The 42,209-nt window shown below is 52.7% G+C and carries 39 protein-coding genes; 19 read left to right on the forward strand and 20 right to left on the reverse strand.

Annotation, left to right across the window (positions count from 1 at the left end; genetic code table 11):
* The first annotated feature begins 47 nt into the window (after window positions 1-47).
* Window positions 48-1,733: an ArnT family glycosyltransferase gene (locus H7F08_RS08435; protein ID WP_193640339.1), complete on the forward strand. Its 1,686-nt coding sequence runs from the start codon at window positions 48-50 to the stop codon at window positions 1,731-1,733.
* A gap of 135 nt (window positions 1,734-1,868) precedes the next feature.
* On the opposite strand, the gene H7F08_RS08440 is transcribed toward H7F08_RS08435, so the two are convergent.
* The 3 genes from H7F08_RS08440 to H7F08_RS15900 all read right to left on the reverse strand — a co-directional run bounded on the left by H7F08_RS08440 (window position 1,869) and on the right by H7F08_RS15900 (window position 4,676).
* Window positions 1,869-2,429: a hypothetical protein gene (locus H7F08_RS08440; RefSeq protein ID WP_193640317.1), complete on the reverse strand. Its 561-nt coding sequence runs from the start codon at window positions 2,427-2,429 to the stop codon at window positions 1,869-1,871.
* Between the two features lie 89 nt (window positions 2,430-2,518).
* Window positions 2,519-3,760, reverse strand: a complete 1,242-nt coding sequence (locus H7F08_RS08445; protein WP_193640340.1) for an IS110 family transposase — start codon at window positions 3,758-3,760, stop codon at window positions 2,519-2,521.
* 640 nt (window positions 3,761-4,400) lie between these two features.
* The gene (locus H7F08_RS15900; RefSeq protein WP_193640318.1) at window positions 4,401-4,676 is read right to left on the reverse strand and encodes a hypothetical protein; all 276 of its coding nucleotides are present in this window, start codon (window positions 4,674-4,676) and stop codon (window positions 4,401-4,403) included.
* A 16-nt stretch (window positions 4,677-4,692) separates the two neighbouring features.
* Between H7F08_RS15900 and H7F08_RS08455 the strand changes: the two genes are divergently transcribed.
* Window positions 4,693-5,004, forward strand: a complete 312-nt coding sequence (locus tag H7F08_RS08455; RefSeq protein WP_193640319.1) for a hypothetical protein — start codon at window positions 4,693-4,695, stop codon at window positions 5,002-5,004.
* Window positions 5,005-6,534: 1,530 nt separating this feature from the next.
* Here H7F08_RS08455 and H7F08_RS08460 read toward each other — a convergent pair.
* From H7F08_RS08460 to tadA, 11 genes are all read right to left on the reverse strand, one after another.
* On the reverse strand, window positions 6,535-6,714 hold the full coding sequence (locus H7F08_RS08460; protein WP_031574547.1) for a hypothetical protein: 180 nt from the start codon (window positions 6,712-6,714) through the stop codon (window positions 6,535-6,537).
* A gap of 436 nt (window positions 6,715-7,150) precedes the next feature.
* Complete coding sequence (locus H7F08_RS08465; RefSeq protein ID WP_193640320.1) at window positions 7,151-8,062, reverse strand: O-antigen ligase family protein; 912 nt, start codon at window positions 8,060-8,062, stop codon at window positions 7,151-7,153.
* A 331-nt stretch (window positions 8,063-8,393) separates the two neighbouring features.
* Window positions 8,394-9,146 carry a CDP-diacylglycerol--serine O-phosphatidyltransferase gene (gene pssA / locus H7F08_RS08470; RefSeq protein WP_193640321.1) on the reverse strand — a complete coding sequence of 251 codons (753 nt, stop codon included), beginning with the start codon at window positions 9,144-9,146 and terminating at the stop codon, window positions 8,394-8,396.
* Window positions 9,143-9,814: a phosphatidylserine decarboxylase gene (locus H7F08_RS08475; protein ID WP_193640322.1), complete on the reverse strand. Its 672-nt coding sequence runs from the start codon at window positions 9,812-9,814 to the stop codon at window positions 9,143-9,145. Before H7F08_RS08475 ends, pssA begins: the two co-directional genes overlap by 4 nt.
* Window positions 9,815-9,911: 97 nt before the next feature.
* Entirely contained in the window at window positions 9,912-10,928 is a 1,017-nt protein-coding gene (ilvC, locus tag H7F08_RS08480; RefSeq protein WP_031574534.1) for a ketol-acid reductoisomerase, read from the reverse strand.
* Between the two features lie 47 nt (window positions 10,929-10,975).
* Complete coding sequence (gene ilvN / locus H7F08_RS08485) at window positions 10,976-11,461, reverse strand: acetolactate synthase small subunit (RefSeq protein ID WP_010642225.1); 486 nt, start codon at window positions 11,459-11,461, stop codon at window positions 10,976-10,978.
* Between the two features lie 2 nt (window positions 11,462-11,463).
* The gene (gene ilvB / locus H7F08_RS08490) at window positions 11,464-13,209 is read right to left on the reverse strand and encodes a biosynthetic-type acetolactate synthase large subunit (RefSeq protein WP_193640323.1); all 1,746 of its coding nucleotides are present in this window, start codon (window positions 13,207-13,209) and stop codon (window positions 11,464-11,466) included.
* Window positions 13,210-13,319: 110 nt separating this feature from the next.
* The gene (locus H7F08_RS08495; protein ID WP_010642230.1) at window positions 13,320-14,861 is read right to left on the reverse strand and encodes an endonuclease MutS2; all 1,542 of its coding nucleotides are present in this window, start codon (window positions 14,859-14,861) and stop codon (window positions 13,320-13,322) included.
* 63 nt (window positions 14,862-14,924) lie between these two features.
* Window positions 14,925-15,350 (reverse strand): hypothetical protein, encoded by a 426-nt coding sequence (locus H7F08_RS08500; RefSeq protein WP_024893868.1) that lies wholly within the window; start codon window positions 15,348-15,350, stop codon window positions 14,925-14,927.
* Window positions 15,351-15,782 carry a secondary thiamine-phosphate synthase enzyme YjbQ gene (locus H7F08_RS08505; RefSeq protein WP_024893867.1) on the reverse strand — a complete coding sequence of 144 codons (432 nt, stop codon included), beginning with the start codon at window positions 15,780-15,782 and terminating at the stop codon, window positions 15,351-15,353.
* Window positions 15,779-16,267 (reverse strand): tRNA adenosine(34) deaminase TadA, encoded by a 489-nt coding sequence (tadA, locus tag H7F08_RS08510; RefSeq protein WP_193640324.1) that lies wholly within the window; start codon window positions 16,265-16,267, stop codon window positions 15,779-15,781. The genes H7F08_RS08505 and tadA overlap by 4 nt, the downstream gene beginning before the upstream one ends.
* 205 nt (window positions 16,268-16,472) lie before the next feature.
* Between tadA and pilM the strand changes: the two genes are divergently transcribed.
* The 12 genes from pilM to hemE all read left to right on the forward strand — a co-directional run bounded on the left by pilM (window position 16,473) and on the right by hemE (window position 32,449).
* Complete coding sequence (pilM, locus tag H7F08_RS08515) at window positions 16,473-17,537, forward strand: type IV pilus assembly protein PilM (RefSeq protein WP_031574525.1); 1,065 nt, start codon at window positions 16,473-16,475, stop codon at window positions 17,535-17,537.
* On the forward strand, window positions 17,534-18,127 hold the full coding sequence (locus H7F08_RS08520; RefSeq protein WP_075323116.1) for a PilN domain-containing protein: 594 nt from the start codon (window positions 17,534-17,536) through the stop codon (window positions 18,125-18,127). The genes pilM and H7F08_RS08520 overlap by 4 nt, the downstream gene beginning before the upstream one ends.
* A complete protein-coding gene (locus H7F08_RS08525) occupies window positions 18,124-18,774 on the forward strand; it encodes a type 4a pilus biogenesis protein PilO (protein WP_010642239.1) in 651 nt (216 codons plus the stop codon). The genes H7F08_RS08520 and H7F08_RS08525 overlap by 4 nt, the downstream gene beginning before the upstream one ends.
* Window positions 18,771-19,343 (forward strand): pilus assembly protein PilP, encoded by a 573-nt coding sequence (locus H7F08_RS08530; protein ID WP_010642242.1) that lies wholly within the window; start codon window positions 18,771-18,773, stop codon window positions 19,341-19,343. Before H7F08_RS08525 ends, H7F08_RS08530 begins: the two co-directional genes overlap by 4 nt.
* 44 nt (window positions 19,344-19,387) lie before the next feature.
* A complete protein-coding gene (locus tag H7F08_RS08535) occupies window positions 19,388-21,724 on the forward strand; it encodes a type IV pilus secretin PilQ (protein ID WP_193640325.1) in 2,337 nt (778 codons plus the stop codon).
* The gene (locus H7F08_RS08540; protein ID WP_193640326.1) at window positions 21,721-22,242 is read left to right on the forward strand and encodes a shikimate kinase; all 522 of its coding nucleotides are present in this window, start codon (window positions 21,721-21,723) and stop codon (window positions 22,240-22,242) included. Before H7F08_RS08535 ends, H7F08_RS08540 begins: the two co-directional genes overlap by 4 nt.
* A gap of 79 nt (window positions 22,243-22,321) precedes the next feature.
* Entirely contained in the window at window positions 22,322-23,413 is a 1,092-nt protein-coding gene (aroB, locus tag H7F08_RS08545) for a 3-dehydroquinate synthase (protein ID WP_010642247.1), read from the forward strand.
* On the forward strand, window positions 23,410-24,252 hold the full coding sequence (thyX, locus tag H7F08_RS08550) for an FAD-dependent thymidylate synthase (protein ID WP_193640327.1): 843 nt from the start codon (window positions 23,410-23,412) through the stop codon (window positions 24,250-24,252). The genes aroB and thyX overlap by 4 nt, the downstream gene beginning before the upstream one ends.
* The gene (locus H7F08_RS08555) at window positions 24,233-25,414 is read left to right on the forward strand and encodes a deoxyguanosinetriphosphate triphosphohydrolase (RefSeq protein WP_193640328.1); all 1,182 of its coding nucleotides are present in this window, start codon (window positions 24,233-24,235) and stop codon (window positions 25,412-25,414) included. Before thyX ends, H7F08_RS08555 begins: the two co-directional genes overlap by 20 nt.
* A gap of 106 nt (window positions 25,415-25,520) precedes the next feature.
* The gene (gene gltB / locus H7F08_RS08560; RefSeq protein WP_193640329.1) at window positions 25,521-29,948 is read left to right on the forward strand and encodes a glutamate synthase large subunit; all 4,428 of its coding nucleotides are present in this window, start codon (window positions 25,521-25,523) and stop codon (window positions 29,946-29,948) included.
* Between the two features lie 27 nt (window positions 29,949-29,975).
* Complete coding sequence (locus H7F08_RS08565; protein ID WP_193640330.1) at window positions 29,976-31,373, forward strand: FAD-dependent oxidoreductase; 1,398 nt, start codon at window positions 29,976-29,978, stop codon at window positions 31,371-31,373.
* 5 nt (window positions 31,374-31,378) lie between these two features.
* Complete coding sequence (hemE, locus tag H7F08_RS08570; protein ID WP_193640331.1) at window positions 31,379-32,449, forward strand: uroporphyrinogen decarboxylase; 1,071 nt, start codon at window positions 31,379-31,381, stop codon at window positions 32,447-32,449.
* Between the two features lie 19 nt (window positions 32,450-32,468).
* Here the strand turns inward: hemE and H7F08_RS08575 are convergent, their stop codons facing one another.
* Window positions 32,469-33,377, reverse strand: a complete 909-nt coding sequence (locus H7F08_RS08575) for a lysophospholipid acyltransferase family protein (RefSeq protein WP_193640332.1) — start codon at window positions 33,375-33,377, stop codon at window positions 32,469-32,471.
* Entirely contained in the window at window positions 33,374-34,150 is a 777-nt protein-coding gene (locus H7F08_RS08580) for a GNAT family N-acetyltransferase (protein ID WP_024893852.1), read from the reverse strand. The genes H7F08_RS08575 and H7F08_RS08580 overlap by 4 nt, the downstream gene beginning before the upstream one ends.
* A 274-nt stretch (window positions 34,151-34,424) precedes the next feature.
* On the opposite strand from H7F08_RS08580, the gene H7F08_RS08585 reads away from it, so the two are divergent.
* From H7F08_RS08585 to ilvA, 4 genes are read left to right on the forward strand one after another with little or no spacing between them, the layout of a single operon-like run.
* The gene (locus H7F08_RS08585; RefSeq protein WP_024893851.1) at window positions 34,425-34,634 is read left to right on the forward strand and encodes a (2Fe-2S)-binding protein; all 210 of its coding nucleotides are present in this window, start codon (window positions 34,425-34,427) and stop codon (window positions 34,632-34,634) included.
* A gap of 2 nt (window positions 34,635-34,636) precedes the next feature.
* Complete coding sequence (locus H7F08_RS08590; RefSeq protein ID WP_193640333.1) at window positions 34,637-35,599, forward strand: YheT family hydrolase; 963 nt, start codon at window positions 34,637-34,639, stop codon at window positions 35,597-35,599.
* Entirely contained in the window at window positions 35,596-35,967 is a 372-nt protein-coding gene (locus H7F08_RS08595) for a winged helix-turn-helix domain-containing protein (protein WP_193640334.1), read from the forward strand. The genes H7F08_RS08590 and H7F08_RS08595 overlap by 4 nt, the downstream gene beginning before the upstream one ends.
* Window positions 35,961-37,490 carry a threonine ammonia-lyase, biosynthetic gene (gene ilvA, locus H7F08_RS08600; protein WP_404813422.1) on the forward strand — a complete coding sequence of 510 codons (1,530 nt, stop codon included), beginning with the start codon at window positions 35,961-35,963 and terminating at the stop codon, window positions 37,488-37,490. The genes H7F08_RS08595 and ilvA overlap by 7 nt, the downstream gene beginning before the upstream one ends.
* Here the strand turns inward: ilvA and H7F08_RS08605 are convergent.
* The gene (locus H7F08_RS08605) at window positions 37,487-37,891 is read right to left on the reverse strand and encodes a truncated hemoglobin (protein ID WP_010642265.1); all 405 of its coding nucleotides are present in this window, start codon (window positions 37,889-37,891) and stop codon (window positions 37,487-37,489) included. The genes ilvA and H7F08_RS08605 overlap by 4 nt on opposite strands.
* Before the next feature lie 150 nt (window positions 37,892-38,041).
* Here H7F08_RS08605 and H7F08_RS08610 point away from each other — a divergent pair, with 150 nt between their 5' ends.
* A complete protein-coding gene (locus tag H7F08_RS08610; RefSeq protein ID WP_193640336.1) occupies window positions 38,042-39,217 on the forward strand; it encodes a glycosyltransferase family 4 protein in 1,176 nt (391 codons plus the stop codon).
* Window positions 39,218-39,340: 123 nt separating this feature from the next.
* Here the strand turns inward: H7F08_RS08610 and H7F08_RS08615 are convergent, their stop codons facing one another.
* The 3 genes from H7F08_RS08615 to H7F08_RS08625 all read right to left on the reverse strand — a co-directional run.
* A complete protein-coding gene (locus tag H7F08_RS08615; protein ID WP_193640337.1) occupies window positions 39,341-40,489 on the reverse strand; it encodes a glycosyltransferase family 4 protein in 1,149 nt (382 codons plus the stop codon).
* A complete protein-coding gene (locus tag H7F08_RS08620; RefSeq protein WP_010642273.1) occupies window positions 40,486-41,442 on the reverse strand; it encodes a glycosyltransferase family 2 protein in 957 nt (318 codons plus the stop codon). Before H7F08_RS08620 ends, H7F08_RS08615 begins: the two co-directional genes overlap by 4 nt.
* Before the next feature lie 600 nt (window positions 41,443-42,042).
* A partial coding sequence (locus H7F08_RS08625; RefSeq protein WP_193640338.1) for a transposase occupies window positions 42,043-42,209 on the reverse strand: 167 nt, incomplete at its 5' end.

Raw genomic sequence — 42,209 nt, forward strand, 5'->3', positions numbered from 1 at the left:
CCACACTGGCCGCAGAAAAACAGGGCAATGGGTACGCCCCAGGCTCTTTGCCGGGAAATNCMANGTTCCGGGCGCTGACTATCTTCTTGTTAGCTTTTCTTTTTTTTGCATGGGGCACAGGTAACACCAGCCTCTGGGATATAGACGAGCCCATTTATGCACAAAGCCTAAAGGATCAAATAGCCGAGCATAATCTGATCGTACCTATTTATAATGCCCGTCTTTTGCCCGACAAGCCTGCACTGAATTATTGGTTGATGTGGACGGGCGTAAAGATGCTAGGGATGAATTCCTGGGGATTACGCATTGGCTCCGCACTGGTAGGCGCACTGCTGATTTTTTACCTGATCTTAGCTCTGAAGCGTCTCTACGGTGAATCCGTGGCAGTGATTACCGGCTTGATTACAGCAACTGCCTTGCATAGTACGGTAATATTTCGTAGCGCCACGCCGGACCCGCTACTGATTCTCTTGACTACCATTGCGTTGCTGAGTTACCTGCGCGGATATATGTATCTGGAAATTCGCAGCCGTGAATTGCACATCAGCTACGCCGCCATGGCGCTTGCTACCTTGGATAAAGGGCCTATTGGATTTCTTTTGCCTGGCCTTATAGTCGTACTTTTTTTGTTGTTGCGTCAGCAGCTTTCTTTTCTTTGGCGGGAGGGACGACTGGTAACAGGTATTCCTCTCTTTCTACTGATAGTGTTGCCATGGTATCTGGCGGTAGGGATTGAAACTCACTGGGTGTGGGATCGGTTATTTATTTTTCAACAGAATATCGGACGTTTCAACAAAAGCATGCAGGGGCATCGCGGTCCTTGGGTGTATTACGTCATAAGCACTTTCCTGGGGATGTTGCCATGGTCCATATTTCTGCCACAGATTTTTCATGATCTATGGCAAAACCGAAGGTGTTTTTTGCAGGAACAGGCAATAACACTGTTCCTGCTGAGCTGGGCAGGCACCTGGATCGCCTTTTTTACTCTATCAGCAACAAAGCTCCCTAATTATGTGTGGGAAGCGTATCCACCCTTATTTATTCTCATTGCTGTTTGGTTTGATAAATTCCGTAGAGAAAGTAGGCTGCCGCGACGCCGTGGACTGATCTTTTCCTCTTCTGTACTATTTATAATTGGTCTAGCGCTCAGTATTTTTGCTACGTGGTTTTTACCCATAAGCGAACCCAAACTTCCCTCTATGGTTATGATCGGGTTCCCCTATATGCTTGCCGCAGCGGTAGCCGTTGTGTTGTTTTGGAAGCAGTATTGGACAAGTGCATGGATAGTATTAGGGATCGGAAGTGTCGCTCTAAGTGCCCTACTGGTATTTGTGTATCTACCGCCTGTTGATTATCTCAAACCGTCGCAGACCATGGGGAAAAAAATTGCGGCATTACAGGGAAATGCACCTTATAGGCTGGCTTCTTGGGACTGGTTTCAACCAAATTTTTTGTTTTATGCTGGACGTGGTGATATGCCAATTCAGCATCTGCAATCCTTGACCGAATTGCCGGATGTCCTGGGTATCCATCCTTTATATTTGGTTTGCCCGCAAGCACAAACCCCTGCAGTGCTTGCTTCTATTCCGAACGCTTATAACCATAAAAATATCATGACGGCTTACGAGATATATAGTCACGAATACATCACTCTGATACAGATTAAGAGAAGGACTTACGGTATAAATCAGAAAAATGAAAAGTCAACAAGTAAGTTGTTACCATCCAGATGAAGCAGTTTCACCTTGGTTTATATGTCATTAGCTTTGTTGTTTAATTTCCTCAAGCTAAGCCCTCAGCTGGGGGAGCTCCCAAAGTTTGACGATTCCGGGAGTGTGCCCGCCAGGACCCCTCTGCCCCCCATTTCTTTAAACCGGGTGCATGGCACGATGCACCGGCAGGTGGCGGAAGCTTGGGTGGAACCGTTGTGGTTGACCGGGGTGATAGATTGGGTGCGGACGCGCTATAGGTCCGTGCACCGGCGGGTGAAAAACGGGACGTGCGCCCTGTCGAAATCCTGGTCTGAATATCGGATGAACCACCGGGTGAATTACTCTGCCCCGCATCACCGGCCCGGCAATCCGACGAACGGGATATGGGTGGTGAAATACCGGGTGCATGGGTCCGCGATAAAAAGGCCTACCCCGGTATAAAGGGATCACGCGGGACCGCCATATCCGGTAATGCGCCATGTCCGCATGGTGCCGAAACCACCAATGGGGATGGTGCACCTGATACCAGGGCGCCACTCTGGATCGCCACCAGAAGAAATAGGGTTGGTAGGGATAAGTCGGTGGTGGCGGCCCATATTCGAGCGGGAGTGGCAAGAAGCTGGTTGCCGGTAATAGATACCAAGGACCATAGTAGTCCGTGCTGTACAGCCAGCCATTGCCCGTCCAGTCGTAGTAGTAATTATCGTATGCGTACACAAAGTTTGACACGTTAATGTGAAAGAAATGGGATTACGGGCACAGAAGTCCCTGGCCGGTGAGGACCATTTTACGGGATCTTAAAGCGGTTATGCCGGATCGGGCAGGAATCCGAACTTGATCAGCTTTTTAATCCAGCGTGCGGCATTACGTTGTACGCTCAAGGCTTCATAATCGGTGGCGGCGTCCCGGTAATATGTGCCGCGAGAGAGCATGAAGTAGATGATGCGCAGCATTTTGTGGGCCAAGGCGATAATGGATCGTTTATGACCTCGGCGCACGACCAGGTTCTGGAATTTGGTGCGCAGGGCGCATTGGGTGCGACTGGCGGCATGGGCGCATTCGCACAAGACGCGGCGCACGTAAGGATTCCCTTTCCGGGTGCGACCACTTTTGCGCTTACCGGCCGATTCGTTGTTGCCCGGGCACAGACCGGCCCACGACGCCAGGCGATCGGCACTCCCGAAGGCCTTCATATCGTCCCCGATTTCCACCAGCAATAAGGCAGCACCTATAGTATCCACTCCCGGCAAGGTCTGCAGCAACGCCAGTGCATGCTGTTGCGGGGCCAAACCGTCCAGCAAGCGGGTATCGAAGCGCGCGATCTGCGCTTCCAGGGCTTCGATATGGTGCATCACTTCGTCCAGAACAAAACGATGGCAGGCACTCAAATCGCCCTGCAACGCATCCAGAATCTCCTCCCGGCTGGCCTTGAGGCGATGGCTCGCCAGGGACAGTACCTCCTGAGGCGTGGCGCCCTGAATCAGCGCCTTGATCATGGCGCGTGCCGATTGACCATGAATGTCGCTGACCACCACGCCCAGGCGGATCCCCCCGTCGGTCAGCACCTTGTGTAGCCGGTTTTTTTCGGAGGCCAGCATGCCGACCAACTTCTGGCGTTGGCGGGCAATCAAGCGTAATTCCCGCAGTGGCGCCGGCGGGACAAAGGAACCGCGTAACAAGCCCGCGCGCGCCAGCATGGCCAGCCATTCCGCATCGCCGACATCGGTTTTGCGACCGGGCACCTGTTTGACGTGACAGGCATTGACGACCTGGGCACGAATGCCGACCTGCTCCAAGGCTGCATAGGGACTTTTCCAGTAAATCCCAGTACTCTCCATGACCACTGCATCCGGCTGCCAGGTCGCACACCAATCCGCCAAGGCCCGACGGTCTTTCTTGAAGCTGCCAAACTGACGGCGCTCTACCTCCACAGTGCCATCCGGGTTGCCTATGATGGCACAGGCCGTGACTTGTGCCTGATGAATATCCAGGCCGATCACACGTTGAAAAATGGGTTTCAGTTCCCATTGGCTTTCCTCTCCATCTATACTGAAAACGTGGGAGGCGACGGATGCCGATGCCGAATCAACCTGCCTGCAGCAAGCCACAGGCGGTCCGCTTAATGTGCGCTCTCATGGAGGCAATCCGGGGTACGAGTCGGCCCGGCGGGTCACGTTAGAAACGGGATCAAGTCACCAAAATTTCGCGCGATCTCAATCCGCCGCCACCCGCTCCCATTCTCTTTCATTCTCCGGGGTGGCGCGAGTCGCAATGGACGTTAGACAGGTAATACGCATTGACCCCGTCTCCGACGGTGAACGCGAAATTTATCTGTGCGGCGGCCATTGGGCTCGAAGCCGCCCATGTTGCGAACAGCAGTAACCCCCAAAACGTGACTGACAGGAAACTGGATATGAAGTAGTCACGATACTTTTTCCTATGAGCATCCATGGCATCACCGCCACTGCCCGTGGTGCCATCCTCCGTGGTGCCACCATCCTCGGTGAATGGGAGGATGACCACGGTAGCCGTACCCATAACCGCCAGGAGCGATGATGCATCCTGAAAGAATAGCTACCGCAACCAGAGCGGTGATCAGCCGCAGAACCCGAAAACTTCTGCGTTGAATTTCTGTGTATTGATCCATGCGCATAGCAATGATCCTTTCCTGAATTGTTTACCCTCAGCCTAGTGTAGCGTTGCATTCTGTTTACTGCTTAAGTGGTTGTTGGCGCGAATGACCTTTTGCAGGATGTCGCGGGCGGTTTTGGTCCAGATGAAGGGTTTGGGATGGGTGTTGTGGTGGTCGATGTACCCCTCAATGGCCTGGATGAGTTCAGGCACACTGGTGAACACCAGGCCATTGAGGGGTACATCGACCACCACAACACCCATCCCAAACCCTTCATCTGGACCAAAACCGCCCGCGACATCCTGCAAAAGGTCATTCGCGCCAACAGCCACTTAAGCAGCAAACAGAATGCAACACTACACTAGCGGCATGGTGCGGATGGATCGGAACTGGCTGGGGGATACTCTGCTGGAGCTTGGGAAAAAAGGACGGTTGCGCTGCTACGTCAGGGAAAACGGTGTGGAGAGCGTAATCGTGGCATTGTCTGCAACGACACGCTGTGGATTGCCGCCAGCCTGGGTTTCATCCCCATCATCAGATCGTTACCTGATATGGCGTGATCAACATCTGGAAATCGCTGTGCAGCTCGAGTCCAATGGCCATTGTATTGGGCCAGTGGTGGCGGCCTGGCATCGCGCTACAACCTGTATGGTTCAATAGTATCCATCCAGCCTTCAGAATTGGCGGCAGTGAACCGCTGGTCTTGTTTCGGGCATACTCTGGAAGTTGAACATGTTCCGAAAGGACTCTGGCTTTGGAGTCTAAATAGACTGGAAAACCAGAGTACAAAGGCCAATGGTGGTTGAGAATGGCGCGGGAACCAGACCTGCTCTCAGTGTATAGCATATCCGGCAATGGTTGGGTTTACCTGTGGGTGTCGGAATAGCTGCGACCGAACCATCATGCTGAATTAACCCAGTCAGGGGCCCGTATTTTTCTCCACGTAAAAAATAATAGCTTTAGCACCCATAAATGGCGAAAAACGGCTCATAGAGTAGACCGATCACGTCGAGGAGCCGTTTTTTGCGTTCCGAAAATAATGGCGTAAAATATCATACATAAACATCTTATTTTGCTTTTCTTGAAATACTCCCCCCGCTAGGTTTATCGAATGCAATTTTATTAGCACAGAAACCAGCCCAAAAAAAGTCTGTTAATAGATATTCAATTAACGACGTTTTCGTGTCGCTGATAACTTTTCAGCTAGAAATATTGAAGAGCGCTCGGCCATGCCAAAGTTCGGGGATAGATCGCACTATTTTCGGCTTAAAAAGCATAACAACGGTCTGCACACCGATCTATTGCAAAATATCAAAAATGTACTTCAAATACGACTTCCTGCGGAACGCATGGCCTAATATAAATCTTCGTAAATTTCAAGAATCCCCTCATTGTGCTTCAATCTTGAGCTGTACGCAAAGGTACCTATCGGTATGGATCGTTGCGGCTCTCGTTTTTGACAACTTCATATGTTTTTTTGATAAGCAGCGCGACATAGAGGCCAGTTTTATGCTTACTTCTATTTTTCACCATAATGTCACCATTTAGTCTCTATTTTATTGCCATTTCTCGTCATAACAACGAATGTCACCATTATGTCGATATTTTAGCACCAAAATGGTGGCATTCTATGGATATGCACGAGTAACCGCAGGTGTTGGATAGATGCGCCCTCATATCCCGATAATTGACATTTTCCGCTGGATTGCAAAAAGGGAGGTGCACATGGCTAAGCGCGAAACGAACTTAAAGGCCCCCCAGTTCGGGGTTGGAGGTCATTTAAGAACTAACTCTGACAAAGAAACTACTACGGAGCGCAAAGAATCCCAAAAGGATGTACGAGCTCCAGATATGGTCTACGCGAACGCCACTCGGTCATTCTGGTACCCCAATGACGTTCAGGTTGCTTCTGAATATTCGCCTATTAGGATCTGTATCCCATGTCTTGTGATTCTTAGACATAAACGCCGGTGTGAACTATTCCTACCCGATGGTCGCACTTGAAACAATGAAGCACCCTAAGGGCATAACTTGTTTTTTTAGTTTCTGAATTTGTCATCATTCGTTCCCGAACCTGTCTCTATCCAGTAGTAAAAAAGAATCAATAATACTGTGCCATCTGGCTATAATTTCGATGAAGTCTGGATACAGGACACATCAGACGAAAAAAATTCTTTAGCAGACAACTATTCAGGGAATGCACATCCATGAGAAATCCGTCCCTTTCAAAGCGCCGGATTCTGTATTCACCTGCACTCCATGTTGATTCAGTCGATAAGTCAGATAGGACTGAATTTTGGGAGTAGATAATACATACGGGTTCAGCAAAGCATACACATCCTCGATCCATCGTGCTGAAATTGTAATCATTCAGGAGTGTCCCTCCGCCTTTAATCGGATTCCTACCGTTTGCATAACATGGTAATTTCCGCATCTACCAACGCTGGATACTCTGCGACACGTGGGTGCAGGTCCACCAAAGGCGTCACAACGGACCCCACATAATAAACGATCCACGGTAATACTTTCCCGATCCCCAGACACTGAGAACAGGGATGGCAGGGAATATTAGGGAATGAGATTATTTATATCTATCAGTGAGACTGAATCAGTTGGTTGTTCCGCGCTCAATCTGCGCTCAATGCGGCTTGGGAATGACGGGGAATAATAGGGAACATAAAAACGAATAACGTGCTGTTTATATAATCAATCTTTGCATATCTCGTTGATACAAAAAGGCGGAAATTCGGCCTTCTAAGCCGTAGGTCAGGGGTTCGAGTCCCTTCAGGCGCACCAATAAAGTCAATCAAAAAGCATTTTCAGGAGCTGATCTTTTTTCTTGCCCATATTGCACAGCCATTAAAATGGCAAAAGGAATTGCCTGACCCTCCAGCCAGATAAATGTATCTGCAAAGCTACCCAGCACAAACCATAACCAGGTAACCACCTGCACATAGCGCAGCAGTGGATCACTATGGCGCCATGCCCGGATCCCCAAATAGCCTATCAAAATAACCAGCGGAATAAATCCAAACAAACCCAACTCTGATAAATAGGCCAAAAATGAATTATTAGGACCGATCATGCTATCCACAACAGGAGGCAATTTAGGCTCCAGACCTCTTCTTGCCAGATCATAATAGGACGTTCTGAACTGTCCTGCGCCCACTCCAAAAAAAGGATGTTCAGCAAACATCTGTATAGCTGAGTGTGCATAGACCAGACGTAAACCAACACTGGTAATCACCCAGCCATTAAAAAACAGATAAACATCGTACACAGCCTGAATCCAGCGACTACGCAAAACCGGGGAAAGCAAGGCAATGCCCGCCAGAACAAAACCAGCTACTGTTCCGGCAACCCGATAGCGCGGAAACATCCACAATAAAACCAGCAAAGCCAATATAAAATATACCGCCTGCCCCGTTCTGCCAATCGTAAACATCAACTGCCAGAGCAATAATATAAATATGCCAAGAGCAATGCGCGGGCTCCAGAACAAAGTTTTTTCCGTGATGGCAAACATCAACAGCAACAACCCTGAGGCCAGCATCATACTGAAAGTAATATGGGTTTGTGCCAGACCAATTGGCCCCTGCCCAAGGAGATCCCGGAAGTGCCAACCCAGTACTTGCAATATACCTATCAATCCATTAGTGGTCAGCGCGACAATAAAAGATCGCAACAGGTAAACATAGTCTTTCTTCTGCCAGGGCATTACCGCCACCAGGGGCAAAAACCATAAATACCAAATATGTCTTACTGGCTCGTAATCATTCGCAGCCAAATGATAACGAAACAAATCATACATATTGATAATGAAAATAATAGCTATCGTCAAAATAAAAATGTTTGGCCGCAGTTGTCGCCAATATCCCGACCATAAGAACGTAATCAAAAAAATTATGGCTGCATATTTGGTGAGCGAAATGGCCAAAGGAATTGTTAGAAATACCAACCATAATGCCATGAACGGGACTTTTTCACGACACCAAAGAACTGTTTTCGCTCCCATCTAAACACTTCCCTGTGGTGATATAAAAATCAACTCAAGACGAATGGCTTCCACGGCGTCTTTTTAAACGCCGGCTGCGGATCTGCCAAAGGGTCAGCACCAAACCCACTGCCACGTATATAATCCCGGCAAAGAAAAGCACCAAAGGCGGATGTACGGCGATCAGGGCGACCACCAAAACGACAATAATAGCCAGTGCAAAAGGAACACGCCCGTGCAGGTCAAAATCCTTGAAACTGCGAAAACGGACATTACTGACCATCAGCAGCCCCAAAACATAGACCAATCCCAAGGCGATATATTCACTGATCTGGGTCAGCCAGGGATACCCCTCGCCAACGGCCACCCAGACCAGACTGGCCAGAACTGCTGCAGCAGTAGGGATCGGCAAGCCCTGAAAGTAGCGTTTTGAAGCACTGTGCACCTGGGTATTAAAACGCGCCAGACGCAAGGCCCCGCAAGCCGTATAAACAAAAGCACCCAACCAGCCGAACTTGCCGAAATCCTGAAGCCCCCAAAGCAGCACCAGAATGGCGGGAGCCAATCCAAAGGCGATGACGTCGGCCAGTGAATCATATTCGGCACCAAAAGCACTTTCCGTATGCGTCATGCGGGCAACTCTGCCATCAAGACCGTCAAGAATCATGGCGATGAATATGACGATTGCGGCGGTACGATAATGGCCATGAATAGACGCAACAATGGAATAAAAACCGGCAAAAAGACTGGCTGTCGTAAATAAATTGGGGAGTACATAAACGCCCCGCCGGGGATACCGGGGATTCATGATATGGATCCAGGCAAAGTAGCCAGGCACTGCGCGCCGGAACGCACCCTCTCACCAATCCGCACCTGAACTTCCGTGTCCAGTGGTAAATAGGTATCTACCCGCGATCCAAAACGAATAAAACCAAAACGCTGTCCACTGGCCACGTCATGATCGTTACGGACATAGCAGACAATGCGCCGGGCCACCAGACCCGCCACCTGCACCACGGTGACGTCATGCCCTCCGGGAGTTTTCACCCAAATCGCATTCCGTTCATTTTCCACTGAGGCTTTGTCCAGGGCGGCATTAAAAAACCTGCCCGGGAAATACCAGACATTTTGTATATGTCCACTGACCGGCATGCGATTGACGTGTACATCAAACACATTCATAAAAATACTGATTTTAAGCGCTGGTCGCGACAGGTAAGGATCATCGACCTGCTCAATGGCAATCACCCGACCATCCGCTGGACAAAGGACAGACCGGGAGGACAAATCCGGTAAGGGCCGACGAGGATCCCGAAAAAACTGCAGACTGAACAAAAACAACAGATAAAAAATAGCCGGGAGGAGCAACCACCAACCTGTCAAAAAAATCTGCAAGACAACGGCGATGATCAGAAAGGCGAGCAGAAAAGGCCAGCCTTCACGCGCCAGAACAGGATATGGATAGTCAGTTTTCATGGGCGGAGCGTATCAGGACCGGAGCCATGAGAAAAGGGCGAACACCCAAGGTTCTGGCCCAAGAGGAATTCACCCTTTTTCAAAAGTGCAAACAAATTTAGTTGCGTGAACGATCCACAATCCGGTTCTGACCAATCCAGGTCATCATGGACCGCAGCTTGTTACCCACCACTTCAATAGGATGCTCGGCACCTATCCGGCGCATGGCCTGCATGGTCGCCTTGCCAGCCTGATTTTCCAGAATGAATTCCCTGGCGAACTGACCCGTCTGGATTTCAGTGAGAATTTTCTTCATCTCGGCCTTGGTCTCGGCATTCACCACACGCGGGCCACGGGTAAGATCCCCATATTCTGCCGTGTTGGAGATGGAGTAACGCATGTTGGCAATACCCCCCTCGTACATCAGATCGACAATCAGCTTCAGCTCGTGCATACACTCAAAATAGGCCATTTCCGGCGCATACCCTGCTTCGACCAGCGTTTCAAAACCGGCCTGTACCAGGGCCGTGGCGCCGCCGCAGAGTACCGCCTGCTCACCAAACAAATCGGTTTCGGTTTCTTCACGGAAGGACGTTTCGATGACCCCGGCACGAGTACCACCATTGGCCTTGGCATAAGCCAGAGCAATATTGGTGGCGTTGCCACTGGCGTCCTGATGCACGGCAATCAGACTGGGCACCCCACCTCCCTGGGTGTAAGTGGAACGGACCAGATGGCCGGGCCCCTTGGGCGCCACCAGAAAGCAGTCCAGATCAGCGCGGGGATGAATCTGACCGAAATGCACGTTAAAACCATGGGCAAAAACCAGTGCCGCACCCTGTTTGATTTTGGGCGCAATTTCATCACGGTACAAAGCGGCCTGGCCTTCATCCGGCGTCAGAATCATGACCACATCAGCGCTGGCCACTGCGTCACCGACTTCTTTCACTTCCAGACCGGACTTGACGGCCTTGTCCCATGAAGCAGAGTCCTTGCGCAGACCGACCACTACGGAAACCCCGGAATCCTTGAGGTTCAGAGCATGGGCATGCCCCTGTGAGCCGTAACCAATGATGGCTACTTTCTTTTTCTGGATGAGAGCCAAATCAGCATCGTTATCGTAGTAAACTTTCATGTAAACCTCTGCGTATGTACCAAAAATGAATAATAATCAGGAAAAATTCAGATGGCCTTGGCCCCGCGACTGATGGCGCTGGCACCACTGCGCACCACCTCAATGACCATGCCCGGGTCCAGCGCATGAATAAAGGCATCCAGCTTGTCACCAGGACCCGTGAGTTCAATGGTGTAAGAGCGATCAGTGACGTCAATGATCCGCCCCCGGAAAATATCCGAAAGCCGCTTCACCTCTTCACGATCAGGGCCGACAGCGTGAACCTTGATCAGCATCAGCTCACGCTCAATGTGCGGCCCTTCGCTGAGATCATGCACGCGAATCACTTCAATCAGCTTGTTCAACTGTTTGAGTACCTGCTCCATGATTTCTTCCGAACCGCTGGTGGCCACAGTCATGCGCGAGATGCTGGCATCATGGGTTGGCGCTACCGTCATGGCCTCAATGTTATAACCCCGCGCCGAAAATAAACCTGCCACCCGCGACAAGGCACCCGCTTCGTTTTCCAATAAAATAGAAATGATATGGCGCATGCTTACACCAGGATCATTTCAGAAAGTGCCGCACCAGCAGGCACCATGGGATAAACATTCTCCTTGGCATCTACGCGGAAATCCATGAATACCATACGATCCTTGAGAAGTAAGGCTTCGCGGATGACTGGCTCGACGTCAGCGGGAGTATCCGCACGCAAACCAATATGCCCATAGGCTTCAGCCAGTTTCACGAAATCCGGCAAGGCATCCACATAGCTCATGGCATAACGATCTTCATAAAAGAATTCCTGCCACTGGCGGACCATACCGAGATAATGATTATTCAGGCAGGCCACCTTGAGGGGCAACTTGTATTGCTGACAGGTAGATAATTCCTGAATATTCATCTGGATACTGCCATCACCGGTAATACAGACCACCGTAGCATCGGGCTCAGCCACCTGCGCTCCCATGGCTGCAGGCAAGCCAAAACCCATCGTCCCCAAACCACCACTATTCACCCAGCGACGGGGTTTATCAAAACCATAAAACTGGGCAGCCCACATCTGATGCTGTCCCACATCAGAAGTCACAATGGCATCTCCACCAGTCAGTTCAAACAGTTTTTGTACCACAAACTGCGGCTTGATGATCTGCTCATCCTGCTGGTAATGGAGACAATCGCGCTTGCGCCATTCTGCAATCTGCGCCCACCAGGCCTGCATGGCATGGGGGTCGTTCAGTGCATCCAATTCACCAAGCACCTGATTCATTTCTGTCAGGACCTGCAGGAGATCACCGACAATCGGCACATCCACCCGGACATTTTTGGAAATGGAGGAAGGATCCACATCCACATGCACAATTTTGGCATGGGGCGCGAACTTGGCGAGATTACCGGTAACCCGGTCATCAAAACGTGCGCCCAGCGCCACCAGCACATCACAATGCTGCACCGCCATGTTGGCTTCATAAGTGCCATGCATACCCAACATCCCCACAAACTGGGGGTCAGAAGCAGGGTAAGCGCCAAGGCCCATCAGGGTATGGGTAATGGGCACATTCAGGCTCCGGACCAGCTTGCGAAGCTCTTCAGAAGCATTCCCCAATATCACCCCGCCACCGGTATAAAACATCGGACGCTGGGCACTGGCAATCATCTGCATGGCCTTGCGCACCTGCCCGGGATGTCCCTTGACTGTCGGCTTGTAGGATCGCAAGGAAATCTTGTCCGGATAGTGATAGGCAAACTGATGGCCGGTCACATCCTTGGGAATGTCCACCAGCACCGGGCCAGGTCTGCCGGTTGCCGCCAGATAAAAAGCGGCCTTCAAGGTACTAGCCAGATCCTTGATGTCCTTGACAAGGAAATTGTGCTTGGTACAAGGCCGGGTAATACCCACCGTATCCACTTCCTGAAAGGCATCATTACCAATCAGCGCAACGGGAACCTGTCCACTGATCACCACCAGAGGGACGGAGTCCATGTAGGCCGTGGCGATGCCGGTAACGGCGTTGGTGGCACCCGGACCACTGGTCACCAGCGCCACACCCACCTTGCCGGTCACCCGGGAATAGGCATCAGCAGCGTGCACAGCCGCCTGCTCATGGCGGACCAGTACATGCTGAACGGCTTCCTGCTTATCCAGGGCATCGTAAATGTAAAGAACAGCACCACCGGGATAACCAAAAACGAATTCCACACCTTCATCACGCAGGGCGCGCACCACAATCTCGGCACCGGTCAAGGTTTCGGATTCAGTTTTTGGGCTCAGGCGCTCATGGGTGGTGGTCGGGGACGTCATCGTCGTACTCCTCAGGGAATAAAGTATCAGCGCAAAAAACTAGACAGTTTTCCCATGCAGGTCAAATAAAAATGCCTTGGCGTACTTTGCCCGCCATCTATAGCCCGCCATTAGTAATGCTTATGTAAATTTTCCATGTAATCGCGGGCCTTGGCGACCAGGTTTTCCGGCAGGCCGCGTTTGGCGGCAATCACCAGTCCCAGCGAACGGCCAGGCACACCAATCTCCAGCTCGTAGGTAGGCTCCAGCCGTTCATGATCAAAACGCATGGAAGCATTACGCAGACAGGCATGGCTTTCAGCAAAGGATTTGAGCGGGGTCAAATGGGTCGTCACCATGCCGCGCACCCCCCGCTCGGCCAGGTGGTCCAGTACCGCCATGGCCAGGGCGGCGCCCTCTTCCGGGTCGGTACCAGTACCCAATTCATCCAGTAAAATCAGGGTATGATCATCGGCGTCGGCAAGAAGACGTTTGAGCACTTCCACATGCCCGGAATAGGTGGAAAGCTGAAAAGCCACACTTTGCGGATCGCCCATATCGACAAAAATCCGGGTGAAGTTACCGACCACAGCCCGTCCCGCCACCGGAACATGCAGTCCGCAATGGGCCATTACGGTCAGCAGCCCCACAGTTTTCAGTGAAACACTTTTCCCGCCCGTATTAGGTCCGGTCACTACCAGAATCGGACAATCGGCATTTATATGTACCGTCAGCGGCTTGGGTTGCGGGCCGCGCTTTTCAGCGTAGGCCAGGATCAGTTGCGGGTGATAGGCCTCTTCCAGAATCAATACCGGTTCATCCACCATTTCTGCCGCCTTGGCCTGTAAATGAATGGATAATTGCGCACCGGCAATGGCCAGATCCAGCCAGGTCAGCGATTCCACCAAGTGCTGCAGGGCACTGAGCCGTTCCCTGCCTTCATCACTGAGCGCACGCAGAATGGCCTGATTTTCCTGCTCAATACTCCCGGCGATTTTCTCCAGCCGATTATTGCTGGCCACCAGTTCCATAGGCTCTACCAGATAACCATGACCACCCGGACCGGTACCCCGCCGCACGCCGCGAATCTGATCCGTAGCGCCATCGGGCAGATGTACGCAGGCACGCTGCCCGGACCAGTGCAATTTGGCACCCGGAGTGCCCAGGTGGGACTGCATGGACCTCTGAATCTGATCGCGTTCGGTTTTGAGTTCGGCATGCAATTGGCGCAGCGCGGCGTTACCATCTTCGCGGACGCTGCCGTTGGGCATCAACACGGCGTCAATTTTGGGAAGGAGATCGGCGGCTGCATCCAGACGTTCCGGCCCGGTTGGCAACAAGGTAGGTCGCTTTTCAGCAAAAGGACGTAATTCCTTGCCCACGCGCAACACCAGCGCCAGGTTGCGGAAAGCGGTTCCTGCCAGTGCTGCACCAGGACTGGCAACCTGGCGGATAGCAGCACGAATATCCGGTAATTCCGGAACCACCGGTCCTTCGCCGGACTCCAGACCAAAGCGCGCCGCCGTAATGGCATCCTGTAACTGCCGGGCGACACCGACACTGGGGGCGGGCCCCAAATTACGGGCCGCATCGGCACCAAAAGGGGTCGCACACAATTTTTCCAGTAATCGGCGAATCCCCTCGAATTCCAGGGGTTTCAGGTCGGCTTCCATGGGTTCTCCTCAGTTTGGAATTTTATCAAGAGTACAAAAGGCTACCGTCTAATGCCAATCCGCTTAAGCTTGAGTCAGTTCTCGCCACCAGCGTTTGCGGCCTTCCGGGACGATAAATGATCCGAGATCATCAGGTGCCATGCGCGACAAAATCCAGCCGGGCGGAACCAGTTTGCCACTGCTGCCGCAAGATGCGCCGAGGTTGTTGGGATCATATATTTTAATGAGTTGCGGATGATCAAAATCATCCACATAGACAATACCCAGGTATTTTTCGCGATGATCCTGGTGCAACAACGCACTGATGGCCGCCAGCCGCTGCCGGAGCACTTCAGCCTTCACCGGCTGTTCAGGATAATCCACCCCGACAAAATACACATACCAGCCATCATCGGCCTGAGCGTCCAGGGTTTCCACAAAAGTGTCCCAACGTGCCCAGTCCTTGATACCCCACAGCATCCCCCGATAAACATCTGTAAATTTCGACATTCAAAATTCTCCTGTTGCGCCCTGAAAACTGAGCAATACCTGCCGGGTCAGGGGGCGGGTACGATGTTCAAATAAAAAAACGCCCTGCCAGACCCCAAGGGCTGCGCGGCCTTCCCTGACCGGTATGACCAGACTATTTTGGGTCAATACACAACGCAAATGCGCAGACATATCATCCGGGCCTTCATTGCGATGATAAAAATGGGGATCATCATCGGGCACCAGCCGGGCAAAATACCCGAGAATATCCCTTTGCACGTCCGGATCAGCATTCTCCTGAATAATCAGACTGGCCGAAGTATGGGGAACAAACACATTCACCAGCCCCTCCCGGGCACCTATGCTCTGGAGCCAATCCTGGAGCTTTTCCGTCAGCTCATGCAGCCCCCGGCCACCGTGTTGAATTTTCCACTCCGCACTGAAATGCTTCATGCTTTACCCTTTTGTTGGGCGCGCCGCACCCGAAAAAAATCCCGCAATAAGATTGCTGACTGTTCTGCCAACAGACCACCTTCCGCCATAATGCGATGATTAAAACGCGAGTCGTCCAGTAAATGATAAAGGCTTTCCACCGCCCCCGCCTTGGAATCAGCCGCTCCGTAAACTACCCGGCTGACCCGGGCATGAAGCATGGCTCCTACACACATGACACAGGGTTCCAAAGTGACGTAGAGCGTGGATCCCCTCAGTCGATAATTCTCAGCCAGACGTGCTGCTGCACGCAACACCCGTATTTCTGCATGCGCGCTGGGATCGTGTTCGGCAATGGGTGCATTGTGGGCGCACGCCATGAATACTCCGTCCTCGTTCACCAGCACCGCACCGACCGGCACCTCTCCGACAGCAGCCGACTGCGCCGCCAGATCCAGAGCCATGCTCATCCAGCGCCTATCCGATATTCGTTGCTCTGCTGTCATCAAGGTTCCTGCTATTTGCCTGATTTATAGCCGTACCGGACACTACAAGAGTAACTATTTGTAGTCTCGCGCCTTGACAGAATCCGGAATGCTGCTAATTTCCACCGCAAGTTGCGAAAAAGATACTAGCCATGCATACGTTTCATCAACTTAATTTGCAAGGCAATGATTGTAACATTTGTCAGACCATAAAAAAGGAATAGACGTGCTAAGCATACCAAGTTCTCCTTTGCTGGGCCTGGATATCAGCTCTGATGCCGTAAAGCTCGTTTCGCTGGCCCAAAGCCGTGGAAAAATCCGGGTGGAGCACGCTGATTCCGAGACATTACCGCCAGGAGCGGTCAGTGATCGGGATATTCTGGATACTGAAGCCGTTTCCCGCGCCCTGCGCACTATTCTGGAACGTTCACGCATTCGTACCAAGGCTGTTGCTACAGCCCTTCCCGCCAATACCGCCATTGTCAAAGTCATTTCCCTGCCGGCTGATCTGGACGAAGTCGGGATCGAAGACCAGATCCGCTACGAAGGCAGTCAATACATCCCCTACAGTATTGATGCCGTGAATTTTGATTTTTCTGTTCTTGGTCCAGATGAGACGCGCAAAGGCTTCAATCACGTTTTGCTGGTTGCCAGCAAAAAAGAAGCTATTGAAGATCGCGCAGCAGTTCTCGAAGAGGCAGGCTTGAAGCCACAGATTGTCGATGTCAAACCGTTTGCACTGTGGTTACTTCATGAGCATCTGAATGGAGCAAATACCAAAACCGTTAACCAAGCTGGCAAAGGCATTGTTCTGGTAGAAATCGGCAGTATCACCACCAACATCTACGTCTTTCAGGATGGACATCCCGTATATTCCCGGGAACATAATTTTGGTCTGAGCCGACTACTGGAAGAAATTCAGCGCCGCTATAATCTCGACAGTAACGACGCCCAGCGCATGGAGCGTTTTGGCGGACTCCCACCAGAATACGAAAAAGAAGTGCTTCAGCCTTTTGCCCGCAATATGGCTCAGGAACTTTTCCGTTCTCTGGATTTTTTTCAGGCCAGCATGCCCGACGTACCCACAGCAGCCGTCCACCTTTTTGGAGTAGGTGCAAAAATTCCACAACTGGCCGACCAGTTACGGCAAATGGTCAGTTTTCCGGTCTTGGTCCCCGATCCCTTTGCTGGCATGGAAATTTCACCCCAAATCAGCAGGCGTTTTATGGACTCCGATCGCTCATCCCTGGCGGTTGCCTGTGGTCTGGCTTTGCGGAGGATTTCGGCATGATTCGCATCAACCTGCTTCCCTATCGCGAAGCGCGCCGCACCAAACGCAGCCAGTTCCTGGCCGCCGCACTCCTCGGCATTCTTTTGCTGGCAGCACTTTTTTATTATGGAATTTACAGTATTTTCAGTGCCCGCGTCGCCAGTGAACAGACTAAGGTCAATTACCTGCAGGGAGTTACCACGCAACTGGACAGCAAAATCGCGTCTATTGCCGACCTCCGCAAAAAACGGGATGAATTACTCGCCAGAGAAGGTATCATCACCGATCTTCAGGATAAACGGGATATGGTAGTACAGGTTTTCAATACCCTGGCCGCAGAAACCCCCAATGGTGTTTTTCTGACCCATTTACAGCAATCCGGAAATTCCATGACCGTGAATGGTTATGCGGAAGATAATGATCAGGTAGCCGCTTTTATGCGGAATATTGATGCCTCCAAAATATTTACCGAACCGCAGTTAAACATTATCAGCAAATCCAAACTGGGTTCCGAGGAGGTTGGACAGTTCACCTTACAAATGAACATCCGCAAACCCACCGCAGCCGATAAAAGCGCTCATACAACGGGCACACAGGAGGCCCAGCCGTGACTTTCGACGAAATTCGTAATTTGCAGGTGGATGACGTCCTCCGCTGGCCGCTAAAAACCAAATTGATTGCCATTGCCATCATTATCGTGATTTTGGGCATTGTCGTCTGGTTTGAATTCATCTCCCCGGAAAACGACAAATACGATGCGCTGCATACTCAGGAACAGAGCCTGAAAATCCAGATCAGGCAAAAGCAGCTACTGGCGGCATCGTTACCGGCCTATCAAGCACAAATCAAGGAAATGAATGTGCGGTTTCAGAAGTTTCTGGAACAGCTTCCAAACCGGACCCAGATTCCATCACTTCTGGATGATGTGACTTTGGCAGGACGTAGCCGGGGGCTGGATTTTGAGCTGTTTCAACCCACTGGTGAAATCAACAAGAATTTTTACGCTGAAATTCCGGTGAAATTAAAAGTGGTTGGTACCTATAATGACATCGGACGTTTTGCTGCAGCAGTAGCTGCCATGCCCCGCATCGTCACTATCAGCGGTATTGATATTACCCGGGTTCCTGATACCGGTAGCACACCTGCCGCCAAGGCCCTTGCTGCCCAGCAGCTGACCATGCAATGTACGGCAACCACCTATCGTTATCTGGATAACGGAGACAAAAGCAATAATAACCAGGCCGGGGGTAAGCCATGAAACCAATCCGAGCGAATTTCTATATTAAAACCCGTCATATTCTGGCTTTCAGCGTCGCCATCACTTTGCTGGCGGGCTGCTCGGACAGCGATAACTTAAGTCATTTACGGGAGTTTGTGGCCAACGGACCAAAAACCAACCATCACATTACACCCTTGCCCAAAACTCCGGCTTATCAGCCTACTGCCTATAATAACCCGGCCAATCGTGATCCATTTACCAGCTTTTCCGAAATGCTGCTGCGCAAGGAAGCCGCCAGTGAAGATACCGGCCCTCGTCCGGCTTCTCATGGCCCTGTTCAACCCCTCGAGAAATATGCACTTTCCAGCCTAAGCGTCAGCGGCATCATGCGTACTGCTAACGGACAGCTCTGGGCCGTCATTGCGGCTCCAGACTCAAAAGTATATCGCGCGACATTGGGTAGCTACATCGGAACACATGACGGACGCATAACGGGCATTGACGACAGGATGGGCAAACAATCTGTCACTGTTGAGCAATATTTACCCAATGCTTTTGGTGGTTACAAAAAACAACAGACCGTTTTACACATGCAGGGTGGTAACTGAACATGACGAGCCTGACCCCGAAGAATACAGAGGAATACAAAAAGATGCGCACAGCCAACAATGCCCAGCTTCCACTCAGTAGCCGTCATCCGCGCCTGCGTCCATTAACCGGCGCCATTTTGGCTGCGGCACTCAGCCTGAGCTCTGGGGCAGCCTGGGCAGAAAGTCTTATCAGCAGCATCACGCCCAGCCCGGATCAACATGGTACCGCTTTCATCATTCATAGTGATTCGCGCCCTGCCTATGATGTCAATACCCTTAACGGCGGGTATAGGGTTCAAATCGATTTCACCAACGCCCACTTTCTGCCCTCTGTGGGCACCGTCATGGGTAGCGGAGCAGTACAAAATGTACTGACCGAAAACGAGGGACATAATGCCCGGCTGGACCTGCTGCTGAAATCTCCCCAGGCAGTCATGATAGAACCTACGGTTGGCGGTTATCGCCTGGCGTTTGTCGACAGCACCGCACCTACAGCAGCTCCTGCCCCGGCAGCGACCTCAGGCGCAACAGAGGTATCCAGTCCTGCTACTGTCATGGCAAGTCCTGCAGCAGCTCCTGCTCCGGTCATGACCTACGGCACTCAGGTCAATGGCCTGAATTTCAAGCGCGGCAAACAGGGTGGCGGTATTCTGGATTTATCCATCACCGGACCGCAACCGGAAATGAACGTTACCCGGGAAGATGGCAAACTGGTGGTTGAACTCAAAAACACGACCCTGCCCGCCAGCTACACCCATCGCTTTGGGGTGACCCAGTTCGGCACTCCGGTACAGTTTGTGGATAGTTATCCTATTGGCCGGAATACCCGCCTAGTATTTGCCATTCATGGTCCCTATGAATACTCGGCTTATCAACTGGGTCAGCAGACCATGATTGATGTGCATCCCAAGACCGAAAGTGCGGTTGAGAATCCCAAGGATAGCGCCCGTCTGAGCATGGATTTCCAGAACATCAGCGTACGGGATGCCTTGCAGGTTATTGCCGACTTCACCCACCAGAATATTGTGGTTTCCAATAATGTGACGGGCAGCCTTTCCATCCGTTTGAAAAATGAACCCTGGGAACAGGCTTTCAAGGTCATTCTCGAATCTCAGGGATTGGCGGTCAAACACATTGGCAATATCCTCTGGGTGGCTCCCGCCAACCAGATTACCAGCCAGGAAGAGGCGGAACTTAAAGCCGATGCCAGCAAGCGCAAGCTGGAACCTTTGGAAACCCAGCTCATTCAGATCAAGTACGCAAAGGCCTCGAGTATTGCTTCACTGCTGGAAGGTTTTGACCAGAACAAGCAACCTGGTGCCCCTGACGATCAGATGAGCAGCTATCAACAACAATCTCTGGCAAACGCCCTTGGACTGCCAAAATCCAGCATTATCGGTAACTCCCTGCTTGGTCCACGCGGCTCCGTGGCCGTAGTAACGAGGACCAACAGCCTGCTGGTCCGGGATACCCCGCGAGACATTGAAAATATCAAAAAACTGATTGCCAAAATCGACAAGCCCGTACCGCAAGTCCTGATTGAGGCGCGCATTGTCCAGATAACCACCAGTGCGGCGCATTCTCTGGGCGTCAACTGGGGTGGCACCTATACCTCCAACGGTGCAGGTGGCGTCGTCAATCTTTCCGGAACCGGAGCCACGGGCACAACGGAAACCCAGGGCGGTGCCTATCCCATCCAGGGCGGCAGCAGTTCCAGTTCTACGACCGGCACGGGCTTCACCGTACCGGCTCTTGCCAATCTCGCTGCTTCCAATGCGGGTACGGCCTTGGCCAGTGCTAGCCCAGCTTCTCTGGGCTTTGCCCTGGGAACGGCTGCAGGTAATCGCATTCTGAACCTGCAATTGCAGGCCCTGCAGGTGAATAACCGCGCCAAAATCATCTCCAGTCCGAAAGTCATGACTGAGGATAATGAAAAGGCAGTCATTTCTCAGGGTCAGGAAATCCCCTATCAGCAATCCACCAGCAGTGGCGCCACTTCGGTTTCCTTCAAAAAAGCCGAATTGAGTCTGGATGTGACGCCGCATATTTCACCCAACGGCAAAATCACCCTGGATGTGGACGCCAAAAACAATCAGCCCAATTACGCCAATGCCTTGCCTTCCGGTATTCCCATCCAGACTCAGGAAGTCAAAACCAAACTGCTGGTCAACAATGGACAGACCATCGTTATTGGCGGTATTTATACGGACACCACCAATCACAACCAGACAGGCATTCCTCTATTGAAAGATATTCCGCTGCTGGGCTGGCTCTTCAAAAGTAACGTTGACAGCGTCGCCAAAACCGAATTACTGGTGTTCATCACCCCCAAAGTTGTTGGCGGTGACGCCCAGGACGGCCTCGCGGGTGCCGACGGCGATAGCAATCTCGGACAATGACCGGAACGGTCATTCTGATCGGGCCGATGGGCTCGGGCAAATCGACCATCGGGCGGCTTCTGGCCGCCCGTTTACGTATTCCCTACGTTGACAGTGACCAACTGATCGTCACCCAAACGGGCGTGGACATACCCACTATTTTTGAAATTGAGGGAGAAGCCGGCTTTCGCGAGCGCGAAGCGAAAGTCATTGCCGATCAGGCTGAGCACAATCAGGATATGGTCCTTGCCACTGGCGGCGGTGCTATTCTCGATCCCCGCAACCGCGCCCATCTGCGCCACAAGGGTCAGGTAATTTATCTGGATGTCAGCGTAGAAGAACAGTTAAAAAGAGTCCGCCACGACCGTAACCGTCCTTTGCTGCAAACTTCAGACCTAGAAAGTCGTCTGCGCAGCCTCGCCCAGCAAAGAAGCAGCCTTTACCAGCAGACCGCCCATTGGCGGGTGAGCGGTGATGGCCTGCGCTCAGATCAGGTATTACGGCGAATTTTAAGGTATTTACACACACAAACAGGTTAAATGAGGACGCCCCTCTTGCCTGCAGGCCCAAGAAACTCAACAATGGAAGGGTAAACCCGCCCACAAGAGCTCAGATTATATGCAAAGTCTTCGTGTAGAACTTGGTCAGCGCAGCTACTCCATTCATATTGGCAGCGGCATTATCGGCGACACAACCTTCTTCGCTCCGGTTTTGAGTAAGGGACCGGTCGCCATCATTACCGACACGAATGTCGCGCCACTTTATCTGCAGGCCCTGCAAAACACCCTGAAGGCCCTGAACAAGGATTCACTGGTCATCACCCTGCCAGCGGGGGAAGAAAGCAAGTCTCTCGACAATATCCAGCTCATCGCCGGGCATCTGCTCAGCGCCGGTTATGGTCGCGACTGTACACTTTGCGCGCTGGGCGGTGGGGTAGTGGGTGATATCACCGGCTTCGCTGCCGCCGTTTATCAACGCGGCGTGGCCTGTGTGCAAATTCCCACCACCCTGCTGGCCATGGTGGATTCTTCCGTGGGCGGAAAAACCGGCGTCAATCATCCCCTGGGTAAAAACATGATCGGCGCTTTTTATCAGCCCCGTACGGTCATTGTCGATACAGACACCCTCGACAGCCTGCCAGAACGGGAGTTTCGTTCAGGTCTTGCTGAAGTGATCAAATATGGGCTGATTAACGATCCCGGTTTTTTTTCCTGGCTGGAAGACAACCTGGATGCCGTGCTCGCCCGCGACACCGAGGTCCTGGCAAAAATCATCAAAACCTCCTGCCGGGACAAGGCGGATGTGGTCGCCAGGGACGAGCTGGAAGGGGGGCTGCGCGCCATTTTGAATTTTGGTCACACTTTTGGCCATGCCATTGAAGCCGCCAGTGGTTACGGACATTATCTGCATGGCGAAGCCGTAGCTATCGGGATGGTCATGGCTGCTGATCTTTCCCGTCGCCTGGACCTGCTGCGGGAAAGTGAACAAAATCGCATTTTCAAATTGATCAAGGCAGCGGGACTCCCTACTCTGGCCCCACGCCTGGAAACTTCCGTCTATCTGGATTTCATGAAAGTCGATAAGAAAGCGGAAGGCGGTCAAATCCGCTTCATTCTTCTCAATAGCATTGGCAACGCCCTGATTACCGGCGATGTGCCGCCTGCGGCCATTATCCAGACCCTGCAGGCTTTTATGGAGCGTAGTGCATGAACGAAATCAACAAGGCCACTGCAGAATTGCAGGCAGAAATGGCACAGCGCATGGCTCTCAATCCCGGGGGAACCCGGCGCATTGGTAATTTTGGCTTCATCGAGCTGGAAGAAAGCTGGGGAGATGAAGCCACCATCATCAATACCGCCCGCATCAGTACGACCAATCAACGCCTGAAAAATGGTCATGACTTTAACGAGCGCGATCGCAATCTGCTCTACCAGTTGCTCCGCGATCAACATGGCACCCCCTTTGAAACCATCTACTTCCGTTTTCGCTTTATCGCGCCCATTTTTGTGCTCCGCCAATGGGTCAAACACCGGGTTTCGAGCTGGAATGAATTTTCCATGCGTTACCGCAAACCCATTTCTGTGGCCTATATTCCTGATAAGGCGGCACGCACGGTAGATGGTTACGCCGTTTTGGACGATACGGTGATGGCCGAATACGAAGCCCTGATGGGTCAACTTTTCCAGTGGTATGAAACCCAGTACAGCGCTGCCTGCACACGTATTGATCAGGCCCGCGAATCCGGCGAACTGGCACCCAAGGAAGGCGGTCGTGACCCTTATCGGGGCCGTGCCCGGGAGCTTCTCCGTAACGTCATGCCGGTTGCTGCCTACTCGGATGTGTATTGGACCATCAACTTTCGTAGCCTCATGAATTTTTTCAAATTGCGGCGAAAAAAAGATGCCCAATATGAAATCCGCGAATATGCAGATGCGGCCTATGCGCTTTTTGCCGCCCGCCTGCCATTGCTGGCCGAAACCATGCAGCGGGTTATCGAAGAGTCGGAACAATCCCCGTCCAGCGAGGAGCATGCTGGTCGTGCAGAATAATCAAGGCAGCGTTTTTCAGGGGATGCTGGCCCCCTACGCCGCCCGTGCCGAAAGCAGCCTGGGCCGCAAGTATGCAGAAAGTCCGCCCGAAAGCCGCAGCCCCTTTCAGCGCGACCGCGACCGGGTCATTCATTCCAGCGCTTTTCGCCGTCTGGAGTATAAAACCCAGGTGTTCGTCAATCATGAGGGAGATTTGTATCGTACCCGCCTCACCCACACGCTCGAAGTCGCGCAGGTTGGGCGTGCTATTGCCCGGCAACTGGGACTGGATGAAGATCTGGTAGAAGCCATCGCCCTGGCCCATGATCTCGGACACACCCCCTTTGGTCACGCGGGACAGGATGCCCTGCAGGAATGCATGAGCGATCTTGGCGGCTTCGAGCACAATATTCAGTCCCTGCGGATTGTGGACCGTCTTGAAGTCCGTTATGGAGATTTTCCCGGTCTGAACCTGAGTTTTGAGACCCGTGAAGGCATACTCAAACATTGCGCCAAAAGCAAAGCCGCCGATCTGGGCGATGTGGGCGAGCGTTTTCTGCGCGGTACCCAACCTTCCCTGGAAGCGCAAATCACCAATCTGGCCGATGAAATCGCCTACAATAATCACGATATTGACGACGGCCTGCGCGCGGGCCTGCTGGATCTGCAGGAACTGTGCAGCAACAGTTTGTATGGCTCGATCTATGCCGAAGTACAGGATCGGTATCCGGAGGCTTCCAAAACCATTCTCCGTCACGAAACCGGAAGGCGCCTGATCAATCTGCTGATTAATGACCTGGTTGCGGAAACGCGACAGCGTATCCAGAGTAATCATATCACCAGCATTGCCGAGGTCCGGGCCAGTACCCGGCCACTGGCGGCTCACAGCCCGGAAATCGCTGGCCAAATCAAGTCGCTGAAAAGCTTTCTGTTTCATCGCATGTATCGGCACCCCCGGGTTCACCGCCAGGCGGAAAAAGCCAAACGCCTGGTACGCCGTCTTTTTCATACCCTGCGCGAAGATCCCCGCCTGCTTCTCTTAAAGTATCAGGCACGCATTCAGGCCACGGATCAGCAGGACAAAAGCAAGGCCCGCATAGTCGCCGATTACATTGCCGGCATGACCGACCGTTTCGCCATTGCTGAATATGACCGCCTTTTTGATCCCCACGGTGAAGCCTGACAATCGGCCCTCCTGCGCCTCTTGGAGCTCGTCCATAAGCCCGCTATAATGTCCAGCCCTGCTTTGCAGTTCAGCGACAGGGTGACGGAACGGACCAGGTGACCTAATGACGCAAAGCTTATACTCCTCCGACTTTGAAAGAGATTCCTGCGGCTTCGGGCTGATTGCCCAGATGGATAATCAGGCCAGCCATGCTATTGTCGCCACGGCCATTGCCTCACTGGCCCGCCTGACGCATCGCGGTGCAGTAGCCGCTGATGGTAAAAGTGGCGACGGCTGCGGCCTGCTGGTCCAGATGCCGCGCGCGTTCTTCCACAGCGTTGCGGCGGAAATGGGGATTAAGCTTCCTGAACATTTTGGTGTGGGTCAGTTTTTTCTGCCCCGGGACGCCACCCTTGCCCAGACCATCCGTGATGCATTGGATGCAGAAGCCCGGGATCTCGGCCTGAGCAGTGTTGCCTGGCGGCAGGTACCGACCGACAACTCGGCTTGCGGAGAAGAAGCCCTGAGCAGCTTGCCCGCCGTCTGGCAGGTATTTGTCGGCCTGCCCGAAGATCAGGACGTGGATACGCATGAGCGGCTGTTGTATCGCCTGCGTCGCCGGGTAGAAAAGCGTTTCGTCGCAGACCCGCAATTTTTTGCCGTCACCTGTTCTTCTCAGGTAATCGGCTATAAGGGCCTGGTCCTTCCGGAAAATCTTCCAGTATTTTATCCCGACCTGCGCGACGCGCGCTTCAGCTCGGCACTGGTCACCTATCATCAGCGCTTTTCCACCAACACCTGGCCGGAGTGGCGCCTTTGCCAGCCTTTCCGCATTCTCGCCCATAATGGCGAACTGAATACGGTGCAGGGTAATCGCCTCTGGGCCAAGGCCCGGGAAGCGCAATTGCACAGTGACCTGCTGCCCATGGCTGAGGTCCTTCCGGCCGTAGGCGGTGGCAGTGATTCCTTCAGTCTCGACAACATGCTGGAGCTGCTGGTGCAGGGCGGCATGGATTTCTTCAAGGCCATCCGCCTGCTGGTGCCCCCGGCCTGGCACAATGTTCCGCATATGGAACCGGCTCTGCGGGCTTTTTATGAATATCACTCCATGCGTATGGAAGCCTGGGATGGCCCCGCCGGTCTGGTTCTGAACACCGGCCGCATCGCCGCCTGTGCCCTGGATCGCAATGGTTTGCGGCCAGCGCGTTATGTCATCACCAAAGACCGCATCATCAACATTGCTTCGGAAGTAGGCGTTTTCGACTACCAGCATCAGGATATTGCCGTGCAGGGGCGGGTCGGACCCGGCCAGCTGGTCGCGGTGGATATGGCAAGCGGACGCTTCCTCGACTCGGAAAGCATCGATACCGAAATCATGAACAGTCATCCTTATCGGGAATGGCTGGATGAATATGCGGAGCATCTGCATCGCGATGACCATGATCTGACCCCGGCCCTGCCCGTTAGCGACCTGCTGCTCAGTGAAAAGGCCTTTGGCGTCAGTTTTGAGGAAGAAGATCAGGTCATCCGCATTCTCGCCGAAGGCGCTCAGGAAGCGGTGGGCTCCATGGGCGACGACACCCCCATGGCGGTACTTTCCGGACAGAAACGCCACATTGCCGATTATTTCCGGCAGCAGTTTGCGCAGGTCACCAATCCCCCCATTGATCCCCTGCGTGAAGCCCTGGTAATGTCCCTGAATACGGTGATTGGCAGCGAAAGCAATCTGTTCGCAGAGCGCCCCGAATATGCCCGCCGCATCGAAATTCAGTCACCCATTCTTTCCGACAGTACTTTTGTCGCCCTGACCAGTCGTGAAGAACCGGCCTTTCGCAGCCAGACTTTCAGCCTCTGCTATTCTGCCACAGACAGCAACCTGGGTGGGGCCATTGAAGCGCTCTGTGAAGAAGTAATTACCGCTGTCCGCCATGGTGCCGTCATTCTGGTGCTGTCCGATCATGCCCTGGAGCGTGATCGCCTTTACATTCCGGCACTCATGGCAGTAGGGGCTGTTCATCATGCACTCATTGATGCGGGCCTACGGACCCGAGCCAACATTGTCGTAGCCACGGCGCATGCCCGCGATCCCCATCAATTTGCCACCCTGATTGGCTATGGTGCGACGGCCGTCTATCCTTACCTCAGCTATGCCATTGTCCGCAGCCTCAGCGAACGGCACGCCTTCAGTCAGCCCCTGACCCTGGTCAAGGCCCTGGAAAATTATCGTAAGGGCATCGACAAGGGGCTCTACAAAATCCTCTCGAAAATGGGCATATCCACCCTCGCCTCCTATCGCAGTACCCAGCTTTTTGAAGCCCTGGGTCTGGATGAACTGGTGGTGGAGCGTTGCTTCAAGGGTACTGTCAGCCGGATTGCCGGGGCCAGTTTTGAACTGCTTGAAGCCGATATCCGCCAGCAGGTGCGCGATGCCTACATTCCCAGAAAAACCCTGCCCGTGGGTGGATTACTGAAATATGTGAATGGCGGTGAGTATCATGCCTACCATCCCGATGTCGTCCAGAGCCTGCAAACAGCCGTCAAATCCGGACGCTATGAGGATTACCAGGTGTTTGCAGGGTTGGTCAACGAACGTCCGGTCACCAACTTGCGGGATTTGCTGCAACTGAAAAGCACTGCGCAACCCATCCCCCTCAGCGAAGTGGAGTCCATTGAAGCCATTACTCCGCGTTTTGATACGGCAGCCATGTCCCTGGGGGCTCTATCGCCGGAAGCCCACGAAGCCCTGGCGATTGCCATGAACAGCATTGGTGGGCGCTCCAACTCGGGTGAAGGCGGCGAAGATCCTGCCCGCTACCACAACAACAAGGTCAGCAAAATCAAACAGATTGCTTCGGGGCGCTTTGGTGTGACGCCAGAGTATGCGGTCAATGCCGAAGAATTGCAGATCAAGGTTGCCCAGGGAGCCAAACCCGGTGAAGGGGGTCAACTGCCCGGTCACAAAGTCAGTGGCATCATTGCCCGGTTGCGTTATGCCAAGGAAGGCGTGGCCCTGATCAGCCCCCCGCCCCACCACGATATTTACTCCATTGAAGATCTGGCTCAACTCATTTTTGATCTGAAGCAGATCAATCCCCAGGCTTATGTGTCCGTCAAACTGGTTTCCGAAGCGGGTGTCGGCACCATTGCTGCGGGTGTGGCCAAGGCTTATGCCGATCGCATTACCATTGCCGGTTATGATGGTGGCACCGGCGCCAGCCCGCTGACCTCGGTCAAATATGCCGGATCCCCCTGGGAACTGGGACTTGCCGAAACCCAGGTCACCCTGCGTCGCAACCAGTTGCGGCATCGGGTACGCCTGCAGGCTGATGGTGGTTTCAAAACCGGTCTGGATGTCATCAAGGGGGCCTTACTGGGTGCAGAAAGCTTTGGCTTTGGCACTGCGCCGATGATTGCCCTGGGCTGCAAATACCTACGTATTTGCCATCTCAACAACTGCGCTACCGGCATTGCCACCCAGGATGAAACCCTGCGCAAGCATTTCACCGGTCTGCCGGAAATGGCCATCAATTATTTCCGCTTTGTGGCCGAAGAAGCCCGTCAGATCATGGCGCAGTTGGGCATCCGCCGCTTTGATGAACTGATTGGCGCCAGCCAGTTGCTGGAAATCGGTGGAGCCCAGACTGAAAAGCAGGAACGTCTGAATTTGTTGCCACTGCTCGCCAATGCAGAGCTGCGTAATGCTGATGTCAACTTCCACACCCAGGACCGCAATCCGCCCTTTGATCAGGGTGAACTGGCTGAACAGATGGTCAAGGATGCCCGTCCGGCACTGGAAGACAAAATTCCCACCCGTTTGCACTATCCGATCCGCAACGTCAATCGCTCCATTGGTGCCCGCCTGTCCGGAGAAATTGCGCGCCGTTACGGGAATAGCGGCCTGCCAGAAGACAGCATTCATGTGGAACTGACGGGCACGGCCGGTCAGTCTTTTGGTGCCTTCTGCGTGCAGGGTGTAACCCTGCAACTGCATGGGGATGCCAATGATTATGTGGGCAAGGCCATGAACGGCGGCACCATTGTCATTGCCCCCCCGGCAGGGACCAGTTATGCCAGCCAGGACTCGGCCATTGTCGGCAACACCTGCCTGTATGGCGCCACAGGTGGGCGCCTGTTTGCCGCAGGGCGCGCCGGAGAACGCTTTGCAGTGCGCAATTCCGGGGCCATTGCCGTCATTGAAGGCGCAGGGGATCATGCCTGCGAGTACATGACCGGAGGCCAGGTCATCATTCTCGGCTCCGTGGGTGTCAATTTTGGTGCGGGCATGACAGGTGGTCTCGCTTTTGTCCGCGATCAGGCCCGGCAGTTCGCCGATCAGGTCAATGGCGAACTGGTCAACTGTCACCGCATCGAGACCGAATCCATGCGCGGCTATGCGGCCCTGCTCCGCCGTCATGTCGAAACCCACGTTGCCCAAACCGGCAGCAGCTACGCCGCCAGCCTGCTGAAAGACTGGTCCCATTTCATTCGTGATGTCTGGCTCGTGGTGCCCAAGGCAGCGAAGCTGGATGTTCTGCTGGAAGAAGCCAGCTGATTCTCAGCGCTATCCCGAGGAAAAATTATGAGCCATTTTGCCTTCATCGAAGACCCACGGCAGGACCCGAAAAAACTGGACGTAGAAGAACGCCGCGAAGCGTTCAAGGAAATCTACACCAGTTTTGATCTGGACAGTGCCAAGCTCCAGGCCGACCGCTGCCTGCATTGCGGTAATCCCTATTGTGAATGGAAGTGCCCGGTGCACAATTACATTCCCAACTGGCTGCAGTTGATTGTGGAAAACCGCATTGAAGAAGCGGCAGAACTTTCCCATCAGACCAACACCCTCCCGGAAATCTGCGGGCGCATTTGCCCGCAAGACCGGCTTTGCGAAGGCGCCTGCACCCTCAATGACGGCTACGGAGCCGTCACTATCGGCAATCTCGAAAGATTCATCAGCGAGGAAGCCCTGGCACGCGGCTGGCGTCCCAGCACCGGTACCGTCAGCCCCAACGGTAAAAAGGTGGCCGTCGTCGGAGCCGGACCTGCAGGACTGGGCTGTGCGGATGTTCTCAATCGTGCCGGCACCAAAGTCACCGTTTTTGATCGCTATCCCGCCGTGGGTGGGTTGCTGACTTTTGGTATTCCACCCTTCAAGCTGGAAAAGGAAGTCATTGCCCGCCGCGCTGATCTGCTGCAGGAAATGGGCATTGAGTTTCAACTGGGAACAGAAATAGGTAAAGACATTTCCCTGGCACAACTGCTGAACGACTTTGATGCCGTCTTCCTCGGCATGGGCACCTATACCGCCAAGACCGGCAATCTTCCCGGTGAGCATCTCCCCGGCGTCATCAAGGCATTGTCTTATCTGATTGCCAACACCCGTCATCTGATGCAGCTTCCGGACCCGACTCTGCCCTACATCAACCTTTCCGGCAAAAAAGTCGTCGTACTGGGTGGTGGCGATACGGCCATGGACTGTGTGCGGACTGCCGTGCGTCAGGGCGCCAGCAGCGTCATTTGTGCTTATCGTCGCGATGAACAAAACATGCCCGGCTCCCGACGGGAAGTCGCCAATGCCCGCGAAGAAGGCGTGAAATTCCTCTTCAATCGCCAGCCCGTCGAAATTATCGGCACTGAACAAGAGGGTACAAAGGCTGTCCGTATGGTGGAAACGCAGCTGGGCGAACCCAACGCCAAAGGTCGCCGTCATCCCGAACTCATCCCCGGTTCCGAGCAAATTCTGGATGCGGATGTGGTCATCATTGCCTTTGGCTTTGATCCCTCCCCCGCCTCCTGGTTTGGAGAACACGGCATTGAAATTGACGAGCGTGGACGGATTCGCACCAATGCCCAATTTCAGACCAGTAATGCCCGCATTTTTGCGGGCGGCGACATGCGGCGCGGTTCGGATCTCGTAGTCACTGCCGTGGATGAAGGCCGCAAAGCCGCCGAGGGTATTCTCGATCAGTTGGGAGTTTAAGGATTATGGCCAGTACCCTGCACAATGATCGTTTTCTGCGCGCCTGCCTGCAGCAGCACGTAGATCAGGTTCCGGTCTGGCTGATGCGGCAGGCGGGACGCTACCTCCCGGAATACCGCGCTACCCGCGCCCGGGCGGGTGACTTTCTGACCCTCTGCACCACGCCGGAACTGGCCTGCGAAGTCACCTTACAACCCATCGACCGCTTTCCCCTGGACGCCGCCATCCTCTTCTCGGACATTCTCACCATCCCCTACGTGATGGGTCTGGGCTTGAGTTTTCAGGAAGGAGAAGGCCCGGTTTTCGAAAAGCCCCTGCGCTCTGCGGCGGACATTGCCCGCCTCAGTCAACCTGATCCTGAAAATGAACTGCGTTTTGTGATGGATGCCGTACGCCTGATTCGTCGCGAGCTCGATGGGCGCGTACCCCTCATCGGTTTTGCCGGCAGCCCCTGGACCCTCGCCTGCTACATGATCGAAGGTCGTGGCAGCCGGGATTTCATCCATATCAAAAGCCTGCTTTACAGCGACCCCGCCACCTTGCACCATTTGCTGGCGCATCTTGCCATTTCAGTAACCGCCTATCTGAATGCCCAGATTGCTGCTGGTGCCCAGGCTGTCATGCTTTTTGATACCTGGGGCGGCAGCCTCAGCACTCCCGCCTATGCAGCGTTTTCTCTGGCCTATATGACCCGGATTATTGCCGGCCTGCGCCGCGAAGCAGACGGGAGAAAGGTTCCCGTCATCATCTTTACCAAAGGCGGTGGCAACTGGCTGGAAGCCATGGCCGGCAGTGGTGCCGATGTCATCGGACTCGACTGGAGTACGGAACTGCATGTCGCCCGGCAGCGGCTGGGTCAAAAGGTTGCCCTGCAAGGAAATATGGATCCTGTTGCTTTATATGGCAGCAGCGAAGGCGTACGGCAGGAAACCCTACGGGTTCTGGAAAGTCATGGGGCTGGAACAGGCCATATTTTCAATCTGGGACATGGAATTACGCCCCAAACCCCCATAGAGAATGTTGCCACCCTCGTGGACACGGTCCATGGCTGGAACCCTGCAAGGCAGTCCATTTAAGTTTGAAAAGAGTTAAATCTCAGCCACCGTGGCTGCGTCGCCAGGCTGCCCAGGCATCGCGCAGCGGATGACGCCCGCGCCGTGGTTGCAGATAAGTTATAGAAGCACCCTGTTCCATGCGCTGCAAGGCCTCACTGATTGCCATACGGGTTTGCTGTGCGAGCTGCCGCCGCCCCAGTTCAGAAGGTAAGGCGGGTAGAAATTCCACCCGCAGGGTCAAGGGTGCGGCAGCGGCCAGCCTCCAGAGATGTCCGAACAAACTGTCGTCGCCAACAAAAGGACACAATCCATCCGGTTGCCCCGGTTGCAACACGTCCTCATAACGCAAGGCTACCGGCACTGTTTCAGCTTTGGCGGCTGCGGCTGTTTCAAAAGGCGCGGCATAAAATTCACCCACCGATTTACCATCGCTGGTGGTTCCTTCCGGAAACAGCACCACGCTGGTTCCTGCCATAATAATGTCACTGGCCTGACGCATGATGCGCTGACTGGCCCGGGCATCGCTGCGATCAATAAACAAGGTTCCCAACCAGACTCCCATGATCCCGAAAAAAGGCCAGTCACGCATCTCCTTTTTCGCCACAAAACGGCCTGGGATCAAGGTCGCCAGAGCAAGAATATCCAGATAAGACACATGGTTGGCGGCAATCATCACGGGTTGTACCGGGATTTTACCATCTACACGCAGGCGAATTCCCAAAACTCGCAAGGCGCGACGGCTCCACCAGGCAAAAGCCCGATAACTGGACTCATCAGGTTGCGCTTTGCGGGCACAAGTCCAGAGCGCTAGCGGATAAGCCAACAAGAGATAAAGCAACAGCATAGGGATCCGCCAAAAACGCCGCAGGGCATTGGGCCGCATACGCCGCAAACGCCGCCCCGGATAGTGAATGAGAACCGGAGCCGGCGTTTGTTTGCGCCTTCTCATTTTCTGGAGCCCACCGGTTCCAGAAAGCGCTGCTGATAACGGGGAGTGATGAGGGTGGATTCACACCATACAAAAAAATCTGCGCAGTGAAACTGGGGATCCCAGAACGGCTCTCCCCCCACCCGGACACCGGCCCGCAAATATCCCTTCAGCAGAGAAGGCAAAGAAGCGGCTTCCACCTCTGCAAGCTGGTCAAAACCCGGAACTTCGCGCAGCGGGAAAACCCGTTGTTCCTGCGGAGTCAAATATTGCTGAAGTTGCTGATACAACGCCCCAAGGGCCGGGCCATCCGTACTGTGCACACTCGCGCAACCCATCAGGTAATCGATCTGCCACATGGACATGGCCTCAGCCAGCCCCGACCAAAGCAGGGTAATCACCCCGCCCTGACGGTAATCGGGATGTACGCAGGAACGACCCAGCTCCATGATCCGGCTGTTCAGGGCGAGCAAACGGGATAAATCAAACTCTGTCTCGGCATAATAGCGGCCCACTGAAGGGACTTTCTCGGGCAGGAAAAGGCGGTAAGTCCCCACCACCTCCTGACGGTTTTCATCTTCTACAATCAGGTGCTCACAGAAAGGATCATATTCATCCTGGTCCAGACCCGGCCCACCACTGAGTTGGGCGCCATATTCGGCACTGAATACTTCATAACGTAAACGTTGCGCTGCCTCCACTTCGTCCTGATGACGGGCCAGATAAAGTCGCAAGGAACGATCTTTTTTCTTAGTCACGTGATCGGTACTGCCGTGAGATTGAGTGCTTAACATGCAGAGCTCTCCGTGCAAAAACGATAGCAAACCTTCCTTATTATGACTCACAAATATGACAATAGTGCGGCACTTTTATGAACTTTTTGTGACAAACAAGATCCAGTTCACCCAATAGGGCCATTTTATAGCATGATTCAGACATTACCAGCCCCAAGTGCAAAATAATCGACTCCCTGCAAAAATCCGCTGTCAAAGTCTTGCACCCCGCGCCCGCAATGGCTACTGTATGGCATTGTTCCAGCGTACCTTGCTGAGAGGTGAAGCTTTTACCATGTCTGCCGCACCCGAGGAAGCCGATGACAGCCCTTACTGCTGTTGTTCAGCCGCCACTTTTATGGAAATTCTGGAGCGCCAACGCGCTGAACCTTTACCTTTTATGGAACTGCTGATGGTCCACGCCGGTTGTGGCGGCGGTTGTGGAAGCTGTATTGACGATCTTGAGGCTTACCTCCGTCAGCACGACGCTTACATCGAAGATTAAAGTTGTCCTGTGAATTTCAACCACCCTGGTGGTCCCGGGGTGGGCATCAGCAGACGATCTGGGCTCCATTTTTCGCCCGATCCGGCAAGGTTCCCCTGCGCCGTGAAATCTGGACCACACCCGATCATGATCAAGTGGCGGTCGACTGGATAGACGCCCCTCCCCAAGCGCCCGTGGTCATTCTGTTTCATGGCCTGGGTAGCAGCTCACGGGGACATTATGCACTGGCACTGGCAAGTGCCCTGCGCCACAGGGGATGGGGCGGCTGTTTCATCAATTTTCGTGGCTGCGGTGGTATCGACAATCGCCTGCCCCGCAGTTATCACGCTGGCGACAGCAGCGAAATCACCTGGATGCTGGAAAAGGTTGCAGAACTCCTGCCCGACAGAAATCGTTATGCAGTAGGTGTTTCCCTGGGCGGCAATGCTCTTCTGAAATATCTCGGTGAACAGGGAGCCAACGCTGAGCCGATCCTGAGTAAAGCCGCTGGCGTCTGTGCCCCCATTGATCTGGTAGCGACTGCTGAATTTTTGCAGAAAGGCAGAATTCGTTTTTACAATCGTTACTTTCTGAAAAACATGAAACAAAGTGTGCGCCGTTTTCAGCGACACTATCCGGAACTGGCAGATTGGCCACAGGTTTTTTCCGCCAAAAACCTGTATGATTTTGACGAGCATTTTACGGCCCCGGTACATGGTTTCGCAGGCGCCCAAAGTTTTTGGGAAGAAGGATCATCCGCTCCCCTGCTTCGTCATATTACCGTGCCTACCCTGCTGCTAAACAGCGCGGATGATCCGATTGTACCCATAGCCAGCGTTCGTAAGGCCATGTTGAGTGCGGCGATAACGCCCTGCGTAACCCCACATGGGGGGCATGTGGGCTTCATGTCCGGGCCTTTTCCCGGACGTCTGGACTGGTTACCGCACACATTGCTGGATTATTTTGACGGGAGGAACAACGCATGAGCGATCATCTGCAACCACGTCTGCGGGTTTTACTGGCAGAAGCCATTGCCATTGGCCCCGGCAAAGCCGAGTTGCTTCGCCATATCCGCGAAACCGGTTCCATTTCCGCTGCGGCCCGCTGTATGCACATGAGCTACCGACGCGCCTGGTTATTGGTAGACACCATGAATCACAGTTTTCTGGCACCCGTGGTCAGCACTGCCACCGGCGGCAGTCACGGCGGCGGTGCCCATCTGACGGAAATGGGTGAAGAAGTGCTGCGCCGCTATGAAACCATGGAAGAAAAAGCCAATGCCGCACTGGCCCCGGACATTGCCGAATTTCGCAAACTCATGCAGCTCCAGCCCCGGGAGCAGCCTAAATCGTGAAAAATCTGCTTCGGGAAGTCCTTTGCAGCCGGGTTTATGATGTTGCCCGGGAAACCCCGCTGGAAGCCGCACCCAAGTTGAGTGCACGCCTGCAGCGCGAGGTTCTGTTTAAGCGCGAAGACCTGCAACCGGTATTCAGCTTTAAGCTACGCGGCGCCTACAACAAAATCGCCCAACTTTCCGCCGCCGAAAAAGCCGCCGGAGTGATTACCGCCAGCGCGGGCAATCATGCCCAGGGCGTCGCCTACTCCGCCCAGAAACTGGGCATTCGTGCCATCATCGTCATGCCTGCCACCACGCCCGAAATCAAGGTCAATGCGGTGCGGGCACGGGGCGCCGAAGTGATTCTGCACGGCGATAACTTTTCGGACGCCCAGACCCACTGTTTCCAACTGGTACAGCAATCGGGCATGGTATTTATCCCCCCCTTTGATGATCCTCTGGTCATCGCCGGGCAGGGAACCGTGGGGGCGGAAATATTACGGCAGCGGGGTGCCGGTCTCGAGGCGATTTTTGTGCCCGTCGGGGGTGGTGGACTGATCGCCGGAGTAGCCGCCTACCTCAAGTCCATTGTCCCGGAAATTCGCATCATTGGCGTCGAACCCTTTGAAGCCGATGCCATGTATCAGTCCCTGCAGGCAGGGAAACGGATCACTCTGCCCCAGGTAGGTATTTTTGCCGACGGTGTGGCCGTCAAACAGGTCGGTGAACACACCTTTGCCCTCTGCCAGCAATATGTGGATGAGGTCGTCCGGGTCAGCAATGATGAAATCTGCGCCGCCATCAAGGATGTGTTTGATGAAACCCGTTCCATCATGGAACCCGCTGGCGCTCTTGCTCTCGCCGGACTGAAACGCAAGGCGGCTGAAGACCCTGGACAGGGTGGGGCTTGGGTCGCCCTGCTCTCCGGCGCCAACATGAATTTTGACCGGCTGGGCTTCATTGCCGAACGCGCCGAACTGGGCGAAGCCCGGGAAACCCTGTTTGCTGTCACCATTCCGGAAACGCCCGGTGCCTTCCGGGATTTTTGTACGGCAATTGGCCAGCGCGTCGTCACCGAATTCAACTATCGCCTGCACCGCCGGGATTGCGCCCATATTTTTGTCGGCGTCGCCATTCGTAATCGGGAAGATGCCGCTGCCCTCCTCCGGCAATTACAGGAAAGCGGGCACCAGGCGCTGGACCTCAGCGATGACGAAATGGCCAAGCTGCACATCCGCCACATGGTCGGCGGTCATGCCAGCGAAGCACAAAACGAACGCGTCTACCGCTTTGAGTTCCCGGAACGGCCGGGGGCACTCATGGAATTTCTGGAAAAGCTGGGCGGGCAGTGGAATATCAGCCTGTTTCATTACCGGAATAACGGGGTGGACTTGGGTCGCGTCCTGGCCGGTTTTGAAGTTCCCGATGCCGACCTGCAGCATTTTGAAGAGATGCTGACCAGAATAAACTACCCCAATTATCCCGAAAGCAGCAATCCCGCCTATCGCTTTTTCCTGGACCAGGGTGACGGCCCGGCCTAATCCTCGCGAGGCGCGAACATCAAGCGCAGGGATTCACCAATACCCGCAGCCATACCGTGCCAGCGTTTGGCCAAATCCGCGTCCATGTGGTCCAGCATGGTCTCGTGAAACAAAGCCAGCCAGTCATCCACCAAAGGATTGGTGACCCCCACCGGGGCGTGCTTGTCCCCAAGCGCATAGCGGTAGTCCTTATAGGGCAGTCCACCCGATACCGTCCACCAGTAATGCACCAGACGATCCTTGTGCAAGTCCCAGTCCTGAACAATGGAAAATGGCTCGGCCAGGGTAGGATGCACCTGAATACGATTGTAAAAGTCATCTACAACCGCCCGAATCACCGGCAGGGATATTTTGTCACAGAGCGGCTCAAGCCGCCGCTTGGGGGGATTGCTGGTTTCCATTGTATGTATCCGAAAAATCCTGACTGAAGGATTTTAGCAGAATTTCATACCGGAAGCAGAGGCATTCCAGTGCATCATCAGAAAGCGATATTTGTCTTGCCATCCAAACCCTTTATAATCAGCCCACATGCAAACCACCGGACACCCCCAATGACGCTCCAAAAGCCACGCGTGGCCATCGTTCATGACTGGCTGGTAACTTATGCTGGTGCCGAACGCGTACTGGAACAGATGATCCAATGCTATCCCGAAGCAGATCTGTTTAGTCTGGTAGATTTTCTTCCCGACAACAAACGTGGCTTCATCGCCAACAAGCCCGTCCACACCTCATTTATTCAAAAACTGCCCAAAGCCAGGACCAAGTACCGTAGCTATTTACCCCTCATGGCTCTAGCCATCGAACAATTTGATCTCTCCAGTTATGACCTCATCCTCAGTAGTAGTCATGCCGTTGCCAAAGGTGTACTGACCGGGCCAGATCAACTACACATCAGTTATGTGCATTCGCCCATTCGTTATGCCTGGGATCTCCAGCATCAATACTTAAAGGAGTCCCGACTGGATCATGGTATCAAGGGATGGATAGCGCGCATTATCCTGCACTATGTACGTCTTTGGGATACCCGCACAGCCAATGGTGTGGACAGCTTCATCGCCAACTCTGCCTTTGTTGCGCGGAGAATTTTCAAGGTGTACCGGCGTCAGGCACAAATTATTGCGCCACCGGTAGACATTTCCAGCTTTACTCTGCAGCAAGAAAAACAAAACTATTATGTAACCGCCTCGCGCATGGTCCCTTACAAAAAAGTAGACCTGATTGTCGCGGCCTTCACGGCCATGCCCGACAAAAAACTGATCGTCATCGGTGATGGACCGGACTATGAAAAAGTCAGGGCAGCTGCAGGTCCTAATGTGCAGTTACTGGGCTTTGCCGAAAGCCAGGTGTTGCTGGAGCATTTGCAGAATGCGAAAGCCTTTGTATTTGCAGCAGAAGAAGATTTTGGCATCGCACCGTTGGAAGCCCAGGCTTGCGGTACGCCAGTAATAGCCTTTGGCAAGGGGGGGGCGCGTGAAACCATCGTTCCGCTGCTTGAAGAAAATGCCCAGAATGATGGACCCGTTTGCCAAGAACCGACTGGTGTCTTTTTTTATGAACAAACCCAGTCAGCTATCATGGCAGCCGTAGAACAGTTCGAAAAAAACATCGCGCTGATCAAACCCATCAATTGCCGGGAAAACGCTTTGCGTTTCGGATCTGAACGCTTTTGTGAAGAATTTAAAGAGGCTGTCGAGAAAGAATGGATAAGCTTTAATGATAAAAATTAAAAATAACGAATACTAGAAGGTTCCTCATCGTTATCATTTACTGCCCACACTCCGACAACTCAGATTTATACCCTTGACAATATGCAGTTCGCACACAGGTGCAGATCGTTCGTACGACGGTAACTATCGAGAACGGAAATCCGAGCATTTGCATTTTTCCTCCAGCCGTTGAGCATACAAGGCTAGTTGATCACGCGCGATGCTATCCCAAGAAAATGATTGTGCTTTGGCTTGTCCCGCTTCACGCACACGCTGTAACAGGAAACGATCGTTGAGCAGTGCCTCGATAGCGTGTTCGATTCCTGCCTCATTTGCGGGCGGAATAATCATCGCGTCGTGCCGGTCTCGCAGGCGTTCTGCAAGTCCACCCGTGGAGGTAGTGATCAATGCTAATCCACAGGCCATACCCTCCAAGGCTGCTAACGGAAACCCCTCGGACAAACTCGGAAACAGGAGCACGTGATAATTTTGCAGCAGTTTCGGCAATTCTTCATGTGCATAGCTCTCAACAATATTTACACGACCACGTCCTGCTTCGCCTAATTCCTCCTCAATCCTTGAGGCATTGCCTTTACCGACTCCCAAAAAACCCACTTCCAGTAATGAATAGCGCGCAAAAAGGCGGCTCAAGGCACCGATCGCATATGGAAATCCCTTGCGATGAAGATATCCACCAATCATGGCAACGCGCAACGGGTTATTTGCATCCGGAACTACGGACAAGGGTTGCTGTAAAAAAGCTGGTGGTAGGCCATTGGGCACTATTTCGCAGCGTGAAGGGTCAACCTTCAAGCGACTAACCGCATAGTCCAGATCCCTCTGACTGAGAAGCAATCCAAGATCGGCAAGACGCAAGGACCGCGCCACTTCATGCAACCGCCACCCACCGTGGTACAGTGGATATTTCCATGAGAGCTTGAGTTCACCACGTCGTGCTGCCGCGCGAGTCTGCTCAGCGGAGGCATGCTCGAGTCCATGGCTACGAAACACTATCAGTGACCGCTTGTAGTTCTCAGAATTCAGGCGACAACCGTCCCCACTGGACAGGTCCATAATATCATACTCCCGCGCCTGTCGGTCGATATGGCGGGCGACGACCCATGGAAAGACGAGTTGCGCAGCTTTACCTTGAAAACGCCGGGGAATGTCCTCAAAAGACAAGACCGTGACGTCATGGCCCTGCCTAGAAAATGCACCAGCAAGCTGCTTCGTCACTCCCGGCGCACCGCCTTCAATAGATATAGGATGATGGATAGAAAGAAGAATATTCATGACTGACCTCGTATGTTACTATTTCTATTTCGCGTTTCGTGTGAGGAGCACTTTAACGTAAGCCACACTTTGGATTTCTTGTATATAAGAAAGGCATTAGCAATAGAGTTTCTGGTTTTAACCAAGTGGGCAATCAGGTGAAGAAAAAATATAACAAAAAAATAATAGGCTTTAAATTTAGATTTTTCAATACATAAATATTTTTTAAATGTAACATATAATCTTGCAGATTCAATTTGCAAATTAAGAGCAGAAAATTGAACTCCGCCTTCAGCGAGGCTACTAATTCCGCATAGCGTGTCAACAGCTTTCATGGATATTACACAATCCAATATAAATCCCTGATATATAGCTCTATTACAGAGATCAACATCTTCATAACCAAACATAATATTTGGATCAAAATTCTCTTTTCTAAATAGAGCTAATGGAAATATCGCTGCCTGTATGTTAACACAGGAAGTCATACCATCAAAAGAAGCATTGAAGTGCCCAAGAAAAGTCAATCTGTATAACTGCAGAAGTTCGTTGTCAGCATCAAAACTAGAAACTATAGGCCCGTATATAATATGGTTTTCAGCAGGAATCCGGGCATTGTCTTCATATAAAAATTTGGATGCACTCTCAAACCACTTACTAGAAATTATGATATCATCATCAACAAAAGCCACATGAGAGATGCCAAACCTGTTATTTTCATTCAAGAGTAATAATTTGTCTACAAGGTCCTTTCTATTTTGAGATGGACCTTTGCACTTACCCGGAAAATAAAAACAATTACAGAACATAGATACTATTTTTTGATTTTTTTGAATGCATTCTGTATCAGTAGAGTCGTCTCCTACTATTGTTATCACAGGACCAACGCCATTTCTATAAATTGCATCTAGACATACCCTTAAAGATTCAGGACGATGTCTAGTAGGTATTAAAGCGGCGAAAACAATTTCCATAAAAGAATTTTCCTCAACGTTATAAATAACACCATGATCGAAACAATATCTCATAGCTAACGTAAAAATAATATTCCACATTAATACACGTAAATAGTCCAAGAACCAAGCCATAAATAATCAGATAATCATGCTTATAAAGTACATTTGCGTTAGATAAATCTGGGGTTTTTACCTTGGATTGGATAAGCTTTTTGAACCAGTAGAGCATGGCGTCGAAAGGGATCATGGCGGCATACGAAAATCTAGCAATAAGTAACAATCCATTGGCCGTGATAATTTCCAAATTGGCTTTCAAGAGCGGGGCGACCTGTTGGGATTTCTGGATCTTAGCGTAGAATAAAAATCTTTTCTTTTCCACGAAAAAAAACGCATTACAAAAGAGTGCGGGAACTTACATAAAACAAAACCTATAATACACCGAATAGATCTATATTTCTTTGCACAAAGAACAAACAATCCACTGGCTTCTTTACGATTGCCAGAAATCAAACGAGCCTTTGCGCCTCTGAATATAGCATCAACAATCCGTTTATTGATCAAAGCATTTTTATCCGGAAACCACTGTTCCTGAATCAAAAAATTAGGTTCCTCGCTGTTTTAAGTGGGTAGCTTGAGATCCAGCTTACCCAGTACGAGGTAAGCCATGTTAATAAAATTCTTGTGGGTGCGATAGCCCCGTGCCCTGGATTTGGCGGACTGGAGCAGACTGTTGAAACCTTCCAGAGTGCCGTTACTCAGATGGCTCTCGAACCAACGTAGAAATC

Origin of the sequence: Acidithiobacillus sp. HP-11, assembly GCF_015100075.1 — a bacterium.
In the GTDB taxonomy this organism is placed as follows: Bacteria; Pseudomonadota; Gammaproteobacteria; order Acidithiobacillales; family Acidithiobacillaceae; genus Acidithiobacillus; species Acidithiobacillus thiooxidans.

Excerpts from the sequence above, each read along its gene's own strand:
- H7F08_RS08460 (WP_031574547.1), bottom strand. The coding sequence starts at position 6,714 with ATGATTACAATTTCAGCACGATGGATCGAGGATGTGTATGCTTTGCTG.
- H7F08_RS08500 (WP_024893868.1), bottom strand. The coding sequence starts at position 15,350 with ATGTCGAAATTTACAGATGTTTATCGGGGGATGCTGTGGGGTATCAAG.
- ilvC (WP_031574534.1), bottom strand. The coding sequence starts at position 10,928 with ATGAAAGTTTACTACGATAACGATGCTGATTTGGCTCTCATCCAGAAA.
- H7F08_RS08585 (WP_024893851.1), top strand. The coding sequence starts at position 34,425 with ATGTCTGCCGCACCCGAGGAAGCCGATGACAGCCCTTACTGCTGTTGT.
- aroB (WP_010642247.1), top strand. The coding sequence starts at position 22,322 with ATGCAAAGTCTTCGTGTAGAACTTGGTCAGCGCAGCTACTCCATTCAT.
- tadA (WP_193640324.1), bottom strand. The coding sequence starts at position 16,267 with ATGACAGCAGAGCAACGAATATCGGATAGGCGCTGGATGAGCATGGCT.
- H7F08_RS08565 (WP_193640330.1), top strand. The coding sequence starts at position 29,976 with ATGAGCCATTTTGCCTTCATCGAAGACCCACGGCAGGACCCGAAAAAA.
- H7F08_RS08455 (WP_193640319.1), top strand. The coding sequence starts at position 4,693 with ATGCAACACTACACTAGCGGCATGGTGCGGATGGATCGGAACTGGCTG.
- H7F08_RS08505 (WP_024893867.1), bottom strand. The coding sequence starts at position 15,782 with ATGAAGCATTTCAGTGCGGAGTGGAAAATTCAACACGGTGGCCGGGGG.
- hemE (WP_193640331.1), top strand. The coding sequence starts at position 31,379 with ATGGCCAGTACCCTGCACAATGATCGTTTTCTGCGCGCCTGCCTGCAG.
- H7F08_RS08605 (WP_010642265.1), bottom strand. The coding sequence starts at position 37,891 with ATGGAAACCAGCAATCCCCCCAAGCGGCGGCTTGAGCCGCTCTGTGAC.
- ilvN (WP_010642225.1), bottom strand. The coding sequence starts at position 11,461 with ATGCGCCATATCATTTCTATTTTATTGGAAAACGAAGCGGGTGCCTTG.
- H7F08_RS08465 (WP_193640320.1), bottom strand. The coding sequence starts at position 8,062 with ATGCCCTGGCAGAAGAAAGACTATGTTTACCTGTTGCGATCTTTTATT.
- H7F08_RS08475 (WP_193640322.1), bottom strand. The coding sequence starts at position 9,814 with ATGAAAACTGACTATCCATATCCTGTTCTGGCGCGTGAAGGCTGGCCT.
- H7F08_RS08615 (WP_193640337.1), bottom strand. The coding sequence starts at position 40,489 with ATGAATATTCTTCTTTCTATCCATCATCCTATATCTATTGAAGGCGGT.
- H7F08_RS08530 (WP_010642242.1), top strand. The coding sequence starts at position 18,771 with ATGAAACCAATCCGAGCGAATTTCTATATTAAAACCCGTCATATTCTG.
- ilvB (WP_193640323.1), bottom strand. The coding sequence starts at position 13,209 with ATGACGTCCCCGACCACCACCCATGAGCGCCTGAGCCCAAAAACTGAA.
- gltB (WP_193640329.1), top strand. The coding sequence starts at position 25,521 with ATGACGCAAAGCTTATACTCCTCCGACTTTGAAAGAGATTCCTGCGGC.
- pssA (WP_193640321.1), bottom strand. The coding sequence starts at position 9,146 with ATGAATCCCCGGTATCCCCGGCGGGGCGTTTATGTACTCCCCAATTTA.
- H7F08_RS08595 (WP_193640334.1), top strand. The coding sequence starts at position 35,596 with ATGAGCGATCATCTGCAACCACGTCTGCGGGTTTTACTGGCAGAAGCC.
- H7F08_RS08575 (WP_193640332.1), bottom strand. The coding sequence starts at position 33,377 with ATGAGAAGGCGCAAACAAACGCCGGCTCCGGTTCTCATTCACTATCCG.
- thyX (WP_193640327.1), top strand. The coding sequence starts at position 23,410 with ATGAACGAAATCAACAAGGCCACTGCAGAATTGCAGGCAGAAATGGCA.
- H7F08_RS08580 (WP_024893852.1), bottom strand. The coding sequence starts at position 34,150 with ATGTTAAGCACTCAATCTCACGGCAGTACCGATCACGTGACTAAGAAA.
- H7F08_RS08535 (WP_193640325.1), top strand. The coding sequence starts at position 19,388 with ATGCGCACAGCCAACAATGCCCAGCTTCCACTCAGTAGCCGTCATCCG.
- H7F08_RS08555 (WP_193640328.1), top strand. The coding sequence starts at position 24,233 with ATGCTGGTCGTGCAGAATAATCAAGGCAGCGTTTTTCAGGGGATGCTG.
- H7F08_RS08520 (WP_075323116.1), top strand. The coding sequence starts at position 17,534 with ATGATTCGCATCAACCTGCTTCCCTATCGCGAAGCGCGCCGCACCAAA.
- H7F08_RS08610 (WP_193640336.1), top strand. The coding sequence starts at position 38,042 with ATGACGCTCCAAAAGCCACGCGTGGCCATCGTTCATGACTGGCTGGTA.
- H7F08_RS08495 (WP_010642230.1), bottom strand. The coding sequence starts at position 14,861 with ATGGAAGCCGACCTGAAACCCCTGGAATTCGAGGGGATTCGCCGATTA.
- H7F08_RS08620 (WP_010642273.1), bottom strand. The coding sequence starts at position 41,442 with ATGGAAATTGTTTTCGCCGCTTTAATACCTACTAGACATCGTCCTGAA.
- H7F08_RS08540 (WP_193640326.1), top strand. The coding sequence starts at position 21,721 with ATGACCGGAACGGTCATTCTGATCGGGCCGATGGGCTCGGGCAAATCG.